Genomic DNA, 55,805 nt, shown 5'->3' with positions numbered 1-55,805 from the left:
GTCCTGCGCGAGGAAGCGCGCGGCGGCCTCGGCGCTGAACGCAAAGCCGGGCGCGAAGATGTCGCCCGAGACCAGCCAGAAGCATTCGTCCAGCAGCGGCAGGGCCTTGGCGATGCCGCCCGCCGTCTCCAGCGCGCCGCCGTGGTCGCGCCCTTCCATCGTGTAGGCGATCTGCAGGCCCCAGCGGCTGCCGTCGCCCAGCGCGGCGGGGATCTGGTCCTCCAGCCACGCGCAGTTGACGACCACGCGTTCGATGCCGGCGCGCGCCAGCGCCTCCAGGTGCCACACGATCATGGGCTTGCCACGCACCGGCAGCAGCGGCTTGGGCGTGGCGTCGGTCAGCGGGCGCATGCGCTCGCCGCGGCCGGCCGCGAGGACCATGGCGCTGCGCACGGGGGGAGAGGGCTGGGGCAGGGGCATCGGCGGATTATCCGAGGGGCGGCCGCACTACCATGCCGGTCCGAACGCACCGCAGGAGAGCTTCATGTCCACCCCCACCATCCACCGCCGCACGCTGCTGCTGGCCGGTGCCGCCAGCCTGGCCGGCGCAGCCCGGGCGCAGGGCGGCCCGGCGATCCGCATCGTCGTCGGCTACCCGGCAGGCGCCACGTCGGACGCGCTGGCGCGCATCGTGGCCGAGGCCATGGCGCGCGAGCTGGGCCAGCCGGTGATCGTGGAGAACAAGGTCGGCGCAGGCGGCCGCATCGGCAACGAGTTCGTCAAGAACGCGCCCGCCGATGGCCTCACGCTGCTCATGACGCCGGTGGCCACCATGTCGATCTTCGCCAGCAGCTACGCCGGCCAGCTGCGCTACGACCCGTTCAAGGACTTCGCGCCCGTGGCGCATCTGTCCAACTTCCAGGTCGGCCTGGGCGTTGGCCCGCAGGTGCCGGCCAGGACGCTGGCCGAGTACGTGGCCTGGGTCAAGACCGATCCGGCGAAGAACGGCTTCTATGGCTCGGCCGCGACCGGCAGCCTGCCGCACTTCTTCGGCGTGATGTTCGCCAAGGCGGCCGGCATCGAGCTGACGCATGTGCCCTACAAGGGCACGGCCGACTCCATGCAGGCACTGGCCGGCGGCCAGATCGCCGCGCTGTCCACGGTCGCGGCCGACCTGCAGAACCTGGTCGATGCGGGCAAGGCCAGGCTGCTGGCCGTGGCCGGCGAGAAGCGCTCTCCCGCGTTCGCCAACGTGCCGACCTTTCGCGAGCAGGGTTTCGACCTCACGGCCTTGCCCTGGTATGGCCTGTTCGCGCCGGCCGGCACGCCGCCTGCGGCCGTCGCGCGCCTGTCCAAAGCCGCCATCGCCGCCGTCAGCGGCAAAGCCCAGCACGACCGTCTGCTGGGCATGGGGCTGGAGCCGACCGGCGAGGGGCCGGAGCGCCTGGCGGCCGTCATGAAGGCCGACTACGAACGCTGGGCGCCCGCGATCCGGGCTTCCGGCTTCAAGCCGACCGACTGAACCTTCAGCCGAACAGCTTGGCCGCCGTCTTCGCGACGATCTCGCCCTGGTGCCGTGCACCGGCCAGCTCGATGGCGCTGGGCTGGCGCGCGCCGTCGCTGCCGGCGATGGTCGTGGCGCCGTAGGGCGCGCCGCCGACGATCTCGTCCAGCGCCATCTGGCCGGCATGGCTGTAGGGCAGGCCGACGACGACCAGGCCGAAGTGCAGCAGGTTGGTGATGATGGAGAACAGCGTGGTCTCCTGGCCGCCGTGCTGCGTGGCGGTGGAGGTGAAGGCCGCGCCCACCTTGCCGTTCAGCGCGCCGCGCGCCCACAGGCCGCCGGCCTGGTCCAGGAAAGCCGCCATCTGCGAGGACATGCGGCCAAAGCGCGTGCCGGTGCCGATCACGATGGCGTCGTAGTTCGCCAGCTCGTCGATCTTCGCCACGGGGGCGGCCTGGTCCAGCTTGAAGTGCGAGGCCCGGGCGATCTCGTCGGGCACCGTCTCGGGCACGCGCTTGATGTCCACCTGGGCACCGGCCGCGCGCGCGCCCTCGGCGATGGCGCCGGCCATGGTCTCGATGTGGCCGTAGGTGGAGTAGTACAGAACGAGGACTTTGGCCATGGTGCTTCCTGAAGAATGGAAAAAAGGGATGCCTGCATGTTGGCGCAGCCATCCCCGGGGCCCGGTCGTCGCGCCTGACGGCAGCGTTCAAGCGTTTTGAACGGTCGGCCACCCGTCGCCTACCGGGCGCGCAGCAGCTCGCCCACTTCCAGCAGCACCAGCTCGTTGTCATCGGCCTGGTTCGGCAGCCGACTGCTGCTGAATGGCAGGTTGTTGTCGTTGCCCACCACGATGTGCGTGGCGTCCACGCGGTCCACGTTCTCGATGGTGAAGAACGGGAAGGTCAGCACGCCGTCGTTCAGCGGCTTCCTGGCGAGCCGGTTCGGGTCCTGGATGCGCATCAGGTCGATGTAGCCGATCTTGCGCACGGCGCCGCCCACGTTGGCCTCGTTCATCTCGATCTTGTAGACGCGCTTGAACTTCGCCAGGTCATGGAAGCAGTCCGCGCCCTTCTGGCCGGCCGGGCAGGCCTTGTCGGCCGTGCCTTCGCCGTTGTCGCGCTCGATGACGAGGCCAGTCGTGGCGTCCAGCAGGTTGAAGTCGCCGATCGCGTGGTGGCCGGCTTCCAGCAGGTATTTCCAGTGCCGGCCCGTCCAGCGCTCGGCAGCCACGTCGAACTCCAGCACGCGCAGCACGGTCTTGCCGTCCAGCGTCTCGTAGCCCTTGGCCGCGGCATCCCACAGCGGGCCTTCGAGCAGCGCATACAGCTTGCTGCCGTCGGGCGAAGCTGCCATGCCCTCGAAGCCCTTGGAGCGCTTGACCTCGAAGGACGGCAGCGCGGCGTCCGGCGCGGCGGCCATGGCGATGGCCGGGTGGTCGGGCGAGCGCACAGTCTTGCCGTCCACCAGGGTCTCGAACACGGCCAGCACCTTGCCGTTCAGGTCGGCCTTGATCAGCCAGGGGCCGAACTCCTCGGCCACCCACAGCGCGCCGCCGGCAAACTGGAAGCTCTCGGGGTCGAAGTCCATGCCGGTCAGATAGCGCTGGGCCGTGCCTTCCTGATTGATGCGAAACGGCACCTTGCGGTCCGGGTCGTGCAGGAACACCGTCTTGTGGCGCATGAACTGGCCGGTCTTGAAGTCCACCGCGTAGTGGTTCAGGTACAGCATGAAGTCCGGCGAATTGGCTTTGGCGCCGGCGCCGTTGTCGGTGAGGATCCAGAACGAACCATCGGCCATGCGCTTGATGCCCGAATGGCCTTGCGCAGGCTGCCCCTCGAAGGGCAGCGACACGCCCGTGGGCCGGCCGCCGGACAGGCCCTCCACCGAGCCGGGCTGGTCCACGCGGCGCGCGGTGGTGAATTTCCCGGACACGCGCAGGTCGGCCGGCGCGTCCTGCGGCGCCGCGATCATGGTGCGGGCCGGCAGGATGGCGTGGCCGGCCAGCGTGGAGGGGAAGGCCTGTTGGGCGAAGGCGGCGGGCGCGGGCGCGGCGCAGACAAGGGCGGCGCAGATGGCGCTCAAGGGGATGCGGAACATGGGACAGGCGTGACGGGAGTGCGACAAGCCCGCGAGCTTGCGGCCCCCGCATGACAGTGCCGTGAACGCTGCTACAGGTTCACCAGCAGCGCCCCCTCGCGCGCCGCGGCCCCGCTGCGCAGCAGGTCGTCCACCAGCTGTGCGGACCAGTTCGCCAGGTCCCCCGCCGCGGCGAAATGCCGCGCGTGCAAGGTGCGCAAGTAAGCCGTCTGCTGTGCCCAGGCCAGCAGATCGGCCTCGGCGATCCGCTGCAGCTCCAGCAGCTTGAACTTCAGCAGCACCTTGGCCGCGTAGTGCGCGTGCTTGAGCGGCGCGGCGACGAAGCTGTCCAGCCGCCGCCGCGCGCGGGCGATGGCCGGCACCACATCGTCGAACACGCTGCCGTGTCCGGGGATGGCCACGGCGGGCGCGAGGCGCTCGATCAGGTCCAGCGTGGCGCCGACCTCGGCGAACGCCGCATCGCCCTCCAGTTCCGGGAACACCACGCCAAAGCCGTTCTGCCACAGCGCGTCGGCCGACACCAGCGTGCGCGTGGCCGGCTCGAACAGCACCACGGCATGCGGGTCATGGCCTGGCGCGGCATGCACCTGCCAGTCGGCGGCGCCCAGCTGCACGGTGCTGCCGGGCTGCAGCGTCGCGTCGAATCGAAAGCGCGGGCATTCCTGGCCCGTGGGGCCGTAGCTCAGGGCGTCGAAGTCCCAATCGCGCACCTGCGCCGCCTGGCCGGGCGGGATGGCCGTGTGCACGCCCGGGTAGCGTTGCTGCAGGGCCGCGTTGCCGCCGCAGTGGTCGCTGTGCAGATGCGTGTTCAGCAGCCGCTCCAGCGGCGCGCCCTGCAGCGCATGGGCCACGAGCGCCAGCGTCTGCGTGGCGTGCGTGCAGTAGCCCGAATCGATCAGCGCCGTGGGCCCGCGGCCGGCCGGGTCCTGCAGCAACAGGTTGTTGGACGAGAGCCAGCCGCGCTCGAATAGCGTGGCGCCAGCAGGAAGTAGGATCGTGGCCATGATGCGCTGGCGACTGTAGACCAAGTGCCTTCGCCGGGTCGGTCGCTAAAATCCCGGGTTTCCCCCGATCCCGACCGGAGCTGCCCATCCATGGCGAACACTGACACGCTGGCCTCTTCCACCCCCGTTGACCAGGCATCCGACGCCGGTCCGGCCACCCAGATGGCCAACGCGATCCGGGCGCTCGCCATGGACGCCGTGCAGCAGGCCAACTCCGGCCACCCTGGCGCGCCCATGGGCATGGCCGACATGGCCGTCGCGCTGTGGGGCCAGCACCTGAAGCACAACCCGCGCAACCCGAACTGGTTCGACCGCGACCGCTTCGTGCTGTCCAACGGCCACGCGTCGATGGTGCTGTACGCGTTGCTGCACCTCACGGGCTACGACCTGCCGATCGGCGAGCTGCGCAACTTCCGCCAGCTGCACAGCAAGACGGCCGGACACCCCGAGCACGGCATCACGCCCGGCGTGGAGACCACCACCGGCCCGCTGGGCCAGGGCATCACCAACGCCGTGGGCATGGCGCTGGCCGAGAAGCTGCTGGCGGCCGAGTTCAACCGCGCCAACTTCCCCATCGTCGACCACCGCACCTACGTGTTCCTGGGCGACGGCTGCCTCATGGAAGGCATCAGCCACGAAGCCGTGGCCCTGGCCGGCGCCTGGAAGCTGGACAAGCTGATCGCCCTGTACGACGACAACGGCATCTCGATTGACGGCAAGGTTGCGCCCTGGTTCGTGGACAACACGGCCCTGCGTTTCGTCTCCTGCGGCTGGCAGGTGCTGGGCCCGGTCGATGGCCACGATGCCGCCGCCGTGTCCGCCGCGATTGCCGAAGCCAAGGCCTCCAGCGGCAAGCCCACGCTGATCATCTGCAAGACCGCCATCGGCAAGGGTTCGCCGAACCGCGCGAACACGGCCAAGGCCCACGGCGAGCCGCTGGGCGCCGAAGAAATCAAGCTCACGCGCGAAGCCATCGGCTGGGAACACGCCCCGTTCGAAGTGCCGGCCGAGGTCTACGCCGCCTGGGACGCCAAGGCCAAGGGCCTGGCCGCCGAAGCCGACTGGGACGTGCTCTTCGCCGGCTACAAGGCGGCCCACCCGGCGCTGGCGGCCGAGTTCGCGCGCCGCATGCGCGGCGAGCTGCCTGCCAACTTCGGCGAGACCGCGGCCCGCATCGCATCGCAGGCGCACGACCAGGCCGCCACCGTGGCCAGCCGCAAGGCCAGCCAGCTCGCGCTGGAAGGCCTGACGGCCGCCCTGCCCGAGCTGCTGGGCGGCTCGGCCGACCTGACCGGCTCCAACCTCACCAACACCGCCCACACGCCCGCCTTCCGGGTGGACCCGGCGACCGGCGCCGTGGTGCTGGGCGCCGCGCCCGACCGCAAGGCCGGCGCCGAGGACGAGAAGAGCGCCCCGGCAGGCGCGCCGCCGCACGGCGTCATCGGCCGCCACATCAACTACGGCGTGCGCGAATTCGGCATGGCCGCCATCATGAACGGCATCGTGCTGCACGGTGGCTACATCCCCTACGGCGGCACCTTCCTCACGTTCAGCGACTACAGCCGCAACGCCATCCGCATGGCCGCGCTCATGAAGCAGCGCGTGGTGCACGTGTTCACGCACGACTCCATCGGCCTGGGCGAGGACGGCCCCACGCACCAGTCGGTCGAGCATGCCGCCAGCCTGCGCCTGATCCCCAACCTGGACGTCTGGCGCCCCGGCGACACGGCCGAGACGGCGATCGCCTGGGCCGTGGCCCTGGCCCAGAAGGACCGCCCGACCGCATTGCTGCTGTCGCGCCAGAACATCGCCTACGCGCCCAAGAGCGAAGACGCTTTGGACAACATTGCAAGCGGCGCCTACGTGCTGAGCGAGCCCGCGGACGTGGGCCTGAAGGCCAAGGCCCGGGCCGTGATCATCGCCACCGGCTCCGAAGTGCAGCTGGCGCTGGCCGCGCAAAAGCAGCTGGCCGAAGCCCGCATCGCCGTGCGTGTGGTCTCCATGCCCAGCACCACCACCTTCGACCGCCAGAGCCTGGCCTACAAGAAGGCCGTGCTGCCGGCCGGCCTGCCGCGCATCGCCGTGGAAATGGGTGCCACCGACGGCTGGTGGAAGTACGGCTGCGCGGCAGTCGTGGGCCTCGATACCTTCGGCGAGTCGGCGCCCGCGCCCGTGCTGTTCAAGCATTTCGGTTTCACGCCCGAGAACGTGGCGGCGACCGTGCGCAAGGTTCTTTCCAAGTAATTTCAACTCAGGAGTCGCTATGACGATCAAGATCGGTATCAATGGTTTCGGGCGCATCGGCCGCAACGTGCTGCGCTCGGCAGTGCAGAACTTCTCGGACATCGAGGTCGTGGGCATCAACGACCTGCTGGAGCCCGACTACCTGGCCTACATGCTGCAGTACGACTCGGTGCATGGCCGTTTCGAGGGCGAGGTCAAGGTCGACGGCAACACGCTGATCGTCAACGGCAAGAAGATCCGCCTGACCCAGGAGCGCGATCCCGCCGCCCTGAAGTGGAACGAGGTCGGCGCCGACATCGTGGTCGAGTCCACGGGCCTGTTCCTGACCAAGGAGACCGCGCAGAAGCACATCGACGCCGGCGCCAAGAAGGTCGTGCTGTCCGCCCCCTCCAAGGACGACACCCCGATGTTCGTCTACGGCGTGAACCACGAGACCTACAAGGGCGAGGCCATCATCTCCAACGCCTCGTGCACCACCAACTGCCTGGCCCCGCTGGCCAAGGTGCTGAACGACAAGTGGGGCATCAAGCGCGGCCTGATGACCACCGTGCACGCCGCCACCGCCACGCAAAAGACCGTGGACGGCCCGAGCAACAAGGATTGGCGCGGCGGCCGCGGCATCCTGGAAAACATCATCCCCTCCAGCACCGGCGCGGCCAAGGCGGTGGGCGTGGTGATCCCCGAGCTGAACAAGAAGCTGACCGGCATGTCCTTCCGCGTGCCGACCTCCGACGTGTCGGTGGTCGACCTGACGGTGGAACTGGTCAAGGAAGCCAGCTACAAGGAGATCTGCGCCGAGTTCAAGGCCCAGTCCGAAGGCGCACTCAAGGGCGTGCTGGGCTACACCGAGGACAAGGTCGTCGCCACCGACTTCCGCGGTGACGCACGCACTTCCATCTTCGACGCCGAAGCCGGCATCGCGCTGGACAGCACCTTCGTCAAGCTCGTGAGTTGGTACGACAACGAGTGGGGCTACTCGAACAAGGTGCTCGAAATGGTGCGCGTGATCGCCAAATAAACCGCCTGCGCGCGGCCCTGGGCATTTGCCCGGGGCTGCGTGCTGGCGCTACGATGCGCAAACTCCCCTCAGATTTGACAGGTCTCGCCATGCAGCCATCCCCAGACGCTGAAGCTGCCGCCACGCTGGAGCAGGCCATCGAGAAGGCCAAGGAAGTCGCGGCCGACATCCGCCAGGCCGCCGACGACCTGGCCGTGGCCAACACCGTGCTCGGCACCCAGCTGGCCGAGGACGTGCGCACGGGCGAGGTCGCCCAGGCGCTGGAGCACGGCGAGAGCGTCGAAAAGACGCTGACCAAGTCCGCCGAAGTGCTGAACCAGGTCAACGCATCGCTGGACAGCGTCTCGGCCACCGCCGCCAAGTCCTGAGCGGCGAAGCGGCTGCTGTCAGCCGGGCTGCTCCTGACGCCCATCCGGGTGGCGCGCGAAGCGCCCCACATCCCCGCCGTGCACCGGCGCGGCATCTCCCCAGGGCCACCCCCCGAACTGCGTGCGGCGGTAGTCCGCCATGGTCTGCGCGATCTCGGCCTGGGTGTTCATGACGAAGGGCCCGTACTGGGCCACGGGCTCGCCGATGGGCCGGCCCTGCAGCAGCAGGCATTCGGCCTCGGCATCGCCGTTGACGAGTTCAACCGTTTGGTCTGCCTGCAGCTCGATGAGCTGGTGGCCGGCGATCGCCTGGCCGCCGACCTGCACCGCCTTGCCACGAAAGAAATACAGATGCCGCCGTGTGCCGGCGCCGGCGGCGGCCGGCATGCGCCAATGCGCGCCGGGCGCCAGGCGCAGCGTCCAGATCGCCACATCGGCCTGCGCCTGCGCGGCCCAGGAATCGGGCGGTGGCGGCAAGGGCGCGTCGGCACCGGGCAGGTGGCCGGCGATCACGGCCACCTCCGTCGTGCGGCCCGCGTCGTCGCGGTGCACCAACCTGGGGATGCGCTCGGCCCACAGCATCGTGAAATGCGCGGGCGCCATCTTGGAGGCCGCCGGCAGGTTCAGCCAGATCTGGAACAGCTCCAGCGGGTTCGCCGCGTCGCGGCGCAGCAGCGGAAACATCTCGGCGTGCACCACGCCGGCGCCGGCCGTCAGCCACTGCGTGTCGCCGCCGCCGAAGCGCGCCGCCGCGCCCAGCGAATCGGCATGGTCGATGAGCCCCTGGCGCACGATGGTCACGGTCTCGAAGCCGCGGTGCGGGTGCGCCGGAAAGCCCGGCACCGTCTCGCCGTGGTACATGCTCCAGCCGTCTTTTCGGCTGAAGTCCTGGCCGATGTCGCGCCCGGCCAGCGGCGCGGCCGGGCCGAACGCCGCGTTGCCCCGGGGGTAGGCATCGTCGTGGTGCACGCAGAACAGGAAGGGGTCGGCGGTCTCCCAGGGAAAGCCGAGCGGCGCGGTGCGCAGGATGGGCGAGGTGGGCATGGTGGGGCAGTGCAAATGACGACGGCGCCGCACAGGCGGCGCCGTCGATCATCGCGCGAACGGGAGGGTCAGGCCATCTTGCCCGACAGATCCCACATCGCGTTCACCAGCGCGTCGATGTCGTTCGCGTCGTGCCACACATGGGTGGACACGCGCATCGCATAGTGCTGGTTGGCCGCGCCGATCACCTCGAAGCCCGAGTTGCGGATGATCAGGCCCTGCGGGTATTCGGCTTGCAGGCGCGACACGAAGGCGGCCGACTTCACCGAGTCCATCACATCGGCCGGGTTGCGGAACGGGTTCCACGAGGTCAGTGCGCAGCACAGCTTGGGGTCGTCCTTGGGCGAGTACAGCGCGCCGATGCCCCAGCGCTCGACCACCTTTTCCTTGAGGTAGGCCGACAGCGTCAGGTCGTAGGTCTCGATCTTCTTGCGGCCGATCGAATCCCACAGCTGGCAGGCGTTGACCAGGGCCTGGAACATCGGCGTGTGCACGCTGCCGCAGGAGGTCACGCTGGCGGCGATGTCGAAGGTCTCGGTGCCGTTGGTGGTGCGCTCGCGCGTGGAGTAGCTGCTGGTGTGCACCGGGTACCACTTGGGCAGCGGCAGCGGGTTCGATGCGCGGATCTTGTTGCGCATGATCAGGATGCCGGTGGAGCCAGGGCCGCACTGCCACTTGTGGCCCGCGCCGGACATGAAGTCCATGCCCAGCTCGCCGTAGTTGTAGTCCATCATGCCCGGCAGATGGGCGCCGTCCACGATGCTGATGAGCTCGTGCTGCTTGACCACCTGCATGATCTCGGCGATCGGCAGCAGCGTGCCGGTCTTGTAGGTCGGCGAGGACCACATCACGGCGCGCACGCGCTTGCCCGCGGCCTTCAACGAACGGATGCGTTCGTCGAACAGGTTCTGGTAGGTGGCGGCCGTCTGGTTGTTGCCCACCGGCATGGGGATCATCGAGATCTCGATGCCATAGCGGTCCTTGGCGATGTTCAGCGGTGTCAGGCCGCCGCCGTGCTCGTGGTTGGTCGTGACCACCACGTCGCCGGCCTGCCAGGGGATGCCCAGGATGGCGTGGCACATGCCCGAGGAGGTGTTGGCCGAGAACGCGAGTTCGTCCGGGTCCACGCCGAAGCCGGGCGCAGCCAGCTTGCGCAGGTCCAGCAGGTTGCTGTAGCCGTTGCCCGACTCGGCGGCCTTCTTGCGGTTCTCGGTGTCGAACAGGTCCAGCGTCTGCTTGGGCATGGAGCCGGCCGTGCCGATGTTCATGAAGGTCTTGGCCGGGTTCAACGTGAACATGTTCTGCACGTTGGTCCAGAAGGCCTCGTCGGCGACGAGTTGCGCGCGCAGCGTCTCGGCCTGCGTGGCCGAGTTGCTGCTGCCGCAGGCCATCAGCATCGGGCCCAGTGCCGCGGCGCCGGCGCCGTAGCCCATCATGCGCAGGAAGTCGCGGCGCTTGTTCGTCCAGCGCGACGTGTCCATGGGCATGGCGGTGGGCGCCTCCAGCGCGACGGTGTCGCTGCGTGTCATCTGCTCGTTCATGGTGTGGTTCCTTGGGGTGGGCGGGGGGTGGGGTGGGTTCAGCGGCGGCCGACGATGACGGCGATCTCGACCTTCACGTCACGCGGCAGGCGCGCGACTTCGACGGTGGCGCGCACCGGTGCATTGCCGGGCTTGAAGTACTCGCCGTAGACCTTGTTCATAGCGGCGAACTCGTTCAAGTCCTTCATGTAGACCGAGGACGAGAGCACGTCGCCGTAATCCAGCCCCTGCGACTTGAGCATGGTGCCGATGTAGCGCAGCACGGCATGCGTCTGCTCCTCGATGGTGGTGCCGACGACGGCGTTTCCGGCCTCGTTGAGCGGGATCACGCCCGACAGGTACAGCGTGTTGCCGTGCGAGACCATCTGCGAATACGGGCCGATGGCCGGCGGCACGCCGGTGGTCGACAGCACCATGCGTTTGGCCGGCACGGCGCAGGCCGTCAGGGCCAATGCTGCAGCGCAACTTGCCGCGACCGCGATGAGCCGGTGGGTGGGGGAGGGGTGACGCACGGGGCTTCCTTTCTGAGAACAAAGAACGGGTGTCGGACGGGCTCCACGCTGGGAATTCGGGGCTTCCAGGGGTGGTCATTGGTCCGATTTCGCGAGCAATTCTAGGAACGGGATTTCACGAAACGGTCATCTCTTTTCCCCTACGTAGTGCTACGCAAACGCCGTTCCGCCAGCGAGAAATGATGCGATGCACCATGACGGGGCGTGGCGCAGACTAAGGGTATGGCCTCTTTATTGCTGCACGCATCTGGTCAATATCCGAACTTCTGGACGCATGGGGCGAGGGCGCTTTCGATGATGGGATCCGAGAACACAAACTGCTCTGTCGTGGAGCGCTGAGGTGCAGCTGCGCCTCAAACTGGTGCTGCTGTCGGCGGTGCCCATCGTGGTCGCGCTGGCGCTCATGGGCGCCACCATGCAGCAGCAGACGCTCACGCTGGCGCGCGAGGAGCGGGCGCTGGTGCAGGCCGCGTTCGTGCACAGCAAGGAAGCCGAGCTGCAGCACTACGTGGAGCTGGCGCGCAACACCCTCATGCGCATCGCCGAGGCTCCGGGCCCGGTCGGCGCGCGCAAGGAGGAAGCGCTGGCCACGCTGATGCGCATGCAGTACGGCAGCAACGGCTATTTCTTCGCCTACGACCAGCACGGCAAGCTGTTGATGGACCCAAAGAGCCTGCCGATGCAGGGCGTGGACTTCTGCGACCCCGACGACCCGGTGGGCGCCGATTCGGCGCAGCGCATCCTGGCCACCGCGCGCCGCGGCGGCGGCGTGGTCCGCTACAGCTGGAACAAGCCGTCCTCGCAGGCGGTTGTGCCCAAGCTGGGCTACGTGCTCATGATCCCGGGCTGGGACTGGGTCATCGGCACCGGCATCTACCTGGACGATGTGCAGGGCGCGCTGCAGGCCATCGAGGCCGGTGCGCGCGCCAACATCGAGGCCACGCGCAAGCGGCTGTACGGCATCGCCGCGCTGTGCGTGGTGCTGATCGGCCTGGGCGGGCTGGCGCTGAACCTCAAGGACCACCGCGTCTCCAGCGACAAGCTGCGGCGCCTGGCGCGCCGCGTCGTGCACTCGCAGGAGGAAGAGCGCGTGCGCGTGGCGCGCGAGCTGCACGACGGCGTGGTGCAGGTGCTGGCCTCGTCCAAATTCCTGCTGGAGACAGCCCAGCTGCAGCTGGCCGACCCGGCCGCGGCCAGCGCTGCGGCACCGCGCCAGGCGCTGGACCAGGGCATCGCCCGGCTCGGCGGCGCGCTGCTGGAGATCCGCCGCGTCTCGCACGGCCTGCGGCCGGCACTGCTGGACGACCTGGGCCTGGCGCCCGCGCTGGCGCTGCTGGTGGAGCAGATGAACGAGCAGGGCGGCTGCGACATCCACCTGCTCTGCGAGCACCCGCCGGCCGCGCTGCCGCTGGAGCACGGCACGGCGCTGTTCCGCATCGCGCAGGAGGCGCTGCACAACGTGCGCACGCATGCCGACGCGACCCAGGTCGACGTGGTGCTGCGCGGCGCGCGCGCCCGCGTGGAGCTGCTCGTCATCGACAACGGCGGCGGCTTCGACACCCAGCGCGTGTTCGCCGACGGCAAGCGCGGCATCGGGCTGCGCAACATGCGCGAGCGCGCGGCCGGCCTGGGCGGCACGCTGGCCATCGTCTCGGGCCGCGAGGGCACGCGCATCCACGCCAGCCTGCCGCTGCCGGCCGGCGACACCGAGCCACTGGCCGGCACGGCGCGCGCGCCGCGCGCCCAACACGCCGCCCACCCCCTGAACCTGCGCCCCACGGAGCCCACGCCATGAGCACTGCCTGCCCCATCGTCCGCGTCCTGCTGGTCGACGACCACCCGCTGCTGCGCGACGGCGTGCGCATGCGCCTGCATGCCACGCCGCACATCCGGGTCGTCGGCGAGGCCGGCAGTGTGCAGGAGGCCACGGCGCTGGCCGAGCACCTGCAGCCCGACCTGGTGCTGACCGACATCCGCATGCCGGACGCCAGCGGCATCCAGCTCGCCTGCGCGTTCCGCGACCGCTTTCCCGACGTGCGCGTGCTCGTACTGTCCATGCACCAGGACGCGGAGTACGTGCGCCGCGCGATCGCGTTCGGCGTGTGCGGCTATGTGCTCAAGGACGGGCCGGGCCACCAGCTCGTGGAGGCCATCGACGCCGTGCACGGCGGCGGCCGCTACTTCAGCCCCGGCCTCACGCTGCCGCAGGAGCCCGCGCCGCCGCCGGTCACGCGCGCCTGGGGCCACCTCACGCCCAAGGAATCGGCCGTGCTCTCGCTGCTGGCCGACGGCTGCTCGAACAAGGAGATCGCCAGCGCGCTCGGCGCCTCGGTGCGCACGGTGGAGACGCACCGCCTGCACCTGCGCCGCAAGCTGCGCATCGACGGGCAGGCCGCGCTGGTGAAGTACGCGGTGGACTACGCCGACCTGGGCGCGCAGGCGATCTGAAAGAAACCACCCCGTTTGGACGGCTCACTTCGTGGAGCCGTCCCATCCGCCCCCAGGGGCGCTGCCAGCGGCCGGGCAGAGCCCGTTCCGCAGCGGCTGCTGGCATGGCCTGCTCCGCGGCCTTCTGAGCCTTTGCTGGCGAGCAGGTTGCATGACCTGCGGGTGGCGCGCAGCGCCCTGGAAAACTGAAATGAGTCAAGTTGCCGGCGCGGGCGGCTGCGGCAGCCACGCATAGGCCGCCGCCCCCGCCACCAGCGCAGCGGCGATCGCCAGCAGCGCGGCCGTGAACGGCTCGATGCCCCAGGCCGGCGCGCGCGAGGCGACCCAGCCCGTAACCCACTGCATCAGCGCCACGCCCAGGAACATGGCCATGGTGAACACCGCCAGCGCCCGGCCGATCATGGCGGGCGGGTAAACGGCGCGCACGTCGGCGTACTGCAGCACCATGTAGCCCGACACGGCGGCCACCAGCACGGCCAGCAGCACGTCAGCTGCCAGCCCGCGCACCACCGCCAGCAGCACGAACAGCCCGGCGATCCACAACGTGCAGGCCGTGATGCGGCGCCGCCGTGTCAGCGGCCCGGGGTCGAAGCGGCCGAACAGCGGCGGGCTGACCAGCGACACCACCGACACCAGCAGCGCGACATGTCCGCTGGCCACCAGGCCCAGGCCATGGCGCTCGATCAGCATCGGCCCCAGCCACAGCCCGCGCAGGCTCAGGAAGGCGGCGTAGTTCACCGAGGACATCGCCACGATGCCCCAGGTGTGCGGCATGAGGAACAGCGCACCGAAGCTGCGCAGCGCCTGGCCCAGCGACTCGCGCGGCGCACCGGGCGGCGCGGTCGGCCCCTGGTCGTGCACCTTCCACCACACCAGCGCCCAGGCCGCCAGCGAACAGCCGGCCAGCACCCACATGCCCATGCGCCACGAGCTGGCCTCGATCAGCCAGGCCAGCGGCGTGCCGGTGGCCAGCATGCCCACGCCGCCCAGCATGATGATGAGGCCCGACAGCATGGCGAAGCGCTCGGCCGGGAAGTTCTGCGCGATGAACAAGGTGCAGGCCAGGAAGGCCGGCGCGCAGCCGATGCCGATCAGGAACTGGCCCACCAGCAGCATGCCGTTGCCCGTGGCCATGGCCGACAGCGCGGCGCCGAGGACGGCGAACGGGAACGCGGTGAGTACCGTGCGGCGCAGGCCGTGCAGGTCCATGCCGATGCCCATGAACAGCTGCAGCGCGCCGAACGCGAAATGGAAGGTCGCCGCGAACAAACCGAGCTGCTGGGCCGACAGGCCGAACTCGGCCTGCAAGGGCGGCCCGAGGATCGCGGCCAGCGTGCGGAACGCCTGGCTCATCGCGAAGGCCGCGGTCAGCGCCAGCAGCATGGGCCACACGGCCCTGGTGGAGTTGGCGGCGGGCGTGGAAGGCATGGGGCGCGAGCGTACCCGAGGCCCGGCGCCATCGCTGTCCGGCCTGCGTCGGCCTACTGGCGCTGGTAGGTGGCCGTCATGAAGCGCGTCCACTGGCCGTCGGCGCCCAGCGTCTGCGAATGCAGCGTGCGCGTGTTCGCGTCCACCAGCGTGATCACGTCCTGGTAGCGCATGTTCGTGCCGTCGCCCGCCATGCTCGGGCCTTCGGTGTCCAGCGTCAGCACCTTCTTGGCGGCGTCGAGCTGGCCCTTGTAGACCCACATGTGGGTGGCCATCGAGCCGACCCAGCTGCCGACGAAGGCCTGCTGCGCCGGGTCGTAGCCCAGCGTCAGCCGCATCTGCGCGTCGCCGCCGCCGGGCATGTTGCCGACGGCCTCGCCCACGATCCACAGGTCGCCGAGCGCGATCACGCTCTCGGTGCCCTGGCTTTTGAACGGCGGCTGGCCGGGGCCCATGTCGCCCTCGCCCGCCATGGTCCATTCGCCGACCAGTTGCTGCAGCCAGCGGTGCTGTTCCAGTGTTTCGACTTCCATCGGGGTCTCCTGTCGAGCGGGCTCAGGGCCTGGGCTGGTCCGGGTCTTCGGTGACGACCATCCACGGCACGCCGAAACGGTCGGCCACCATGCCGAACAGCGGGCTGAAGAAGGTCTTGGCCAGCGGCACCTGCACCTGGCCGCCGTCGGCCAGTGCGTCGAACAGGCGGCGGCCCTGGGCGGCGTCCGGCACGATCAGCGACAGCGAGATGCCCTGGAAGTTCGGCTTGCCGCTGGCCATGCCGTCGGACGCCATGAGCACCGCGCCGCCGACGCGGAACGAGGCGTGCATGATCTTCTCGCCATCGGGCGGCGGGCCGCCTGCGCAGCCATCGCCGCCCGCACCGGGCTCGGGGTTGTCCTTGAAGCGCATCACGTGCTCGACCGTGGCGCCGAGCCGGTCGCGGTAGAAATTGAGGGCCTCTTCGCAGCGGCCTTCGAAGAACAGATAGGGTTGGACCTGCATGGCAATCTCCTTCGGGGTTGTAAACACTTGTGAACAGTGCTCACAAGCAATATAACCGCAATAATGGACAGCGTCCACATCAGGGTTTCCATGACCGATCCGCTTGCCGAACCGCCGCTCGCGCGCAGCACCTACCGCCATGGCGACCTGCGCCGCGCGCTGCTCGATGCTGGCCTGCAGCTGGCCGCGGCCGGAGGGCCGGACGCCGTGGTGCTGCGCGAGGCCACGCGCCGTGCCGGTGTGGCGCCGAACGCGGCCTACCGCCATTTCGCGAACCGCGAGGACCTGCTGGACGCCGTGCGCACCGCCGCCGTTGCCGCCGTGGCCGAGGCCATGGAGGCCGAAATGGCGCGCGTGCCCACCGACGGCACGCCGCTGGCCCAGGCCCGCGCCCGCGTGCGCGCCGTGGGCGCCGGTTACCTGGAGTTCGCGCGCACGCACACGGGCCTGTTCCGCACGGCCTTCGGCGGCCGGTTCGCGCTGGGCGGCGCACCCGACCCGGCCAAGGCCGGCCGCAGCGGGCTGGACCCGTTCCGGCACCTGGGGGCGGCGCTGGACGCGCTGGTCGCGGCCGGCGCGCTGCCGCCCGAACGCCGGCCCGGCGCCGAGTTCCTGGCCTGGTCCACCGTGCACGGCCTGGCGCTGCTGCTGATCGACGGGCCGCTGCGCGGCCTGCCGGGCGCTCAGGTCGACGGGCTCACGCAGAGGCTGCTGGACATGGTGGAGCGCGGGCTGTGAACCGTGCCCGCGGACGCGGTACCTGACCCTAGGGTCTTCCCGGATGTCGCGACAATGCACGCGCCGCCCGCCTCCCCGCCATGCCACTCGGTTTCTGGACCACCATCACCCAGCTTGGAAATTCCACGCTGCTGCAGCCCGCCGCCCTCGCGCTGGCGCTGTGGCTGCTGGCCACGGGCCAGCTGCGCCTGCCGGCCGCCTGGCTGCTGTCGTTCGGCACGGCGGTGGCGCTGGTGCTGGCCAGCAAGCTGGCCTTCATGGGCTGGGGCCTGGGCATCGCGGCCATCGACTTCACGGGCTTGAGCGGGCACAGCACCGTGTCGACGGCCGTGTTCACGATGGGCGCCTGGCTGGCCGTGGCCGACCGATCACCGCGCGCGCGGCAGCTGGCCGTCGCTGCCGGCCTGCTGGTCGGTGTGCTGGTCAGCATCTCGCGCCTGGCGCTGCATGCGCATTCCGTGTCCGAGGTGGTCACCGGCTTCGCGCTGGGCGCCATGGCCGCGCTGCTGCCCATCGCCTGGCGGTCGGGCGCCCCGCGCATCCGGCAGCGCTGGGTGCCCGTGGCACTGGCCTGCACGCTGGCCCTGGTGCCGCAGATGGGCCGGCCCGCGGAAACCCATGGCCTGGTCCAGCAGATGGCGTTGGCCGTGTCCGGCCGCACCCAGGTGTACAGCCGCCACATGCTGCACGCCGACGCGCTCTAGCGCAGCGACGCGCCGCCGCGGTCAGTGGTGGTGGCCGTGGCCACCGTGCACGTGGCCGTGCGTGATCTCCTCAGCCGTGGCTGCGCGCACCTCGGTCACCTGCAGGGTGAAGCGCAGCGCCTTGTCGGCCCAGGGGTGGTTGGCGTCCAGCAACACCTGGTCGCCCTTGATCTTCATGACCGTGAACACCTGCTCCTGCCCGTCCTCCGTCATGCCGCGCAGCTGGCCGCCGACCTTCACCCCGGGCGGGAATTCGCTCTTGGGAATGGTACGGGCCAGGCTTTCCTGGCGCTTGCCGAAGGCGTCCTCGGGCGAAAGCTCCAGCGTGCAGCGGTAGCCGGTTTCCCGGCCCTCCAGCGCCTCTTCGATCTTCGGCAGGGTGTTGTCGTAGCCGCCGTGCAGGTAGGCCGTGGATTCGCGGTTGGCCAGCGGCTTGCCGTTGGCTTCGGTCACGCTGTACTGCAGGGTGACGGCGGTGTCTTTGGTGATCTTCATGCGGATGCGGGTTCTGGAGCGCGCAGGTGCGCGCGGGGCGCCGATTGTCGTGCAAGCACGCCGGACGCGATGCTTTCCGACACCTGACCCGTGCCAATCTCGGGTACAACCGCCGCCATGCGCAAACTCCTCGCCGCGATGGCGCTGGCCACTGGCCTGCTGCCCCAAGCCCACGCCGAACAGGCACCGGTCCAGAACCTCATCGTGCGGCTCAAGCCCACGCCCGAGGCGACACGCGAGGCACCGCAGGCCGCGCGCGAACGCCTGCGATCGGTCGCCACGTCGGCGGGTGTGCAGATGAGCGACGCGCGGCCTGTCGGCACGCACCACCAGCTGCTGCGCCTGCCCGCCGCGCAGACCGGCGAGGCGCTGGACGCCACCATGCGCCGGCTGCGCCTGCACCCGGACGTCAGCGATGTCGAGCCCGACGTGCGCATCAAGCGCCTGGCCGTGCCCACCGATCCGGAATACGGCGCCCGCCAGTGGAACCTGCAGTCGTCCAACCAGTTCCCCGCCGCCATCAACATGCCCACGGCCTGGGACATCAGCACCGGCCGCCCCGCTGGCGTGGTTGCCGTGCTGGACGTGGGCGTGCGGCTGACCCACCCCGACCTGGCCGGCAAGCTGCTGCCCGGCTACGACTTCGTCAGCGAGATCGAATTCGCCAACGACGGCAACGGCCGCGACGCCGACCCCAGCGACCCGGGCGACTGGGTCAGCGCCGCGGACAAGCGCTCGTCGCTGTTCAGCACCTGCGACGTCGAGGACAGCTCCTGGCACGGCACCTTCATCGCCGGCCAGATCGCGGCGGCCACGAACAATGGGGCCGGCATCGCCGGCATCGACTGGCAGGGCAGGATCCTGCCGGTGCGCATCGCAGGCAAGTGCGGCGCGCTGCTGTCCGACCTGCTGGACGGCATGCGCTGGGCCGCGGGCCTGGCGGTGCAGGGCGTGCCCGCCAACCCGAACCCGGCGCGTATCCTGAACCTGAGCTTTGGTGGCGATGCGGCCTGCAGCGCGAGCTACCAGGACGTCATCAACGAGATCACCGATGCCGGCGCGCTGCTGGTGGTGGCCGCCGGCAACGGCGCGGGCGCGCTCGCGCGGCCGGCCGACTGCGCCCGTGTGCTGGCGGTCGGTGCGGTGCAGGAGGATGGCCGCAAGACCGCCTACTCCGATTACGGGCCCAACACGGGGCTGATGGCGCCGGGCGGCACGTCCGCGCGCGGCATCTATGCGCTGGACAACGCGGGCAGCACCGTGCCCACCGTCGACACCTACGGCCTGAAAGCCGGCACCAGTTTCTCGTCGCCCATGGCCGCGGGCGTGGCCTCGCTGATGCTGGCCGTGAACCCTTCGCTGACCCCGGCGCAACTGGTGGTGCGCCTGCAGGACTCCTCACGCCCGCACGTGGCGGTGGCCGGCGCGCCCTCGTGCAGCGTGAACGGCACCGTGGCCTGCAACTGCACGACCGCCACCTGCGGCCCCGGCCTGCTGGACGCCACGGCGGCCCTGCAGATCGCCAGCACCGCCCGGGCGCCCGGCGCGGCCATCGCGCCGGTCGCCCAGGCCGTGGCCGGCGCGACGGTCACGCTGGACGGCCGCACCAGCGCGGCCGGCGCCGGCAGCGCTATCACCAGCTACCAGTGGACCCAGATCGACGGCCCGACGGTGACCATCAACGGGGCCACCTCGGCCCAGGCCAGCGTGCAGCTCGCGTCCTCCAGCGCCGACTACGTGTTCCGCCTGGTCGTGACCAACAGTGACGGCCTGCGCGACGCCGCCACGGTCAACGTGAACGCCGTCGCGGCCGGCGGCGGCGATGGCGGTGGCGGTGGCGGCGGCGGTGGCGGCGGCGGCAGCACGGGCTGGCTGTGGGGCCTGGGCCTGTGGGCCGTGGCGCTGCTCGCCTGGCGCCGGCAACGCCCGGGCTGAACCCCGTGGACGGTCAGCGACCGGCGCGGCCATTGGCCGGGCGTACCGTGGCCATTGCCGGCGCCAGCCGCGGCATCGGCCAGGCCATGGCGGTGCTGCTGGCCGAACACGGCGCGAGCGTGATCGGTGGCGCCCGGGCCGCGGATGGGCCCGCGCCGCCAGGTGTGCGCATGCTTGCACTGGACGTCACCGACGCGTCGAGCGTACGCGCCTTCGCCGATGCCGCGGCCGACGCGGGCGCCGACAGCCTGGTGCACAACGCCGGCGTCGGCTTCTTCGCACCGATCGAGCACACCAGCGTGGCGGACTACCACCGTGTCATGGACACCAACGTGCTGGGCCTGCTGTTGGCCAGCCAGTGCTTCTTCCCGCATTTCCGGCGGCGACATGCGGCGGGCCTGGACAGCCAGGTGGTCACCATCACCAGCGACGTCAGCACCCGCACGTTCGCGCACGGTGGGCTGTACACGGCCAGCAAGTACGCGCAGCGCGCGTTGACGCAGGCGCTGGCGCACGAAGGCCAGCCCATCGGCCTGCGCGTGACCGAGATCCGGCCCGGCATGACCGACACCCACTTCAACGGCCACGTGCCGGGAACGGCAGAACGCGCGCTGCATCTGCAGCCGCTGGACGTCGCGCAGTCCGTCCTGCACGTGCTGTGCGCGCCACGGCATGTGCGCATCGACGAGGTGGTGCTGCATCCGGTCGTGCAGCCGGTGGTGTTCTAGCGACCGCCCGGCCCGGGCCGTGCCCGCGCTGCGCGCCAGCCGGCGCAAACCGAGAACAGTTCGACGATCTGGCGGCATGCAGCGCGTCCGCACTGCAGGAAGCGGCAGCGGTTGTTCCCCGAGCGTTGGCACGCGCGTGCCGTTCAAGGCAGGCGCCATGCGACCGGGCTTCGAGCGCCTGCGCGTGGTGCAGCGGGCTGATACGGCGCGCAACATTGGCACCCGCGTGGCGCCGGGCATCGGTCTGTCGTTACCGGGTGGCGGCATCGATTTCGGAGCGCAAGGTTTTGCCAGGGACGACCTCGCGGGCACCACGCCGGACGAACTGGCCCACGATTCCGTGGCCGCAAACCCTGCCATGACCGACCGGCGCGAGGCACTGGGCCGCATCGCCGCCGCCATCTACCGCCGGCGTATGGAAGAGGCGCTGGCCACTGAGGTTCCGGTGACGCCAGGGGCCGGCTTTCCTCACAGGCCATAGGGCCGCAGCGCGGGGCGTGCCACGCAGGGACAATGGTGTTCTTTGCGCACGCACGGCCATGAACACCACCCACAGCCGCCTGAAGATCGGCCTGTCCGCCTGCTTCTCGCATGCCGACCCCACGCGTTCGCTGTTCACGGGCAAGACGCTGCAGTACGTGGAGCAGTCGATCGCGCACTGGCTCATGTCCACCGGCGCCATGGTCGTCATGGTGCCCTGCCCCACGGGCAGCACGCAGCGCGGCGACGTGACCTACGAGCACTACGCGCAGTGGCTGGACGGCCTGGTCATGCACGGCGGCGCCGACGTCTGGCCCGGCAGCTACGGCGAGGAGCCACTGCACGAGAACTGGGCCGGCGACCGCATCCGCGACGAGTACGACAAGGCCCTGGTCGCCGCGTTCGAGGCTGTGGGCAAGCCCATCTTCGGCATCTGCCGCGGCCTGCAGCTGCTCAACGTGGCCTTCGGCGGCACGCTGTACCAGGACATCAACACCCAGGTGCCCGAGTCCTTCGTGCACCGTGACGCGGTGACCTACGACCTGAACTACCACAGCGTGGACATCGTGCAGGGCTCGCGCCTGTCGCGGCTGTACCCCGGCGTGGAGCGCGCGCGCGTGAACAGCATCCACCACCAGGCCATCAAGCGCCTGGCCGACGACTTCGACGCCGAGGCCTTCAGCGTCAGCGACGGCATCATCGAAGCCATCCGCCGCAAGGACGTGCACAAGAGCTACGTGGCCGCCGTGCAGTGGCACCCGGAGTTCCACCAGCCCGGCTCGGACACCATCGACGACGCCGCCATCCTGCAGGACTACCTGGACGCCGTGGCCGCGCGCCGCGGCCGAACAGCCCCTTCTTGAAAAGCCGATGGCCGGGCGCGCCGCCATCGCGCAAGATGGCGGCATGAGCACACCCCGCACCTCTTCCGCTTCCGCCTCCGACACCGACCTGAACCACCTGCGCGACTGGATCGGCCGCACCGAGACCCTGCGCGACACCGCCGCCCTGCAGCCCGTGGCCGCCCTGTCGGCCACGCTGGACCGCGACGACCCGGCGCCTGCGCCCGGCGATGCGCTGCCGCCGCTGTGGCACTGGCTGTATTTCCTGCCCCTGGCGCCCGCGCGCGCCATCGGCGAGGACGGCCACCCGCGCCGTGGCGGCTTCCTGCCGCCCGTGCCGCTGCCGCGCCGCATGTGGGCCGGCGGGCGGCTGCAGTTCCACCGCCCGCTGCGCCTGGGCGAGGCCATCACGCGCACCTCGCGCATCCTCGACGTGACCACCAAGTCCGGCCGCAGCGGCGCGCTGGTGTTCGTCACCGTGCAGCACGAGATCGCCGGCGCAGAAGGTGTGGCCATCACCGAGGAGCACGACATCGTCTATCGCGACGCGCCCCAGCCCGGCGCGCCCGCCGCCACGCCGGAGCCCGCGCCGGCCGATGCGCAATTCGAGCGCGGCATCGTGCCCGACCCGGTGCTGCTGTTCCGCTACTCGGCGCTGACCTTCAACGGCCACCGCATCCACTACGACCGCAGCTATGTGACCGAGGTCGAGGGCTACCCCGGCCTCATCGTGCACGGCCCCTTGATCGCCACCTTGCTGATGGACCTGGCGCGCCGCGAGCGGCCGGGCCAGGCGGTGCGACGCTTCGCGTTCAAGGCCGTGCGGCCGATCTTCGACATCCACCGCTTCACGGTCTGCGGGCGCGACGAGGGCGGGGGCCAGCTGGCGCTGTGGGCGCGCGACCACGAAGGCGCGCTGGCGATGCAGGCCACGGCCGAACTGGAGCCCGCATGACCTACCCGTTCCTGAACCGCCTGCGCGTCATCGAAAGCTCAGCCTTCATCGCAGCCCCCCTGGCCGGCCTGGCGCTGTCGCAGTTCGGCGCCGACGTGATCCGCGTGGACATTCCCGGTGGCGGCATCGACTACGCACGCCTGCCGCGCATGCCGCACCCCGAGGGCCAGGGCCGCAGCATTTACTGGGCGGGGCTCAACAAGGGCAAGCGCTCGGTGGCCATCGACATCCGCAAGCCCGAAGGCCGCGAGCTCGTGCAAGCCCTGGCCACCGCGCCGGGGCCGGACGCCGGCGTGCTGCTGACCAACATCGGCACGCCGTGGCTGGCGCACGCGGTGCTGGCCGCACGCCGTGCGGACGTCATCAGCTGCACCATCCAGGGCAACGCCGACGGCAGCACGGCCGTGGACTACACCGTGAACTGCGCGACCGGCTACCCCTATGCCACGGGCGGCGGCTCGCGCGAGCGGCCGGTCAACCACGTGATGCCGTCCTGGGACGTGGCCTGCGCCTACCAGGCCGCGTTCGCCATCGTCGCGGCCGTGCACCAGCGCACGCGCACGGCCGAGGGCGCCGAGCTCAAGCTGGCGCTGTCCGACATGGCGTTCGCCACGCTGTCCAACCTGGGCGTGCTGGCCGAGGCCGAGCTGCTGCACGCGGAGCGGCCGTCCATTGGCAACCACATCTACGGCGCCTTCGGCCGCGACTTCGCCACGGCGGATGGCGAGCGCATCATGGTCGCGGCGATCTCGGCCGGGCAGTGGCGCTCGCTGGTCAAGGCCTGCGGCATCGCCGAGGCCGTGGCCGCCACGCAGCAGCGCCTGGGCCTGGACTTCGACGACGAGGCCCAGCGCTACGCCGGCCGCGACGCCATCGCCGAGCTGGTCGAGCCCTGGTTCGCCGCGCGCGGCACGGCCGACGTGGAGCGCGAACTGCAGGCGAACAAGGTCTGCTGGGGCCGCTACAAGACCGTGGGCGAGCTGCTGGCCAGCGACCCGCGCGTGAGCCTGCACAACCCGGTGTTCGAGCAGGCCACCACACCAGGCATGGGTGAGCACCTGGTGGCCGGCAGCCCGGTGCGTGCGCCGGCCATGGCGCGTGCGCCCACGCGGCCGGCACCCTACATCGGCAGCCACACCGACGAGGTCCTGGCCGAGGTGCTGGGCCTGGACGGCGCGGCCATCGGGCGGCTGCACGACGCGGCCGTGGTGGCGGGTGTAGAGCCCGGCTGAGCGAGGCCGACAATGCGGCTTTGAGTTCACACCCCTTGCCGCCATGGCCGAAGCCGTCACCACCGCCACCTACAAGCTGTTCCCGTCGCCGCGCAACCGCGACCGCGACCGCGCGCTCTTCGAGCACGAGGTCTTCGTGCCGCACCCGTATGCGCTGGTGGACCCGCCCAGCTACGACCCGCAGGGCCGCTGGAGCCTGTTCGCCGCCTACCGGCTGGCCGACGGCAAGAACGGCCAGCTCGTGACCTACGAGCTGGCGGCCGACGCGGCCCGGTTCCAGGCGCGCTTCACGCCGGATTGACACTCAGTCGAGCAGGGGCTCCAGGCCGGGGGCCTGTTCGATCTCCGATGGCTTGAACAGCTTGTGCACCTTGGCCGGGCCGGTGGCGTCCATCACCACCGCCAGCCGCCACGGGTCGCCCTGCGCGGCGCGGGCGCGTTCCTTGGCCGTGAGCTGGAAACCGGCCACGCCGGTGGCCGTGCCCTTCGCGGCGATCTGCAGCAGGACCTTGCCCTTCTTGTCGGACACCTGGATGTCATAGCCCAACTGCTGGGCCGACACGTCCTCGGCCTTGTAGCCATAGGCCGAGAAATGCTGCGTCAGGTGTTCCATGGCGATGGCCTGCACCTGTTCGCGCGAGACCTGGCCCGCAGCGGCCTGCACCACGATGGCTGGCACGTGGCCGGGCGCGCGCGCGGCCTGCTGCTCTTCTTCGCTGGGCAGCCAGCCGCGCTCGCCGCGCACCAGCACGGCGAATTTCTGGTCGGGGTTCCAGTCGGCGACATGCCATTCCTGTTCATCGGGCACGCGCATGGACACCTTGGCCGCCTTGTCGGTCTCCAGGCTGGCGATCGCCACGCGGTTGGTCTGCAGCACCACGCGAAAGCCCTGGCCGGCGTCCAGCGTGCGCTTGAGCAGCTGGATGCGGTCCTTGGCGCGCTGCATCTGCAGCGCGCTGCGCTCGCCCCCGCCGATGCGGTGCAGCGCGTCCAGCGACTCCAGCGCGAACCAGCGCCCGCCGGCCCCGACGCGCACGAACTCGGCCCACATGGTGGCGATCACGTTGTCGCCCGTGGCCAGCCAGGCATGGTCCGAGGCCTTGTCGCGCGCATCGAACACGCCCATCTTGGCGATGATCTCGACAGGCGTGCGCTTGTCGCCCGCCAGGCGCTTTTCATTGATGACCGCAAGGACCGTGGGATCGACTTCTTTTTCCATTCGGAGGGAATCTGGCAATTGATGACGGCGCCGAGTATCCCGCGAAGCGCCGGGCCGGCTGCGGGATAACGCGCTTGCCCCGCCGGGGCGTCGCCCGCAGACTGCCGGCTCCCTTCCCCATCCCCCGGACGCTGCCACCATGCCCCTGTCGCTGCCCACCTCGCCCCGCCCCTGGTCCCGCCGCGCGTTCGCGGCCCTGCTGGGCCCGGCCCTCGCGCTCGGCGCGCTGGCCAGCCATGCGCAGGCCTACCCGAACAAGCCCATCACGCTGGTCGTGCCCTTCGCGGCCGGCGGGCCGACCGACGTGGTCGCGCGCACGCTGGGCACGCTGCTGGGCCGCCAGTTGGGCCAGACGGTGATCGTGGAGAACAAGGTCGGCGCGGGCGGCACGGTGGCCTCGGCGTTGGTCGCCAGGTCGGCACCCGACGGCTACACGCTGCTGCTGCACCACAACGGCATGTCGACCGCGCCGGCGCTGTACCGCAAGATGAGCTTCAACCCGCTGACCGACTTCGAGTACGTGAGCCAGGTCGTCGACGTGCCCATGACGCTGCTGGGCCGCAAGGACTTGCCGGCCAACAACCTGCAGGAGCTGATGGCCTGGCTCAAGGCCAACCCGGGCAAGGCCAACCTGGCGAACGCGGGGCTGGGCGCGGTGTCGCACCTGTGCGGCATGCTGTTCCAGAAGGCCGTGGGCGCCGAGGTGACGACCGTGCCGTTCTCGGGCACGGCGCCGGCCATGAATGCGCTGCTGGGCGGGCAGGTCGACATCCTGTGCGACCAGACCACGCAGACCACGCCGCACATCAAGGCCGGCTCGGTCAAGCTGTTCGGCGTCACAACCAAGGACCGCGTGCGCGCCTTGCCGGACGCGCCCACGCTCGCGCAGCAGGGGCTCAAGGATTTCGAGGTCGTGGTCTGGCACGGCATCTACGCACCCAAGGGCACGCCGGCCGCTGCCATCGAACGCTTCAACGCGGCGCTGCACGTGGCGCTGAAGGACCCGGCCTTCGTGAGCCGCATGGCCGACCTGGGCGCCGAGGTGGTGCCCGAGTCCAAGCAGTCGCCAGACGGGCTCAAGACCTGGCTCACGTCGGAGATCGCGAAGTGGGGCCCCGTGATCCGCGCCGCCGGCGTCTACGCGGACTGACGCAGCCGACGCATCAGCGCCGCGCGCTGAATTCCCTGCCCACCCAGTCGTCGACCAGCACCTTCTCGAAGCGCAGGGGGTCGTTCGCGTAAGGGCTGGGCCGCATCATGAAATTGAGGTCGCGCAGCTGGCGGCTGCCGCTTTGCAGCACGCGGCCGTTGGCGGCCAGGCGCTTGAAATCGAGGTCGATGCGCGGCGGGTAGATGTCGCGCACCACGCGCAGGTCGGCGGCCTGCGCGCCGCGCCAGGGCTCGAAGCTGCCGGCGCGCTTCACGTCGGTGAGGTGCACTTCGAGCCGCTCGCCGGTCGGCAGGGCAGCCGCGGCGCGCTCGGACAGGTGTTCGCTGAGCGCGTCCAGCCAGGCGCGGCGCGCGCTGTCGCTCTCGTGCCGGCCGTCGCGCGCATCGCTGAACCGTGCCGGGTCGCCGTAGGTCACGCTGACGGTGCCGGCGGCCACGCCCGCGCGCATCTGCGTGTCCATCGGCCTGCCCGCGAACGGGTTGGCGCAGGCGGCCAGCGCGCAGGCCGCGGCCAGCACCAGCCAGCGCCAGTGGCCGGTGGTCACAGGGGGTTGAAGCTTGGTCATGCCCAGGTTTTACTCGACCGCCGCATAGACCAGATGGCGGAACAGGTTTCGGAAATAGATGCGCTGGTTCGGCGCCTGCGTCAGCAGCATGGCGAACACGTCCTCCTGCGGGTCCACGAAGAACGAGGTGCCGCCGATGCCGCTCCAGAAGTACATGCCCGGCGCACCCGGCTGCGGCGCCAGGCCCGCGCCGCGGCGCACGGCCACGCCCAGGCCGAAGCCGTGGCCCGGCGTCAGCAGCTCGCCGCTGGGTGGAATGGCGCCCAGATGGTCGGCCGTCATCCAGTCGATGGTGGTGCGCGACACCAGGCGCCGGCCCTCGAAACAGCCGCGGTTGCGCAGCAACTGCAGGAAGCGCAGGTAGTCGCCGGCCGTGGACAGCAGGCCGCCGCCGCCCGACTCGAAGGCGGGCACGATGGTCGCGTCCATCATCACGACGCGCTGGCCGCTGTCCGGGCAGTGCGCGAACGGCTCGGCGATGCGCGCCTGTGCCTCGGGCGAGAGGCTGAAGCCGGTATCGGCCATGCCCAGCGGCCCCAGGATGAGCCGCTGCAGCAGCTGGCCCAGCGGCTCGCCGCTGGCCACTTCGAGCACGGCGCCCAGCACGTCGGTGGCGCGGCTGTATTCCCACAGCGTGCCGGGCTGGGCCACCAGCGGCAGCTGGGCCAGCGCCTGGCAGAAGGCGCGGTTGCTGCGCGAGCGGTCGGCCAGGTCGGCCCCCTGGTAGAGCCGGTGCACGGGCCCGTTGCCGACGAACTCGTAGGTCAGGCCGGCCGTGTGGCGCAGCAGGTCGTGCACCGTGGCAGGGCGCAGTGGGCGCTCGTGCAACAGTACGCCGTCGCGCTCCACGCCCACCGGCGTCTCGGCGAACTCCGGCAGGTACTGCGCGACCGTGTCCACCAGCTGCAGCTGCCCGGCCTCGGCCAGCATCAGCGCGGCCAGCGAGACGATGGGCTTGGTCATCGAATAGATGCGGAACACGGCGTCGGGCGCCATGGCCTGGCCGCTGGCCGGGTCGCGCCGGCCAAGGGCCTCGAAGTGCTGCACCTCGCCGCCGGCCGCCACCAGCGCGACCGCGCCCGGGATGCGCCCGTTGTCGATGTGCTGCTGCAGCACCTGGGACAGGCGCTGCAGCGCGGCGGGGTTCAGTCGGGCCATGGGCAAGCTTTCCGGTTCGTCGATGAAGGGCTGGCCCGGGCGGCATTGCGCCGCTGGGCCATCGGTTTTTGGCGGACTTGGCTCCGATTACCATCGTCCAGGTCACAGATGACGCGCCAGCCCGATGGGCAATCGCGGGCGGTGCGTCCTCTACAGTCGGTGGTTCGCCGCGCCCGTGCGCGGCTCCGTTTTTGCTTCACCCGTCGTTCCACGGAACTCGAAAGGCCAGCACCATGACCGCACGCACTACCTTACACCGCCTCCAGGTCGCGACCAACCTGGTCCGTTTCGTCGAAGACAAGGTGCTGCCCGGCACCGGCATCGAGGCGGCGGCGTTCTGGAAGGGCTTCGACGCCATCGTCGGCGACCTGGCGCCCAAGAACATCGCCCTGCTGGCCGAGCGCGACCGCCTGCAGACCGAGATCGACGCCTGGCACACCGCCCACCCTGGCCCCATCGCCGACATGCCGGCCTACCAGGCCTTTCTGGAAAAGATCGGCTACCTCGTGCCCGTGCCGGCCGGCACCAAGGCCACGACGACCAACGTCGATGCCGAACTCGCCATCCAGGCCGGCCCGCAGCTCGTCGTGCCCATCCTGAACGCGCGCTACGCGCTGAACGCGGCCAATGCGCGCTGGGGCTCGCTGTACGACGCGCTGTACGGCACCGACGCCATTCCCGAGACCGACGGCGCCGAGAAGGGCAAGGGCTACAACCCCGTGCGCGGCGCCAAGGTCATCGCGTTCGCGCGCAACGTGCTGAACCAGGCCGCACCGCTGGCCAGCGGCACGCACATCGAAGCCACGGGCTACCGCGTCGAAGGCGGCAAGCTGGTGGTGCAACTGGGCGAGGGCGCCACGGGGCTGGCCGACGCCTCGCAGTTCATCGGCTACCAGGGCGCGGCCGAGGCGCCCACCTCGGTGCTGCTCAAGCACAACGGCAACCACATCGACATCCAGATCGACCGCAGCACGGCCATCGGCAAGACCGACCCGGCCGGCGTCAGCGACGTGGTGATGGAAGCGGCCCTGTCCACCATCCTCGACCTGGAAGACTCGGTCGCCGTGGTCGATGCCGAGGACAAGGAACTGGCCTACAGCAACTGGCTCGGCATCCTGCAAGGCACGCTGACCGAAGAAGTCGCCAAGGGCGGCAAGACCTTCACGCGCGGCCTGAACCCGGATCGCCAGTACACCGGGGCCGACGGCAAGCCCGTCACGCTGCACGGCCGCTCGCTGATGTTCCTGCGCAATGTGGGCCACCTGATGACCAACCCGGCCATCCTGTACCAGGCCGCCGACGGCACGACCAAGGAAATCCCCGAAGGCATCATGGACGCGGTCATCACGACCACCATCGCGCTGCATGACTTGAAGCCCAAAGCCGGCCAGACCGTGCGCAACTCGCGCACCGGATCGGTCTACATCGTCAAGCCCAAGATGCACGGCCCGGCCGAGGTGGCCTTCGCCAGCGAACTGTTCGGCCGTGTCGAGCAGCTGCTGGGCCTGGCCGACAGCACCGTCAAGCTCGGCATCATGGACGAGGAGCGCCGCACCAGCGTGAATTTGCAGGCCTGCATCGCCGCGGCCGCCAGCCGCGTGGCCTTCATCAACACCGGCTTTCTGGACCGCACCGGCGACGAGATGCACACCGCCATGCTGGCCGGCCCCATGCTGCGCAAGGGCGACATGAAGAGCACGGCCTGGATCCAGGCCTACGAGAAGAACAACGTGCTGGTCGGCCTGGCCTGCGGCCTGCGCGGCAAGGCGCAGATCGGCAAGGGCATGTGGGCCATGCCCGACCTGATGGCCGCCATGCTCGAGCAGAAGATCGCCCAGCCCAAGGCCGGCGCCAACACCGCCTGGGTGCCCAGCCCCACGGCCGCCACGCTGCATGCGCTGCACTACCACCAGGTCAACGTGGCCGACATCCAGAAGGGCCTGGAGCAGACCGACGTGGCCGCCGAGCGTGCCGACATCCTGAACAAGCTCTTGAGCATCCCCGTTACGGCCACGCCGAACTGGTCCGATGCCGAGAAGCAGCAGGAACTGGACAACAACGCCCAGGGCATCCTCGGTTACGTGGTGCGCTGGATCGACCAGGGCGTGGGCTGCTCCAAGGTGCCCGACATTCACAACGTGGGCCTCATGGAAGACCGCGCCACGCTGCGCATCAGCAGCCAGCACATCGCCAACTGGCTGCACCACGGCGTGGTGACCGAGGCGCAGGTGAAGTCCACTTTCGAGCGCATGGCCGCCGTGGTCGATGGGCAGAACGCGGACGACCCGCTGTACCGCAAGATGGCCGGCAACCCGCAGGGCGCGGCCTACCAGGCGGCGCTGGACCTGGTGTTCAAGGGCAAGGAGCAGCCGAGCGGCTACACCGAGCCGCTGCTGCATGCCTGGCGGTTGAAGGTGAAGGCGGGGTGAGGTCGGCCCCAGCGTAAACGAACGGCGCCAATGGCGCCGCTTGTTTTTGTGCTTCGGCAAGCTGAGCCGATGGAACGGCTATAGGAAGATTTGTACAATTTCAAAATTTAATTTTGGATTTGTACAAATGACAGATCCGCTCCCCCGCCATGCCCACGCCCTGCTCATGCGCCTGGCATCGGCCTTCCCGGTGCTGGCGCTGACGGGGCCGCGCCAATCCGGCAAGACCACGCTGGCGCGCATGGCGTTTCCCGCCAAGCCCTACCTGTCGCTGGAAGACATCGACACGCGCGAACGGGCGCTGGCCGACCCGCGCCAGCTCTTCGCCAACCTGCCGCAGGGCGCGATTCTGGACGAGGTGCAGCGTGCGCCCGAGCTGCTCTCGTACCTGCAGGGCGTGGTCGACACGCGCGGCCGCATGGGCGACTTCATCATCACGGGGTCGCAGCAGTTCGGCTTGCGCGACCGCATCAGCCAGTCGCTGGCGGGGCGCGCCGGCAGCCTGCAACTGCTGCCGCTGTCGCTGGCCGAGATCGGCGCGGCAAGCTCCGATGCGTCGTCCATGGAGCAGACAGTGTGGCAGGGCGGCTATCCGGCCCTGTTCGACGCCCGGCGCACCGCCGCGGCCCTGCCCAGCCAGTGGTTCAGCGCCTACATCGCCAGCTACATCGAGCGCGACGTCCGGCAGGTATTGGAGGTCACCAACCTGTCGCTGTTCCAGCGCTTCGTGCTCATGTGTGCGTCGCGCACCGGCAGCTTGCTCAACCTGGCCGCGCTGGCCGCGGATTGCGGCATCAGCCAGCCCACGGCGCGCAGCTGGTTGAGCGTGCTGGAAGCCAGCTACGTCGTGCGCCTGCTGCAGCCCTTTCACCAGAACCTGGGCAAGCGACTGGTCAAGACGCCCAAGCTGTACTTCCTGGACACCGGCCTGCTGTGCCACCTGCTGCGCATCGACAGCCCGCAGACCCTGGCCACCCACGCGATGCGCGGCGCCATCTTCGAATGCTGGGTCGTCAGCGAAACGCTGAAGTACCGCTTCAACCGCGGGCTCGATGCCGACCTCTATTTCTGGCGCGACAACCACGGTACCGAGATCGACCTGGTGTTCGAGCATGCCGGGCTGCTGCACGCCGTCGAGATCAAGTCGGGCGCCACCTTTGCCAGCGACTGGACGCACGCCGCCGCCCGCTGGAGAACCTACGCGGGAGCATCGGCAGCGCCCGCGACGGTGGTGTACGGGGGTCACGACAGTTACGTGGTGGGGGATGTCCAGGTGATGAGCTGGCGGGACTTTGCATAGGTGGTCCTGCTCCTATTGATCCATGCAATTCATGGAGTGAAGTTCCACAAATGCAAGGATGTCGGCGACGTTGCCGGCGCTACGTTGCACGCAATCAGCCTTCCCGCCCTGCCCTCCGGCCTGCGGCATGCGCCCCCGTCCCACAAGCCCGCTCCGCGATTCCCGATACGATCCGGCCCACCTTGCCATCCTCGAACACCATGAACTCCCTGCCCCCCGAATCGCCGCCCGCCCTGGAGCAAAAGGCGTTCATGCTGTTGCTGCTCGCCGTCTCGGTGGCTTTCGTCTGGATCCTGCTGCCGTTCTACGGCGCGGTGTTCTGGGGCGCGGTGCTCGCCATCGTGTTCTCGCCGCTGTACCGCCGGCTGCTCATCAAGACCCGCAACCGGCCCACGCTGGCCGCGCTGCTGACGTTGCTGCTCATCCTGGTGCTGGTGTTCCTGCCGCTGTCGCTGATCACCGCTTCGCTGATCCAGGAGGGCACGGCGCTGTTCGAGCGCATGCGCCAGGGCGACGTGAGCTTCTCGGGCTACGTGAACCAGATCTACGCCGCGCTGCCCGACTGGCTCACGCAACTGCTGGGCCGTTTCGGGCTCGATAACCTCTCGGTGCTGCAACAGCGCCTGACAGCCGCGCTCAACGAGGGCGGCCAGAAGATCGCGACCCAGGCGCTCAACATCGGGCAGAACACCTTCGACTTCGTGGTCAGCTTCTTCATCATGCTGTACCTGCTGTTTTTCCTGCTGCGCGATGGGGCCAAGCTGTCGCGCCGCATGCGCGATGCGATTCCGCTGAACTCGGCCTACCTGCGCAACCTCTCGGGCAAGTTCATCACCGTGATCCGCGCCACGGTCAAAGGCAACATCGTCGTGGCCATCGTGCAGGGCGCACTGGGTGGTGCGGCGTTCTGGGTCCTGGGCATCCACGCGCCGGTGCTGTGGGCCGTGCTGATGGCGTTCCTCTCGCTGCTGCCGGCCGTGGGCGCGGGCCTGGTCTGGGGGCCGGTGGCGATCTACCTGCTGGCCACCGGCGCCACGCTGCCGGGCATCGGCCTGGTGGTCTACGGCGTGCTCGTGATCGGCCTGGTCGACAACGTGCTGCGCCCGCTGCTGGTGGGCAAGGACACCAAGATGCCCGATTACCTGGTGCTGATCAGCACGCTGGGCGGCATGGCGCTGTTCGGGCTCAACGGCTTCGTGATCGGCCCGCTGATTGCGGCCATGTTCATCGCCGTGTGGGACATCTTCGCCACCGAGCAGGCCCAGGCCAATGCGCTGGCCCAGGCGGCGGCCGTGCCAGCCCAGCCCGAGCCTGCCGCGCTGGAGGCCCCGCTACGCCGCCTGCCCTGACGCGGCGTCAGCGCAGCCAGATCGCGGCCAGCGCCAGCAGGGCCGGCAAGGCCTGCACGAAGAAGATCTTGCGGTTCACGGTGAGCGCGCCGAACAGGCCGGCCACCACCACGCAGGCGAGGAAGAACACCTGGATGTGCGTGCCCTGCGGCCCCAGGTTCAGGCCCCAGAGCAGGCCCGCCGCGAGGAAGCCGTTGTACAGGCCCTGGTTGGCCGCCAGCACCTTGGTGGTCTCGGCCTTCTCGGGGGTGTTGTTGAAGGTCTTCATGCCGAACGGCTTGTCCCACAGGAACATCTCGAGCACCAGAAAGTAGAGGTGCAGCAGCGCGACCAGCGCGATGAGGATGTTGGCGAGCATCTCGTTCTCCTTGTTGTGGCGAGCCTGCGCATTGTGAGGTGCGCCAGGCGCCGCAACGGCCTGTTGTCCTGCGGCGCCGGCGCTGGGGCTTCCCCTACACTGGCCCGCATGCTCTCCCCCACGCAGTGGCCCGAGCCGGCCATGGACGCTGCACGTTGCCCTTTGTGCGGGGCGGAGAACGGCTGCGCCGCGCAGGCTGCCCGCGATGGGCTCGTGGCCGCCGCGGTCCACGATTGCTGGTGCATGGTCACAGACATCGCGCCCGGCGTGCTCGAGCGCATCCCGGCCGCGCAGCGCGGGCGGGCCTGCGTCTGCGCGCAGTGCGCGCGCGGCTAACATGCCCGCCTTTCAGTCAACCGAGGAACCTCCATGCCCACCTACCACGTCGAAATGATGGAAGGCCGCACCATCGAGCAGAAGAAGAAGCTGGTCGCCGAGATCACGCGCGTCTCGGTCGAGATCCTGGGCGGCTCCCCGGAGTCGGTGGACATCCTCATCACCGACATCAAGCGCGAGAACTGGGCCACCGGCGGCACGCTGTGGTCCGAGAAGAAGTAACGAGCCTGCCAGTTTGAGCGCGCCGGCCACACTGCCCGAGCTGCAGGCCCGCTACGGGCCGCGCTACCGCTGGCTGCTGCTGCTCTCGGTCATGGTGGGCACGATGGCGTCCATCATGTCGTCCACCATCGTGAACGTGGCCGTCCCCGACATGAGCCACCACTTCGCGCTCGGCCCCTCGCGCGCCACCTGGGTCAGCTCGGGCTTCATGGTGGCCATGACGAGCTCCATGCTCACCACGCCCTGGCTGCTGTCGCGCTACGGCTACCGCAGGACCTGCTACGGCGCGGTGGGCCTGCTGCTGGCCGGCGGCGTGGTCGGCGGCCTGGCCGGCAACTACCCGCTGGTGCTGGCCGCGCGCGTGGCCGAGGGCCTGGCAGCCGGCGTGCTGCAGCCGATCCCGGCCATCATCATCCTGCGCGCCTTCGCGCCCACCGAGCAGGGCCGCGCCAGCGGCATCTTCGGCATGGGCGTGGTGCTGGCGCCTGCGCTGGGGCCCAGCATCGGTGGCGTGCTGGTCGACCTGTTCGGCTGGCGTTCCATCTTCTTCATGGTCGTGCCGTTCTGCCTGGCCGCGCTGTGGCTGGCGCGCAAGTTCGTGCCCGTCACCGCCCCCGGCGGCGGTGCGGCCGACCGCGGCGCCGCGCTGGACTGGCGCGGCCTGGTTCTGGGCACGGTGGGCACCCTGTGCCTGCTCAACGGCATGATCGAGCTGCATGCCGGCGCGTTCGCGCTGGCGGCGGCGCTTTTGGCCGGCATGGGGGCCGCGTTCGGCATCTTCCTGTGGTGGCAGCGGCGCCTGGCCGCGCAGGGCGGCGCGCCGCTCATGAATCTGGCGCTGTTCCACTACCGGCAATTCGCCATGGGCAGCCTGGTGTCCTTCATCTACGGCACGGCGCTGTTCGGCTCCACCTACCTGCTGCCGGTCTACATGCAGTCGGGCCTCAACCTGTCGGCATCCTATGTGGGCACCATCCTGATGCCGGCTGGCCTGGTGCTGGCCGGCGTGCTGGTGGGCGTCGGCCGGCTGGCCGACCGGCTGCCGGCCTCGCTGCTGGTCAGCACGGGCCTGGTACTGCTGGCGGCCTCGTTCGCGCTGATGGTCACCATCACCCTGGGCACCTCCATCTGGTGGCTGGTGGCCTGGGCCATCCTGGGCCGCATCGGCCTGGGCTTCATCCTGCCCTCGCTGAACCTGGGCGCCATGCGCGGGCTGGACAAGGGCCTGATCCCGCAGGGCGTGAGCGCCATCAACTTTTTGCGCATGCTGGGCGGCGCGGCCGGCGTCAGCCTGTGCGGCATCGTGCTCGAATGGCGGCTGGCCGCGCATGGCGACAGTTTTGCCAACCCCGTCACCAGCCCGGCGCGGCTGGCCGCGTTCAACGAATCGTTTCTGATGCTGGCCGCGTTGTGCGCGCTGGCCGTCGTGGCGGCGCGCCAGTTGCGTCCGGCACAGGGAGAGTAAGCATGTGCCAACTGCTGGGCATGAACTGCAACACGCCGACCGACGTGGTGTTCAGCTTCACGGGTTTCGCCGAGCGCGGTGGCCGCACCGACCACCATGCCGACGGCTGGGGCATCGCCTTTTTCGAAGGCCACGGCCTGCGCCATTTTGTCGACCACCAGAGCGCCTGCAGCTCGCCCGTGGCCGAGCTGATCCGCCGCTACCCGATCAAGAGCCGCAACGTGATCTCGCACATCCGCAAGGCCACGCAGGGCGAGGTGGTGCTGGAGAACTGCCACCCCTTCGTGCGCGAGCTGTGGGGCCGCTACTGGGTGTTCGCGCACAACGGCGACCTGAAGGACTTCCACCCCCGGCTGCACGCCGCGTTCCGCCCGGTCGGCACCACCGACAGCGAGCGCGCCTTCTGCTGGATCATGCAGGAGCTGGCCAAGTCGCATGCCGGCGTGCCCTCGATCGCCGAGCTCACGCTCACGCTGCGCGAGCTGGCGCCGCGCATCGCGCGCCACGGCACCTTTAACTTCCTGCTGTCCAACGGCCAGGCGTTGTGGGCCCATGCGTCCACGCACCTGCACTACGTGGAGCGCCGGCATCCGTTCGCCAACGCGCAGCTGGCCGACGAGGACCTGTCCGTCGACTTCTCCAGCCTGACCACGCCGAACGACCGCGTGGCCGTGGTCGTGACCACCCCGCTCACGACCAACGAGGCCTGGACGGCCTTTGCACCGGGCCAGCTCAAGGTGTTCGTCGACGGCGCCGAGCTGGCCTGATCGCCGAGCCGTCACAGCGCTGTCCTACACTGCACCGGCGCCTGTGACCGGTTGAGGGCGTGCTGCGGCAGCCCTCGACTTGCACCCTTCACGGCGTCGACCGGCCTGCGTCCTGGCACACGGCTTGCTCAATCGATGGCCCCGGCATCGAAGCGCATGCGCACAGCAAGCCCCTGCGTCATGTCGCACGACGGTCGTGAACCCGACGCAGCGAGCCCATGAGCACCACCACTTCGCCCCTCGAACGCAACCGGCCCATCGTCCTGGTTCCCGCCTGCAGCAAGCCGATCGGCCACCACGCGTTTCATGTCGCCGGAAGGAAGTACGTCGACGCCGTCCGGCTGGCCGGCTGCCTGCCCCTGGTGGTGCCGGCAGCCGCACCGCAGGAGGTGGGCGCGCTGCTGGCCATCGCCGACGGCGTGCTGCTGACCGGCTCCGCGTCCAACGTGCACCCGCGCCACTTCGGCGAGGCGGTGCACGACACCGCGTTGCCGCTGGACGAGGCGCGTGACACCTGGACGCTGCCGCTGATCCGCGAGACGCTGCGGCGCGGCATGCCGCTGCTTGGCATCTGCCGCGGCCTGCAGGAGACCAACGTGGCGCTCGGCGGCGCGCTGCACCAGGCGGTGCAGGAGCAGCCTGGCCTGGCCGACCACCGCTCGCGCGACGCCGACCCGGTGGAGGTCCAGTACGGCCCGGCCCATGTGGTGCACGTGCAGCGCGGCGGCGTCCTGGAGGCCGTGCTCGGGCCCGCCGACTTCCAGGTCAACAGCCTGCACGGCCAGGGCATCGCGCGCCTGGCCGACGGCCTGCGCGTCGAGGCCCGCGCGCCCGACGGCCTCATCGAAGCCTTCTCCGACCCGCGGTCCAGCGGCTTCAACCTCTGCGTGCAATGGCACCCGGAATGGCAGGCTGCCGACAACCCCGTCTCGCGCCAGCTGCTGGCCGCCTTCGGCCAGGCCTGCCGGCGCTGGCGCGACGCGCGCAGCCCCCACGCCGACCACGTGCCCGAGACCTAGCGGCGCCTGCGCGCGCCCACCCCCGGTGTCACAAGCGTCCCCGTGCCCGGCCTTCACGCCGGGCGCATTCGAAAGGTAGCGATGGTTGCAAGAGACAGTTCCCCCTTCAGCGAGCTCGAGCACTGGCTCGACCAGCGTGGCGTGACCGAGATCGAATGCCTCGTGCCCGACCTCACGGGCGTGGCGCGCGGCAAGATCCTGCCGCGCGAGAAGTTCACCGAAGACCGCGGCATGCGCCTGCCCGAGGCCATCGTGGCCATCGGCGTGACGGGTGAGTTCCCGCAGTCCGGCCCCTACTACGACGTGATCGCGCCGACCGACCGCGACATGCACCTGCAGCCCGACCCGGCCACCGTGCGCATCGTGCCCTGGGCCGCCGACCCGACGGCGCAGGTCATCCACGACTGCTTCGACCGCAACGGCAAGCTCATCCCCTACGCGCCACGCTCGGTGCTGCGACGCGTCTGCGACCTGTACGCCGCCGAGGGCTGGTCGCCCGTGGTCGCGCCCGAGCTGGAGTTCTACCTGATCGAGCGCAACACCGACCCGAACCAGCCGCTGCGCGCGCCACGCGGGCGCAGCGGGCGGGCCGAAACCTCGCGCCAGGCCTATTCCATCGATGCGGTCAACGAGTTCGACCCGCTGTTCGAGGACATCTATGCCTACTGCGAAAAGATGGAGCTCAACGTCGACACGCTGATCCACGAGGTCGGCGCCGGGCAGATGGAGATCAACTTCTTCCACGACCATCCGCTAGGCCTGGCCGACGAGGTCTTCTTTTTCAAGCGCACGATCCGCGAGGCGGCGCTGCGCCACGAGATGTACGCCACCTTCATGGCCAAGCCCATGGCCAACGAGCCTGGCAGCGCCATGCACATCCACCAGAGCGTGGTCGACGCCGCCGGCCGCAACATCTTCAGCAACACCGACGGCAGCCCCTCGGACGCCTTTCGCTGGTACATCGGCGGCCTGCAGCGCTACATCCCGGCGGCCATGGCCTTGTTCGCGCCCTACGTCAATTCCTACCGACGCCTGGCGCGCGCGACGGCGGCGCCGATCAACATCCAGTGGGGCACGGACAACCGCACCGTGGGCATCCGGGCGCCGCTGGCCCAGGCTGCGGCACGCCGCGTGGAGAACCGCGTCATCGGCGCCGACGCCAACCCCTATGTCGCGCTGGCCGCCACGCTGGCCTGCGGCTACCTGGGCATGAAGAACCGCATCGAGCCCAAGCCCGAGTGCAAGGGCGACGCCTACCTGGGCGACTACAGCCTGCCGCGCAGCCTGGGCGAGGCGCTCGAACTGCTCAAGGCCAAGACGGACCTGCACGACGCGCTCGGCAGGGAGTTCGTGACCGTCTACACCGAGGTCAAGGAGATCGAGTACGAGGAGTTCATGAAAGTGATCTCGCCCTGGGAGCGCGAGCATCTGCTCCTGCATGTCTGAACCCACGCCGTACCGATCCCCCGCACGAGGCACCCCCCCCATGACCACCCATACCGGCACCGCCACCCGCAGCACCCAGGACTGGCAGCGCGCCGACGCCGCGCACTTCCTGCACCCCTTTACCGACTTCCAGAGCCTGGCGCGCAAGGGCTCGCGCATCATCACGCGGGCCGAAGGCATCCACCTGCACGACAGCGAGGGCCACAGGATCCTCGACGCGATGTCCGGCCTGTGGTGCGTCAACGTGGGCTACGGCCGGCAGGAGCTGGTGGACGCGGCCACGCGCCAGATGCAGGAGCTGCCGTTCTACAACGCCTTTTTCCAGACCGCCACGCCGCCGGCGATCGAGCTGGCCGAGCTGCTGGCCCAGGTCACGCCGCGCCAGTTCCAGCACGTGTTCTTCGCGGGCTCGGGCTCCGAGGGCAACGACACCGTGGTGCGCATGGTGCGCCGCTACTGGGACCTGCTCGGCCAGCCCGAGCGCCAGGTCATCATCAGCCGCAACAACGCCTACCACGGCTCCACCATGGCGGGCGCCTCGCTGGGCGGCATGCGCGGCATGCATGTGCAGGGCGGCCTGCCCATCCCCGGCATCGTGCACATCGAGCAGCCCTACTGGCACGCGCTGGGCCGCAGCCAGTCGCGCGAGGCCTTCGGCCTGCAGGCCGCGGGCTGGCTGGAGGCCAGGATCCTGGAAATCGGCGCCGACAAGGTGGCGGCCTTCATCGGCGAGCCGGTGCAGGGCGCCGGTGGCGTGATCGTGCCGCCCGACAGCTACTGGCCCGAGATCCAACGCATCTGCGACAAGTACGGCATCCTGCTCGTGTCCGACGAGGTCATCTGCGGCTTCGGCCGCACCGGCCACTGGTTCGGCTGCGAGCGCTTCGGCACCAGGCCCGACCTCATGACCTTCGCCAAGGGCGTGACCTCGGGCTATGTCCCGCTGGGCGGCGTGATGGTGGGCGAGCGCATCGCCAAGGTGCTGATCGAGCAGGGCGGCGAGTTCAGTCACGGCTACACCTACTCCGGCCACCCGGTGGCCTGCGCCGTCGCGCTGGCCAACATCCGCCTCATCCAGCGCGAAGGGCTGGTGGAGCGCGTGCACGGCGACAGCGGCCCCTACCTCGCGCAGTGCTTCGAGGCGCTGGCGGACCACCCACTGGTGGGCGAGACGCAGTCCTGCGGAATGATGGGCGCGGTGCTGCTGGTCAAGGACAAGGCCGGCGGCGAAGCCTTCCCCGAAGCGCTGGAGGTCGGCATGGTGTGCCGCGGCCACTGCTTCGGCAACGGCCTGATCATGCGCGCCGTGGGCGACCGCATGATCATTGCGCCGCCGCTGGTGATGACGCGCGCGCAGATCGACGAGATGATGGCGCTCATCCGCCGCTGCCTGGACCTGACCTGGGCCGACGTGCGGCGCAACGGCTGGGCCTGAGCCGGCTCGCCGGGCGGGAGCGGCCTCGATGTCGTGTGTGGTCAGCTGCTCGGTGATGCCGCGCGCGCGGTTGTCGACGCGCATGCGCTGGCCCGGCACGTGATTCGGGTGCCGCAGCGCCACGAATGCGTCGCGCGCCACGGCGCCGTGCCGGTGAAGTTCGTCACAATCCCGCACCCGGCAAGAAAACACCCTGTGAACACCAGCGCCAAGCCCTTCACGATCCACGACGTCGCGCGCATGGCAGGCGTCTCGGCCATGACCGTCTCGCGCGCGTTGAACACCCCCGCCAAGGTCTCGCCCGACACGCTGGCGCGCGTGCGCGAGGCCGTGCAGCGCACCAACTACGTGCCCAACGCCATGGCCAGCGGGCTGCGGCTGTCGCGCGCGCGGCTGGTGTCGGCACTGCTGCCCACGCTGGTGGGCCCGGTGTTCCAGGAGATGGTGGAGGCGCTGGACCTGGCGCTGCACGAGCGCGGCTACCAGCTCATGATCGGCCAGAGCGGCTACGACGCCACACGCGAGGACGAGCTGCTCAAAACCATCATCCAGCGCCGGCCGGACGGCATCGTGATGACCGGCCTGGTGCGCTCCGAGGAAGGCCGCCGCGCGCTGCGCGCCAGCGGCATCCCGGTGGTGGAAACCTGGGAGCTCACGGACACACCGGTGGACATGCTGGTGGGCTTCTCGCACGCGGCCATCGGCGCGGCCGTGGTCGATTACCTGCACGGCCGCGGCCACCGCTGCATCGGCATGGTCAGCGCCGACGACCGGCGCGCGGCCACGCGCATCGCGGCGTTCGCAGCGCGCGCGCAGGCGCTGGGCATCGAGGTCGTGCCCACCGCCTACTCGCCTGCGCCCAGCACCATGGGCGCGGGCCGCGCCGGGCTGGCCGCGCTGCTGGCGCGTGCGCCGGGGCTCACGGCCGTGTTCTGCAGCTCCGACATGCTGGCGCTGGGCGCGTGCATCGAGGCGCGTGAGCGCGGCCTGGCCATCCCGGGGCAACTGGCCATCGTCGGCCTGGGCGACCAGAGCGTGGCGGCCGACGCGGCGCCGCCGCTCACCACGGTCCGCATCGACGGCACGCGCATCGGGCGCCTGGCGGCCGAGATGGTGATTGCGCGCGTCGAGGGCCAGAGCGCCGACGCGGGCGTGGTGGACATCGGCTTTTCCATCGTCGAGCGCGCCAGCAGCTAGGGGCGCCCGCGCGCCTCACGGCGGCACAGCTCCAGGGTAATCCCTTAGTTTTCCATTGGTAGATATCGTTAACATCAACCTGTTAACGATAACTTTGCGCAGTCCGCTCCAGCCGCGTACGCGTGTTCTTGTGCTTCAGGAGAAACCCATGAAAAAGATCCTCGCCGCCATGGCCTGCACGCTGTCGCTCGCCACCGGTGCCCACGCCGCGTGGCCCGACAAGCCCGTGACCATCGTCGTGCCCTTCCCGGCCGGTGGTTCCACCGACATGGTGGCCCGCGCCATGGCGCTGCACATGGGCCAGGCCCTGGGCCAGAGCTTCATCGTGGACAACAAGCCCGGCGCCACGGGCACCATCGGCGCCGGCTTCGTCAAGCGCGCCGCGCCGGACGGCTACACGCTGCTGGTGTCCTCGCTGGGCGCCTTCGTCGTCACGCCGCACCTGGTCAAGAGCGTGCCCTACGACGCGAACAAGGACTTCGACTACATCAGCGTGCCGGTGCAGGCACCGAATGTGCTGGTGGCCAGCCCCAGGCAGAAGGAGCGCACCGTGGCCGAGGTGCTGGCGCTGCTGAAGGCGCAGCCCGGCAAGGTGAGCTTTGCCAGTTCGGGCAACGGCTCGTCCGACCATTTGTCGGCCGAAGTCTTCTGGCAGCAGACCGGCACCGAAGGCCTGCACGTGCCCTACAAGGGCGGCGCGCCCGCCGTCAACGACCTGCTGGGCGGCCAGGTGGAGTTCTCGTTCCAGAACGTGAACGCCGTGCTGCCGCACATCAAGGCCGGCAAGCTGCATGCGATCGCCGTCACCGGCGACAAGCGCTCGCCCGTGCTGCCCGACGTGCCCACGCTGGCCGAGGCCGGCGTGAAGGGCGCCGAGGTCTATTCCTGGCAGGGCCTGGCCGCGCCCAAGGGCCTGCCGCCCGCGGTGAAGGACAAGCTCGCCGCCGCCGCCATGGCCGCCATGCACGACCCGGCCGTCAAGAAGCGCATGCAGGAACAGGGGCTGGAGATCGTCGCCAGCACGCCGGCCGACTTCACCGCGTTCCAGGCCAAGGAATGGACGCGCTGGAAGACCTTGATCGATACCCGCAAGATCACCGCAGACTAGAGAGCAACCACCCAGGCGGCTTCGCCGCTCCCCCCTTCTGCTGCGCGAAGGGGGGCACACCCAGCGGCCTGGCAGAGCCAGTTCCGCGGGTGTCCACCAACGGGCTTCGCTGCGCTTGCCGGTGCGAACCCACACCACGTTTCACAGGCCACCGAACATGACTTCCACCTCCACCCCCATCGTCACCGAACTGCGTGTCGTGCCCGTCGCGGGCCACGACGACATGCTGATGAACCTCTCGGGCGCGCACGGTCCGTTCTTCACCCGCAACATCCTGATCCTCAAGGACAACGCCGGTAACACCGGCGTGGGCGAAGTGCCCGGCGGCGAGAAGATCCGCCAGACGCTGGACGATGCGCGMGSCCTCATCGTGGGCCAGCCCATCGGCAACTGGCAGGCCGTGCTGAACGCCATGCGCACGCAGTTCGCCGAGCGCGACGCGGGCGGGCGCGGCACCCAGAGCCTCATCGTGGGCCAGCCCATCGGCAACTGGCAGGCCGTGCTGAACGCCATGCGCACGCAGTTCGCCGAGCGCGACGCGGGCGGGCGCGGCACCCAGACCTTCGACCTGCGCGTGGCCATCCACGCCGTCACGGCCGCCGAAGCCGCGCTGCTCGACCTGCTGGGCCAGCACCTCGAAGTGCCGGTTGCCGCATTGCTCGGCGAAGGCCAGCAGCGCGATGCCGTGCAGATGCTGGGCTACCTGTTCTATGTGGGCGACGCGAAGAAGACCAACCTCGCCTACCGCACCGAACCGGATGCCGACAACGCCTGGTTCCGCGTGCGGCACGAGGAGGCCATGACCCCGGCCGCCATCGTGCGCCTGGCCGAGGCCGCGCAGGAGCGCTACGGCTTCCAGGACTTCAAGCTCAAGGGCGGCGTGCTGGCCGGCGACGAGNAACCGGATGCCGACAACGCCTGGTTCCGCGTGCGGCACGAGGAGGCCATGACCCCGGCCGCCATCGTGCGCCTGGCCGAGGCCGCGCAGGAGCGCTACGGCTTCCAGGACTTCAAGCTCAAGGGCGGCGTGCTGGCCGGCGACGAGGAGGTCGATGCCGTCACCGCGCTGCACGAACGCTTCCCCGAGGCCCGCGTCACGCTGGACCCGAACGGCGGCTGGCTTCTGAAAGACGCCATCCGCCTGGGCCAGCGCATGCGCGGCGTCGTTGCCTACGCCGAAGACCCCTGTGGTGCCGAAGGCGTGTTCTCCGGCCGCGAGGTCATGGCCGAGTTCCGCCGCGCCACCGGCCTGCCCACGGCCACCAACATGGTCGCCACCGACTGGCGCGAGATGGTGCACAGCCTGTCGCTGCAGTCGNGTCATGGCCGAGTTCCGCCGCGCCACCGGCCTGCCCACGGCCACCAACATGGTCGCCACCGACTGGCGCGAGATGGTGCACAGCCTGTCGCTGCAGTCGGTCGACATCCCGCTGGCCGACCCGCACTTCTGGACCATGGCCGGCAGCGTGCGCGTGGCCCAGCTGTGCCAGGCCTTCGGCCTCACCTGGGGCTCGCACAGCAACAACCACTTCGACGTCTCGCTGGCCATGTTCACGCACGTGGGCGCGGCGGCCCCCAGCAAGGTCACGGCCATCGACACGCACTGGATCTGGCAGGACGGCCAGCGTCTGACGAAAGAGCCGCTCAAGATCGAAGGCGGCTACGTGCAGGTGCCCCAGAAGCCCGGCCTGGGCATCGAGCTGGACATGGCCGAGGTGGAGAAGGCGCACCAGCTGTACCTGCAGCATGGCCTGGGCGCGCGCGACGACGCGCAAGCCATGCAGTTCCTGATTCCGAATTGGAAGTTCGACAACAAGCGGCCTTGCATGGTGCGCTGACCCATTTCAACGAAGGAGACCCACCCGTGAGGACACCCAGCCCCGTGTGGTGATGACGCTCGTCGCGTCGGCCGTGCTCGCCGCCTGTGGCGGCAGCGGCGACGACGGCGTCGACTGTTCCGCCTTCCGCGCCGCCGGCTTGTTCTTGGCTGCGCCACAGTTGACCACCGGCGCCACCGGCGCGCAGAGCGTCAACGTCGCGGTGCTGGCCAAGGAGGGCGTGCGCACGCTGACGACAGCAGCCGTCTCGGGCCAGCCCTACATCGCCATCAACCCACCGGCGTCACCAACGCACCCTGCACGCGCAGCACCGAGCCGTTCGGGACGGTCAAGGACACGATGTACGACGTCGGCGACAACGAAGTCGCGTCCTACCTGTTCCGCGCCGACATGCGCACGCCCAACGACAAGTCGGACGACACGCTCATCAAGATCGACGCCGGCTGGCCGAACAGCGGCTACCAGTACTGGAGAGAACATGGACCTGCAGGGCATCGACCTGCAGCGCCTGTCCGACGACGACCCACGCACCGCCATCGCGCTGCAGCGGTTGCGCAAGGTCTGGGACGAAGCGCCGCTGAGCGCCGCGCTCAATGGCCAAGCCATCCGCCTGCCCGGCTACGTGGTGCCGCTGCAGGAAACCGCGCAGGGCCTGCGCGAGCTGCTGCTGGTGCCGCACGACGGCGCCTGCATCCACACCCCGCCGCCGCCGGCCATCCAGATCGTGCACGTGCGGCTGGACAAGCCGAACAAATCGCTGAGCACCATGGACACGGTGTGGGTCAGCGGGCGGCTCAAGGTGCAGCGTGCGAGCACGGTGCATGGCGTGAGCGGGTATGCGCTGTTGGGGCAGCGGGTATGCGCTGGTGGGGCAGCGGGTGGAGCGGTACGCGGCGGCAGGCCGGCGCTGAGCGGCGGGCCGGGCCATCACTCGGAATGATGGCCCCGCATCAGCAATCCGTATTTCCGTGATCGCGGGCCTTCTGGGACAGTGCCGGCACGACAGCGCGCCGCGCCGCCGGACCAGGAGACAAGCCCATGACCACCCATCCGCCCCGCCCCGTGACCAACGTCGCGGCCCTCGTTGCCCGCAGCGCGCAGCGCCACGCCCGGCGCGTGGCCGTCATGAGCCCGGCGCGCACGCTGACCTTCGCCCAACTCGAACAGCGCGCCTGCCGCCTGGCCAATGCCTTGCTGGGCATGGGCCTGGCGCGTGGTGACCGCGTCGGCATCTACCTGCCCAACTGCGCCGAGATCGTCGAGATCGAGCTGGCCTGCTACAAGGCCGCGCTGGTCAAGGCACCGTTCAACGCACGCCTGTCGCCGGCCGAGGTGGCCGCTGCCGTCGCCAACAGCGAGGCCACGCTGGTCGTCACCACGGCCGAGCGCGCCGAGTCCTTCCGCCCGCACCTCGCGGGCGCCATGCCGCGCCTGCTGCTGCTCGACGGACCGGCGGACGCCGGCTACGAGGCCGCGCTGGCCCGCGCCAGCGACAGCTTCCAAACGGCCGAGGTGCAGGCCGACGACCTGGCCGTGCTGCACTACACCTCGGGCTCGTCCGGCGTGCTGAAGGCCGCGATGCAGACCTTCGGCAACCGGCTGGCGCAGCTGCGCAAGTTCCTGATGCGCTCGGAGACCACCCGCGCAGGCGACACGCTGGGCCTGGTCGGCCCCATCACCCATGCGTCGGGCATGCAGATCGTGCCGGCGCTGTGCAGCGGGACCACCATCCGCCTGTTCAGCGGCTTCGAGCCCGCCCGCTTCCTGGCCGACATGCGCGCCGACCGCGTGACCCACACCTTCCTCGTGCCCACCATGGTCAACATGCTGCTGGCCGAACTGCAGGGCCGCTACCGCCCGCTGCCCGAACTGCAGCGCCTGGGCTACGGCGCCGCCCCCATGGCGCCGGCCCGCATCCTGCAGGCGATGGACGTGTTCGGCCCGGTGCTGTCGCAGGGCTACGGCGCGGGCGAGACCACCTCGGGCGTGTGCGGCCTGTCGGTGGAAGACCACCTGCACGCCCGCGCTGCGCGGCCCGAGCGGCTGGCCTCCTGCGGGCGGCCGCTGCTGGAATGCGACGTGCAGATCCTCGACGACGCGGGCCAGCCCGTGGCCGTGGGCGAGATCGGCGAGATCGTGGTCGGCGGCGACGACGTGTTCGCCGGCTACTGGCGCGCGCCCGAGCTGACCGCCGAGGTGCTCAAGGACGGCCGCTACCACACGGGCGACCTGGCGCGGCTGGACGACGAGGGCTTCGTCTACATCGTCGACCGCAAGAAGGACATGGTCATCAGCGGCGGCTTCAACGTCTACCCCTCCGAGGTCGAGGCCGTGCTGTACCAGCATGCCGCCGTGGCCGACGCCTGCGTGTTCGCCGTGCCCGACGACAAGTGGGGCGAGGCGGTCGCGGCCCACGTGGTGCTGCGCCCCGGCCAGGCGCCGGATGCACGCGCGATCGATGCGTTCTGCGCAGAACGGCTGGCCGGCTTCAAGCGGCCGCGCCACATCGAGTTCGTGCAGGCCCTGGTCAAGAACGCCAACGGCAAGGTGGCGCGCAAGACGATCCAGGCTCCGTACTGGGCCAACCACAGCCGGATGGTGAACTGACCATGACGAACCGACCTCTCTTCGACGGCCCCTTCGAGGGCACCGAGCGCGCCGCCGGCATCATCGCCCGCGTGCAGGACTTCCTGCACGGCGAGCTGGCCGAGCTGGCCCGCGCCCACGGCATCGACCACGAGCACGGCGCCGACCGCGCACTGCTGCAGCAGGTGTGGCGCCGCTCGCACGCGCAGGGCTTCTACGGCATGACGCTGCCCGAGCCCATGGGCGGCCTGGGCCTGTCGGTGCTGGACCATGTGTTGATCAAGGAGGCCATCTACGCCAGCGGTTCGCCGTTCGCGCCGCATGTGTTCGGCGAGCTGAGCGGCCCGCCGCGCGTGGGTGCGCTGGCGCGCCAGGCCACGCCTAAGCAGATGGCGCAGTTCATCGTGCCGGTGGCCCAGGCCGAGATGGCCATCTGCTTCGCGCTGACCGAGGCCGAGGCCGGCTCGGACGCCGGCGCGGTGCAGACGCGCGCCGTGCTGCAGGGCGACCACTACGTGCTGAACGGGCGCAAGCGCTTCATCTCCGGCTCGCCGTTCGCCGATGCGGCGGTGCTGCTGGCGTCCACCGCGGCCGAGGGCGCGGCCGAGCGCGAGGTCACCGCCTTCTTCGTCGACCTGCGCGCGCCCGGCGTGCGGGTGGAGAGCGGCTACAAGACCATGGCCGGCCAGAGCAGCACCGGCGACATCGTGCTGGACGGCTGCCGCGTGCCGGTGGGCCAGCGCATCGGCGAGCCCGGCCGCGGCCTGGCGCTGGCGCTGGGCCGCATCAGCGTGAACCGGCTGCTGCACTGCCCGGCCATGCTGGGCCTGGCCCAGGTGGCGCTGCGCGATGCGCGCGACTACGCGCTGCAGCGCCGCCAGTTCGGGCGCAGCATCGCGCAGTTCCAGGCCATCCAGCACATGCTGGCCGACATGGCGACCGAGCTGGCCGCGGCCCGCGCGCTGATGCTGGGCACGGCGCGGGCGCTGGACGCCGGCGGCGCGGCGCGGGCCGAGACCTCCATGGCCAAGCTGTTCTGCTCGGAGACCGCGTTCCGCGTGGCCGACCGCGCGGTGCAGATCCACGGCGGCGAGGGCATCGTGCAGGGCCGCCGCGTGGAGTTCCTGTTCCGCATGCTGCGCATGTACCGCGTGCTGACCGGCACCAGCGAGATCCAGAAGAACACCATCGCCAAGGAACTGCTGGACGCAGCCTGAGCTCGACAGAACATCCGGAGACATTCACATGAACATACCCTTCGACCTCAGCCGCCGCGCCCTGCTGGGCAGTGCGCTGGCGGCCACGCTGGCACCGCTGGCCACGGCGGCCCGCGGCACCGAGCCTTATCCCAGCCGCCCCGTGAAATGGCTGCTGCCCTACCTGGCCGGCACCGGCCCGGACAACACCGCCCGCATCCTGGCCGAGGCCGTGGGCCCGCTGCTGGGCCAGCCGGTGGTGATCGAGAACAAGGGCGGCGCGGCCGGCAACATCGGCGCGCGGCTGGCCGCCAAGTCGCCGGCCGACGGCTACACCTGGGTCTATTCGGCCGCGCCCATGGCGGCCAACATGCGCATGTACAGGCAGCCCGGCTACGACGCGCTCAAGGACTTCCGCCACGTGATGCGGCTGACCAGTTCGGACATCGCGCTGATCGTGCATGCCGACTCCGGCATCGACAGCGTGCAGGCCCTGGCCGAGCGGCTGCGCGCCGCGCCCGGCAAGCTGGAGTACGCCTCGGGCGGCGTGGGCACGCCTTCGCACCTGGGCATGGAACTGCTGCTGAGCGCGCTCGATGCACGCGCCCTGCACGTGCCCTACAAGGGCGCGTCCGAACTCGTCAACGCGGTGCTGGGCAAGCAGGTCGTGTTCGGCACGCCCATCCTGTCGGTGCCGTACCAGCAGATCAAGGCCGGCCAGCTGCGCGCCCTGGCCGTGGCCGGCCCGCGCCGCAACCCCATGCTGGCGCAGGTGCCCACGCTGGCCGAGGCCGGCGTGCCCGGCGTCGAGCTCGTGTCCTGGGGCGGCGTGTCGGTGCCGGCCGGCACGCCGGACGCGGTGGTCGAGCGCATCCGCGCGGCCTTCCGCGCCGCGTTGCAGCAGCCGCGCGTGGTCGAGGCGCTGCAGGCCCAGGGCGGCGGCGTCGACGTGCAGGACGGCGAGGCCTACGCGCGCGGCTTCACGCGCGAGATGGCGTTCACCGAGGCGATGATGAAGCGGGTCGGCCTCGAACCCATCTGAGCGCCACCATGGCAGGCCGTACAGTCGGCCTCACCGTGGAACTGCGAACCCTGCGCTACTTCATCGCCGTGCTGGAGGCGGGCAGCCTGTCGCGCGCCGCCGGGTCGCTGTACGTGGCCCAGCCCGCGCTGACGGCGCAGATCCGCAAGCTGGAAGAGGAGTTGGGCGCGCAGCTGTTCGAGCGCTCGCACGCCGGCATGACGCCTACGCCCGCGGGCCTGCAGCTCTACCAGGACGCGCGCCGCCTGCTGTCCGACGCGGCGGCCGTGCGCGAGCGCGTGCGCAGCCTGCCGCAGGGGCCCGAGGGCTCGGTCACCGTGGCGCTGCCGTTCCTGCTGGCCTCGCTGCTGATGGGGCCGGTGCTGGCGGCGCTGAAGGCCTCGCACCCGCGCATCCGCGTGTTCGTGCTGGACGACCTGAGCCTGCTGGTGAAAAAGGCCATGCAGGACCGCCGCGCCGACATCGGCATCCTGGTCGACCAGGCCCAGGTCGACGGCCTGCGCTGCCAGCCCTTCGCGCGCGAGGCCATGTACTTCTGCGGGCTCGATGCCGACGGCGCGGTCGCGCCGCTGCTGCAGCGCCGGGCCCGGCACGCGCATCCGGACATCGCGTTCTCGGCGGCAGTGGCCCTGCCGCTGGTGCTGCAGTCGCGCCGCTTCTCGATCCGCCAATGCGTTGAGGATGCGGCGGCTGCGCAGGGCCTGGTGCTGAACATCGCGCACGAGCACGACTCGGCCCGCGTCATCCGTTCGCTGTACGCCTGCGGCGCCGGCTTCACGTTCACGCCGGCCTGCGCGCTGCCGAGCTCGCCTGCGCGCAGCGGCTGGCTGGTGGCGCGTGTCGTGCAACCCGAGCTGCAGCGCCGCTACAGCCTGGCCACCGCGGCCGACCGGCCGCTGGACGCGGCGGCGGCGGTGGTGGCGCAGGCGCTGGAGCACGAGGCCCGCACGCTGATCGCGCGCGGGCGTTGGGAGGCCGAGTGGCTGGGGGCTGCGACGATGCCTTAGGTCCGGTTTCGCCGGAGACAATGGCGCGCTGCGCGCACAGGCCGCACCATTGCCCCGGAACCGCATGAACCACCACGCCCTTTCGTCCTTCATCTGTCCGTTGCCGACCTGCTGCGCGGCGACTACAGACAAAGCGAATACGGCCGCGTCATCCTGCCCTTCACCGTGCTGCGCCGGCTGGACTGTGTGCTGCAGGCCACCAAGCCCGCCGTGCTCAAGGAGTTCGAAGCCAAGACCCAGGCCGGCCTGAACCCCGACCCCTTCCTGCTGCGCAAGGCTGGCCAGAGCTTTTACAACACCTCGCCGCTGGACCTGGCCAAGCTGCTGGTTGACCAGGACCACATCCGCCAGAACCTGTACGCCTACGTGCAGGCCTTCTCGCCCGAGGCGCGCGACATCTTCGAGCGCTTCGACTTCCACACGCAGGTCGAGCGGCTGGCCAAGGCCAACCTGCTGTACCTGGTGGTCGAGAAATTCGCCGGCATCGACCTGCACCCCGAGGTGGTGGACAACGCCGCCATGGGCCAGGTGTTCGAGGAGCTGATCCGCAAGTTCGCCGAAATCAGCAACGAGACGGCCGGCGAACACTTCACGCCGCGCGAGGTCATCCGCCTCATGGTGAGCCTGCTGTTCATCGAAGACGACGACGTGCTCACGCCCGGCGCCGCCGTGGTGCGCACCGTCTACGACCCCACGGCCGGCACCGGCGGCATGTTCTCCATCGCCGGCGAATACCTGCTGGAGCACAACCCGCAGGCGCGCCTGACGATGTACGGCCAGGAGCTCAACGACGAGTCCTACGCCATCTGCAAGGCCGACATGCTGATCAAGGGCCAGCCGGTGGAAAACATCGTGGCCGGCAACACGCTCAGCGAAGACGGCCACGCGGGCCGCAGGTTCGACTACATGCTCTCCAACCCGCCCTTCGGCGTGGAGTGGAAGAAGGTCGAAAAGGCGGTGCGCGCGGAGCACGACAGCAAGGGCTTCGACGGCCGCTTCGGCCCCGGCCTGCCGCGCGTGAGCGTTGGATCCATGCTGTTCCTCATGCACCTGCTGGCCAAGATGGCGCCCGTGGTCGATGGGCAAGGCGGCAGCCGCTTCGGCATCGTGCTCAACGGCTCGCCGCTGTTCACCGGCGGCGCCGGCAGCGGCGAGAGCGAGATCCGCCGCTACGTGCTGGAGAACGACCTGGTGGAGGCCATCATCGGCCTGCCCACCGACATGTTCTACAACACCGGCATCGCCACCTATGTCTGGGTGCTGTCCAACAAGAAGAAGGCCGACCGCAAGGGCCAGGTGCAGCTCATCGACGCCTGCGGCTTCTGGCAGAAGATGCGCAAGAGCCTGGGGAGCAAGCGGCGTGAGATGAACGAGGCCCACATCGCCACCGTCACGCGGCTGTTCGGCGACTTCACCGAGGCGGAACTCGTCACGGTCTTCGATGCCGCTGGCCAGGCGCTGGGCGCGGCGCAGCTCGTCACGAACACCGACAACCCGCCCACTGTGCCCGAGGGCGGGCGGCTCAAGCGCGTGCCCATTTCGCGCATCTTCCGCAACGAGGACTTCGGCTACACGACCATCACGGTTGAGCGGCCTTTGAAGGATGCAGCCGGCCAGCCGGTGCTGGGGCTCAAGGGCAAGCAGAAGGGCAAGCCGCAGCCCGATAGCGCGCTGCGCGACACCGAGAACGTGCCGCTGGGCGAGGACATCGGTGCGTACTTCGCGCGCGAGGTGCTGCCGCATGCAAGCGATGCCTGGATCGACGAGGACAAGAGCAAGGTCGGGTATGAGATTCCGTTCAACCGGCACTTCTATGTGTTCGAGGCGCCGCGCAGTCTGCAGGCGATCGACGAGGAGCTGAAGACGGTGACGGCCAGCATCATGAGGATGCTGGGGGAGTTGGCGGAATGACGTTGCCGAGGTATCCGGAGTACAGGGGCAGCGGCGTTCCGTGGCTTGGAGACACTCCCGTGCATTGGCCTGTCCTTCCTTTGAAGGCGATTGCGTCCGGTCAGGTCGATGGCTTCATTGATGGCGACTGGATCGAGAGCCGCCATCTAGCTGGGACCGGCATTCGGTACATCACCACAGGCAACGTCGGCCCCGGCTTCTATAAGGAGCAAGGCTCTGGCTACATCTCCGAAAAGACATTCATCGAACTGCGGTGCAAGGTCGTCGAGCCGGGTGATGTTCTGATCTCTCGACTTAACGCGCCGATCGGGCGGGCGTGCTTGGCGCCAGACCTTGGTACTCGAGTTGTGACATCAGTCGATAACGTGATAGTTCGGCCTCGGCCTCAGTTCGATAGACGATTCATTGTGTTTCGGCTGACATCGCCCGACTATTTGCATGAGGCCGGCACCATTGCGAGCGGCGCAACGATGCAGCGCATCAGCAGAAGCGAACTAGGCAACATGCGGGTTGCCTTTCCCCCGTTCGACGAGCAGGTGGCTGTTGCCACCTTCCTCGACCGCGAAATCGCCAAGATCGACGCGCTGATCGCCGAGCAGGAAAAGATCATCGCCCTGCTCGCCGAAAAGCGCCAAGCCACCATCTCCCACGCCGTCACCCGCGGCCTCGATCCCGATGCGCCGATGAAGGATTCCGGCGTGGCGTGGTTGGGGGAGGTGCCGGCGCATTGGGATGTAGCAAGGCTCAAACGGCTCGTTCTGAGCATTGAGCAGGGTTGGAGCCCGCAATGCGAGAACTTTCCCGCCGAGGATCCGGAAGAGTGGGGCGTTCTCAAGGTGGGATGTGTCAACGGCGGAGTGTTCGACGCGAAGGAAAACAAGAAGCTTCCACCCGAACTCGCGGCGAGGCCTGAGTACGCATTGAAAGCGGGGGACCTACTCATTTCCCGGGCCAACACGAAGGAGCTGGTTGGAAGTGCTGCCGTTGTGCCATCCAACTTCGACCGTCTTTTGCTTTGCGACAAGCTCTACCGTCTTCGGCTTGCACGAGACGAATGCTTGCCGGACTATGCCGCTGCCGTCATTGGCACGCGCGAGGCGCGGTCGCAAATTGAACTCGCCGCAACGGGCGCCAGCAGTTCAATGCTGAATATCGGCCAGAGCGTCGTGCTCGACTTGCCGTTGCCAATGCCCACCCTGGATGAGCAGCGTGCAATCATTGATTTTCTTCGGTCCGAGACCGACAGACTCGCTGCGTTGTCTGGTGGCGCCCAGCATGGCGTGGCGCTCCTCAAGGAACGCCGCTCTGCCCTCATCGCCGCCGCTGTCACCGGCCAGATAGACGTGCGCGAGGCAATGCAATGAGTTCCGACTGGAGTGCCAGTGCAGCGGTCGTCGGCTTCATTGCAAACCTGATGCCCCTCTTCACCCACGAGCATCACCAGGGTGTGTACAGCGCTCGCTCCTTGCTAGATGGCACTCTGGTGCTCCCATTGCCGGACGGAAAGTGGTCCGACGAAGATGCCATGGTACGCATCCATTGGCAGGGCGATGCCAGCCGAATCAGCACCGTGCATGGAGACCTCTTTGCGACACCCATCGTCGAACGCTATGTTCGCCTGCATGCAGTAGGCGCCTCGGAAGAGGCCATTGCCGCCGAGCTGTGGTTCATGGCAAACCACTTCACCCACAAGACGGGCTGCACGCTCTATCTGCCTAACCATCAGGAGCCTCCGCATCCTGCGGTCCGCATCGGCCGAAAGGCGATGGAGATCGGGCAAGGCATCCTCGTCAACCTGTTGTCCCCCAAACTCTGATTGCCATGAGCGACATCCAGCTGTTCCGCCTGTCCGCAGGCCGAGCCTCCGAGCTGCCCGCGTCCTCCGCCGCACTGGAGCGCCAGCTCCAGGCGCTGATCGAGGCGCAGATGGAAACCTTCCTGGGTGTGCGCTTCCTCGCCACCGAGTACACCACCGGCAAGACGCACCGCGGCCGTATCGACTCGCTAGGGCTGGACGAGAACGCCTGCCCGGTGATCGTCGAATACAAGCGCCACAGCAACGAGAACGTGATCAACCAGGGCCTGTTCTACCTGGACTGGCTGTTGGACCACAAGGCAGAGTTCCGCTGGCTGGTGATGGACAAGCTGGGCCGCGAGGTGGCCGACAGCGTGGAATGGGCCGGCACGCGGCTGCTGTGCATCGCGGCGGACTTCACGCGCTACGACCAGCATGCGGTGCAGCAGATTCCGCGCAATATCGAGCTGATCCGCTACAAGCAGTTCGGCGACGACCTGCTGCTGCTGGAGCTGGTCAACACGCAGAGCGTGCCGGAAGGTGGCGGCCGCGACGAAGCGGATACCCGGGCCGCGCCATTATCCGAAGCGGTGCAAGCAGGCCGTGCGCCGGCAGGCAAGGACAGGAGCATGCTGGACCAATTGGAGAGCGCGCCCGAGAGCATTCGCCAGCTGTACGCCGACCTGCGCTCCTTCGTGTTCGCGCTGGGCGACGACGTCAATGACAAGCAGCTCAAGCTCTACACGGCCTTTCGCAAGCTCAAGAACTTCACCACGGTGGTGGTGCAGAACAACCGCCTGCTGGTCTACCTGAAGTTGGACCCGGATTCGGTGGCGCTGGAAGAAGGCTTCAGCCGCGACGTGCGCGCCAGCGGCCATTGGGGCACGGGCGACGTGGAACTGTCGCTGCGGACCCCCGCCGACCTGGAGCGGGCCAGTCCATTGATCGAGCGGGCCTAGCAGGAGGGTTGAACCGCTCGGACGGCTGCCTGCGCGGACCCGTGCCAAAGGCCACCTGTCGCCTGTTTGGCAACGATCGTCGCCCATTGAGCAACAGCTCGGTGGTGCTGGGCGGGCGCGACAAGGGCGCTACCTTGCCAAACCTCGCGCGCTCGGCCATATTCGCAATTCGCGAATGGCGAATGCTCCCCTCCGATGGACCTCAAACCCCAAGACCTGCTGGTGCTGCTGAAGGTGGCGGCGCATCCGCCGCAGCGCTGGACCTATGCCGCGCTGGGCGAGGCGCTGTCCATGAGCGCGTCCGAGGCCCATGCGAGCGTGAAGCGTGCCGTGGCCTCGGGCCTGGCCGTGTCGCCCGAACGCGGCGAGTGGTCGCCGGTGCGCCCCAGCCTGCTGGAATTCATGCTGCATGGCGTGCGCTACGTCTGGCCTGCCACCGCCGGGCCGGCCAAGCGGGGCGTGCCGACGTCGTTCGGTGCCGAGCCGCTGGCCGGCAGGGTGACGGCCGCCGCTGGTGAAGCGCCGGTATGGGCGCACCCCGCCGGCAGCGCCAAGGGGCCCACGCTTTCCCCGCTGTACCGCACCGCGCCGCAGGCGGCATTGGCCGACCCGGCGCTGCACCGCCTGCTGGCGCTGCTCGATGCGTTGCGCACCGGGCGCGCGCGCGA

General features: G+C 69.7%; 53 protein-coding genes and 3 pseudogenes (1 of these 56 running past the window's edge). 41 read left to right on the top strand and 15 right to left on the bottom strand.

Features of this window, described 5'->3' with window-relative positions; all coding sequences use genetic code 11:
• Positions 1-420, bottom strand: the 5' portion of a protein-coding gene (murU, locus tag ASF43_RS09265) for an N-acetylmuramate alpha-1-phosphate uridylyltransferase MurU (RefSeq protein WP_056179424.1). 309 nt of this gene lie to the left of the window's left edge; 420 of the gene's 729 nt are visible here — the first part of the coding sequence; it begins with the start codon at positions 418-420; the stop codon falls past the left edge of the window.
• A 64-nt stretch (positions 421-484) separates the two neighbouring features.
• Here murU and ASF43_RS09260 point away from each other — a divergent pair, with 64 nt between their 5' ends.
• On the top strand, positions 485-1,462 hold the full coding sequence (locus ASF43_RS09260) for a tripartite tricarboxylate transporter substrate binding protein (protein ID WP_056179420.1): 978 nt from the start codon (positions 485-487) through the stop codon (positions 1,460-1,462).
• Positions 1,463-1,466: 4 nt separating this feature from the next.
• Here the strand turns inward: ASF43_RS09260 and wrbA are convergent, their stop codons facing one another.
• From wrbA to ASF43_RS09245, 3 genes are all read right to left on the bottom strand, one after another.
• Entirely contained in the window at positions 1,467-2,066 is a 600-nt protein-coding gene (gene wrbA, locus ASF43_RS09255; RefSeq protein ID WP_056179418.1) for an NAD(P)H:quinone oxidoreductase, read from the bottom strand.
• A 119-nt stretch (positions 2,067-2,185) separates the two neighbouring features.
• Positions 2,186-3,544 (bottom strand): esterase-like activity of phytase family protein, encoded by a 1,359-nt coding sequence (locus ASF43_RS09250; protein WP_056179415.1) that lies wholly within the window; start codon positions 3,542-3,544, stop codon positions 2,186-2,188.
• A gap of 71 nt (positions 3,545-3,615) precedes the next feature.
• On the bottom strand, positions 3,616-4,548 hold the full coding sequence (locus tag ASF43_RS09245) for an MBL fold metallo-hydrolase (RefSeq protein WP_056179693.1): 933 nt from the start codon (positions 4,546-4,548) through the stop codon (positions 3,616-3,618).
• 162 nt (positions 4,549-4,710) lie between these two features.
• Here ASF43_RS09245 and ASF43_RS09240 point away from each other — a divergent pair, with 162 nt between their 5' ends.
• The 3 genes from ASF43_RS09240 to ASF43_RS09230 all read left to right on the top strand — a co-directional run bounded on the left by ASF43_RS09240 (position 4,711) and on the right by ASF43_RS09230 (position 8,178).
• Positions 4,711-6,792, top strand: a complete 2,082-nt coding sequence (locus ASF43_RS09240; RefSeq protein WP_056179690.1) for a transketolase — start codon at positions 4,711-4,713, stop codon at positions 6,790-6,792.
• Positions 6,793-6,811: 19 nt separating this feature from the next.
• Positions 6,812-7,810: a type I glyceraldehyde-3-phosphate dehydrogenase gene (gene gap / locus ASF43_RS09235; protein WP_056179413.1), complete on the top strand. Its 999-nt coding sequence runs from the start codon at positions 6,812-6,814 to the stop codon at positions 7,808-7,810.
• 89 nt (positions 7,811-7,899) lie between these two features.
• Positions 7,900-8,178: a hypothetical protein gene (locus ASF43_RS09230; protein WP_056179410.1), complete on the top strand. Its 279-nt coding sequence runs from the start codon at positions 7,900-7,902 to the stop codon at positions 8,176-8,178.
• 18 nt (positions 8,179-8,196) lie between these two features.
• Here ASF43_RS09230 and ASF43_RS09225 read toward each other — a convergent pair whose 3' ends face one another.
• From ASF43_RS09225 to ASF43_RS09215, 3 genes are all read right to left on the bottom strand, one after another.
• A complete protein-coding gene (locus tag ASF43_RS09225; protein WP_056179687.1) occupies positions 8,197-9,222 on the bottom strand; it encodes a pirin family protein in 1,026 nt (341 codons plus the stop codon).
• A 68-nt stretch (positions 9,223-9,290) separates the two neighbouring features.
• Positions 9,291-10,751, bottom strand: a complete 1,461-nt coding sequence (locus ASF43_RS09220) for an aminotransferase class V-fold PLP-dependent enzyme (protein ID WP_056179684.1) — start codon at positions 10,749-10,751, stop codon at positions 9,291-9,293.
• 50 nt (positions 10,752-10,801) lie between these two features.
• Positions 10,802-11,275: a Rid family detoxifying hydrolase gene (locus ASF43_RS09215; protein WP_056179407.1), complete on the bottom strand. Its 474-nt coding sequence runs from the start codon at positions 11,273-11,275 to the stop codon at positions 10,802-10,804.
• 340 nt (positions 11,276-11,615) lie between these two features.
• Here ASF43_RS09215 and ASF43_RS09210 point away from each other — a divergent pair, with 340 nt between their 5' ends.
• Positions 11,616-13,070, top strand: coding sequence for a cache domain-containing protein (locus tag ASF43_RS09210; protein ID WP_056179404.1), 1,455 nt, complete (start codon positions 11,616-11,618; stop codon positions 13,068-13,070).
• Positions 13,067-13,723 carry a response regulator transcription factor gene (locus tag ASF43_RS09205; RefSeq protein ID WP_056179401.1) on the top strand — a complete coding sequence of 219 codons (657 nt, stop codon included), beginning with the start codon at positions 13,067-13,069 and terminating at the stop codon, positions 13,721-13,723. The genes ASF43_RS09210 and ASF43_RS09205 overlap by 4 nt, the downstream gene beginning before the upstream one ends.
• Positions 13,724-13,918: 195 nt before the next feature.
• Here the strand turns inward: ASF43_RS09205 and ASF43_RS09200 are convergent, their stop codons facing one another.
• From ASF43_RS09200 to ASF43_RS09190, 3 genes are read right to left on the bottom strand one after another with little or no spacing between them, the layout of a single operon-like run.
• On the bottom strand, positions 13,919-15,151 hold the full coding sequence (locus ASF43_RS09200) for a nitrate/nitrite transporter (protein WP_056179397.1): 1,233 nt from the start codon (positions 15,149-15,151) through the stop codon (positions 13,919-13,921).
• Between the two features lie 53 nt (positions 15,152-15,204).
• On the bottom strand, positions 15,205-15,684 hold the full coding sequence (locus tag ASF43_RS09195) for a DUF1579 domain-containing protein (RefSeq protein WP_056179394.1): 480 nt from the start codon (positions 15,682-15,684) through the stop codon (positions 15,205-15,207).
• A 22-nt stretch (positions 15,685-15,706) separates the two neighbouring features.
• Positions 15,707-16,150, bottom strand: coding sequence for a VOC family protein (locus ASF43_RS09190; RefSeq protein ID WP_056179392.1), 444 nt, complete (start codon positions 16,148-16,150; stop codon positions 15,707-15,709).
• 90 nt (positions 16,151-16,240) lie between these two features.
• Here ASF43_RS09190 and ASF43_RS09185 point away from each other — a divergent pair, with 90 nt between their 5' ends.
• Both ASF43_RS09185 and ASF43_RS09180 read left to right on the top strand, forming a co-directional pair.
• Positions 16,241-16,888 carry a TetR/AcrR family transcriptional regulator gene (locus tag ASF43_RS09185; protein WP_235578192.1) on the top strand — a complete coding sequence of 216 codons (648 nt, stop codon included), beginning with the start codon at positions 16,241-16,243 and terminating at the stop codon, positions 16,886-16,888.
• Between the two features lie 80 nt (positions 16,889-16,968).
• A complete protein-coding gene (locus ASF43_RS09180; protein ID WP_056179386.1) occupies positions 16,969-17,592 on the top strand; it encodes a phosphatase PAP2 family protein in 624 nt (207 codons plus the stop codon).
• A 21-nt stretch (positions 17,593-17,613) separates the two neighbouring features.
• On the opposite strand, the gene ASF43_RS09175 is transcribed toward ASF43_RS09180, so the two are convergent.
• A complete protein-coding gene (locus ASF43_RS09175; RefSeq protein ID WP_056179383.1) occupies positions 17,614-18,087 on the bottom strand; it encodes a peptidylprolyl isomerase in 474 nt (157 codons plus the stop codon).
• Between the two features lie 117 nt (positions 18,088-18,204).
• Between ASF43_RS09175 and ASF43_RS09170 the strand changes: the two genes are divergently transcribed.
• The 7 genes from ASF43_RS09170 (at position 18,205) to ASF43_RS09140 (ending at position 24,560) form a co-directional block, all read left to right on the top strand.
• Positions 18,205-20,022 carry a S8 family peptidase gene (locus tag ASF43_RS09170; protein ID WP_082497737.1) on the top strand — a complete coding sequence of 606 codons (1,818 nt, stop codon included), beginning with the start codon at positions 18,205-18,207 and terminating at the stop codon, positions 20,020-20,022.
• A 5-nt stretch (positions 20,023-20,027) separates the two neighbouring features.
• The gene (locus ASF43_RS09165) at positions 20,028-20,750 is read left to right on the top strand and encodes an SDR family oxidoreductase (protein ID WP_200932480.1); all 723 of its coding nucleotides are present in this window, start codon (positions 20,028-20,030) and stop codon (positions 20,748-20,750) included.
• A gap of 76 nt (positions 20,751-20,826) precedes the next feature.
• A complete protein-coding gene (locus ASF43_RS09160; protein WP_156373239.1) occupies positions 20,827-21,231 on the top strand; it encodes a hypothetical protein in 405 nt (134 codons plus the stop codon).
• Positions 21,232-21,289: 58 nt separating this feature from the next.
• The gene (locus ASF43_RS09155) at positions 21,290-22,093 is read left to right on the top strand and encodes a gamma-glutamyl-gamma-aminobutyrate hydrolase family protein (protein ID WP_056179375.1); all 804 of its coding nucleotides are present in this window, start codon (positions 21,290-21,292) and stop codon (positions 22,091-22,093) included.
• Positions 22,094-22,136: 43 nt separating this feature from the next.
• Positions 22,137-23,027, top strand: a complete 891-nt coding sequence (locus ASF43_RS09150; RefSeq protein ID WP_056179678.1) for a MaoC family dehydratase N-terminal domain-containing protein — start codon at positions 22,137-22,139, stop codon at positions 23,025-23,027.
• Positions 23,024-24,259 (top strand): CoA transferase, encoded by a 1,236-nt coding sequence (locus tag ASF43_RS09145; RefSeq protein ID WP_056179372.1) that lies wholly within the window; start codon positions 23,024-23,026, stop codon positions 24,257-24,259. Before ASF43_RS09150 ends, ASF43_RS09145 begins: the two co-directional genes overlap by 4 nt.
• A 43-nt stretch (positions 24,260-24,302) precedes the next feature.
• On the top strand, positions 24,303-24,560 hold the full coding sequence (locus tag ASF43_RS09140; protein ID WP_056179369.1) for a hypothetical protein: 258 nt from the start codon (positions 24,303-24,305) through the stop codon (positions 24,558-24,560).
• A 3-nt stretch (positions 24,561-24,563) separates the two neighbouring features.
• Here the strand turns inward: ASF43_RS09140 and ASF43_RS09135 are convergent, their stop codons facing one another.
• Entirely contained in the window at positions 24,564-25,478 is a 915-nt protein-coding gene (locus ASF43_RS09135) for a protein NO VEIN domain-containing protein (protein ID WP_056179366.1), read from the bottom strand.
• A gap of 139 nt (positions 25,479-25,617) precedes the next feature.
• Here ASF43_RS09135 and ASF43_RS09130 point away from each other — a divergent pair, with 139 nt between their 5' ends.
• Positions 25,618-26,628, top strand: a complete 1,011-nt coding sequence (locus ASF43_RS09130) for a tripartite tricarboxylate transporter substrate-binding protein (protein ID WP_056179364.1) — start codon at positions 25,618-25,620, stop codon at positions 26,626-26,628.
• A gap of 13 nt (positions 26,629-26,641) precedes the next feature.
• Here ASF43_RS09130 and ASF43_RS09125 read toward each other — a convergent pair whose 3' ends face one another.
• Positions 26,642-27,214: a DUF3016 domain-containing protein gene (locus tag ASF43_RS09125; protein WP_056179361.1), complete on the bottom strand. Its 573-nt coding sequence runs from the start codon at positions 27,212-27,214 to the stop codon at positions 26,642-26,644.
• A gap of 9 nt (positions 27,215-27,223) precedes the next feature.
• Positions 27,224-28,372, bottom strand: a complete 1,149-nt coding sequence (locus ASF43_RS09120) for a serine hydrolase (RefSeq protein ID WP_082497736.1) — start codon at positions 28,370-28,372, stop codon at positions 27,224-27,226.
• 233 nt (positions 28,373-28,605) lie between these two features.
• Here ASF43_RS09120 and ASF43_RS09115 point away from each other — a divergent pair, with 233 nt between their 5' ends.
• The 3 genes from ASF43_RS09115 (at position 28,606) to ASF43_RS09105 (ending at position 33,450) form a co-directional block, all read left to right on the top strand.
• Positions 28,606-30,801 carry a malate synthase G gene (locus ASF43_RS09115; protein WP_056179359.1) on the top strand — a complete coding sequence of 732 codons (2,196 nt, stop codon included), beginning with the start codon at positions 28,606-28,608 and terminating at the stop codon, positions 30,799-30,801.
• A 127-nt stretch (positions 30,802-30,928) separates the two neighbouring features.
• Positions 30,929-32,101: an ATP-binding protein gene (locus ASF43_RS09110; protein WP_056179356.1), complete on the top strand. Its 1,173-nt coding sequence runs from the start codon at positions 30,929-30,931 to the stop codon at positions 32,099-32,101.
• A 200-nt stretch (positions 32,102-32,301) separates the two neighbouring features.
• Entirely contained in the window at positions 32,302-33,450 is a 1,149-nt protein-coding gene (locus ASF43_RS09105) for an AI-2E family transporter (RefSeq protein ID WP_082497735.1), read from the top strand.
• 7 nt (positions 33,451-33,457) lie between these two features.
• Here ASF43_RS09105 and ASF43_RS09100 read toward each other — a convergent pair whose 3' ends face one another.
• Positions 33,458-33,808 (bottom strand): DUF1304 domain-containing protein, encoded by a 351-nt coding sequence (locus ASF43_RS09100; protein WP_056179355.1) that lies wholly within the window; start codon positions 33,806-33,808, stop codon positions 33,458-33,460.
• Between the two features lie 108 nt (positions 33,809-33,916).
• Between ASF43_RS09100 and ASF43_RS09095 the strand changes: the two genes are divergently transcribed.
• From ASF43_RS09095 to ASF43_RS08995, 22 genes and pseudogenes are all read left to right on the top strand, one after another.
• Positions 33,917-34,144 carry a cysteine-rich CWC family protein gene (locus tag ASF43_RS09095; protein ID WP_200932478.1) on the top strand — a complete coding sequence of 76 codons (228 nt, stop codon included), beginning with the start codon at positions 33,917-33,919 and terminating at the stop codon, positions 34,142-34,144.
• 33 nt (positions 34,145-34,177) lie between these two features.
• Positions 34,178-34,366 (top strand): 4-oxalocrotonate tautomerase, encoded by a 189-nt coding sequence (locus ASF43_RS09090; RefSeq protein ID WP_056179351.1) that lies wholly within the window; start codon positions 34,178-34,180, stop codon positions 34,364-34,366.
• Between the two features lie 13 nt (positions 34,367-34,379).
• Positions 34,380-35,831 carry an MFS transporter gene (locus ASF43_RS09085; protein WP_056179348.1) on the top strand — a complete coding sequence of 484 codons (1,452 nt, stop codon included), beginning with the start codon at positions 34,380-34,382 and terminating at the stop codon, positions 35,829-35,831.
• 2 nt (positions 35,832-35,833) lie between these two features.
• The gene (locus tag ASF43_RS09080) at positions 35,834-36,598 is read left to right on the top strand and encodes a class II glutamine amidotransferase (RefSeq protein ID WP_056179345.1); all 765 of its coding nucleotides are present in this window, start codon (positions 35,834-35,836) and stop codon (positions 36,596-36,598) included.
• Between the two features lie 218 nt (positions 36,599-36,816).
• Entirely contained in the window at positions 36,817-37,617 is an 801-nt protein-coding gene (locus ASF43_RS09075; RefSeq protein WP_056179341.1) for a gamma-glutamyl-gamma-aminobutyrate hydrolase family protein, read from the top strand.
• Between the two features lie 81 nt (positions 37,618-37,698).
• Positions 37,699-39,063 (top strand): glutamine synthetase family protein, encoded by a 1,365-nt coding sequence (locus ASF43_RS09070; protein WP_056179338.1) that lies wholly within the window; start codon positions 37,699-37,701, stop codon positions 39,061-39,063.
• A gap of 40 nt (positions 39,064-39,103) precedes the next feature.
• Positions 39,104-40,498: an aspartate aminotransferase family protein gene (locus ASF43_RS09065; protein ID WP_056179335.1), complete on the top strand. Its 1,395-nt coding sequence runs from the start codon at positions 39,104-39,106 to the stop codon at positions 40,496-40,498.
• Between the two features lie 195 nt (positions 40,499-40,693).
• On the top strand, positions 40,694-41,695 hold the full coding sequence (locus ASF43_RS09060) for a LacI family DNA-binding transcriptional regulator (RefSeq protein ID WP_235578191.1): 1,002 nt from the start codon (positions 40,694-40,696) through the stop codon (positions 41,693-41,695).
• Between the two features lie 148 nt (positions 41,696-41,843).
• Positions 41,844-42,803, top strand: a complete 960-nt coding sequence (locus tag ASF43_RS09055) for a tripartite tricarboxylate transporter substrate binding protein (protein ID WP_056179333.1) — start codon at positions 41,844-41,846, stop codon at positions 42,801-42,803.
• A 157-nt stretch (positions 42,804-42,960) separates the two neighbouring features.
• Positions 42,961-43,701 (top strand): annotated as a pseudogene (locus ASF43_RS31635) (hypothetical protein); the annotation flags it as partial.
• A 1-nt stretch (position 43,702) separates the two neighbouring features.
• Positions 43,703-44,121, top strand: a pseudogene (locus ASF43_RS31630) (enolase C-terminal domain-like protein); the annotation flags it as partial.
• A gap of 1 nt (position 44,122) precedes the next feature.
• The coding region (locus tag ASF43_RS30570; RefSeq protein WP_304437958.1) for an enolase C-terminal domain-like protein at positions 44,123-44,641 on the top strand (519 nt) is incomplete at its 5' end.
• A 478-nt stretch (positions 44,642-45,119) separates the two neighbouring features.
• Complete coding sequence (locus ASF43_RS09040) at positions 45,120-45,581, top strand: DUF3299 domain-containing protein (RefSeq protein WP_056179324.1); 462 nt, start codon at positions 45,120-45,122, stop codon at positions 45,579-45,581.
• Positions 45,582-45,679: 98 nt separating this feature from the next.
• On the top strand, positions 45,680-47,248 hold the full coding sequence (locus ASF43_RS09035) for an AMP-binding protein (protein WP_056179321.1): 1,569 nt from the start codon (positions 45,680-45,682) through the stop codon (positions 47,246-47,248).
• A 2-nt stretch (positions 47,249-47,250) separates the two neighbouring features.
• A complete protein-coding gene (locus ASF43_RS09030) occupies positions 47,251-48,444 on the top strand; it encodes an acyl-CoA dehydrogenase family protein (RefSeq protein WP_056179318.1) in 1,194 nt (397 codons plus the stop codon).
• A gap of 28 nt (positions 48,445-48,472) precedes the next feature.
• Positions 48,473-49,465: a tripartite tricarboxylate transporter substrate binding protein gene (locus ASF43_RS09025; RefSeq protein WP_056179317.1), complete on the top strand. Its 993-nt coding sequence runs from the start codon at positions 48,473-48,475 to the stop codon at positions 49,463-49,465.
• A 35-nt stretch (positions 49,466-49,500) separates the two neighbouring features.
• On the top strand, positions 49,501-50,472 hold the full coding sequence (locus tag ASF43_RS09020; RefSeq protein WP_056179316.1) for a LysR family transcriptional regulator: 972 nt from the start codon (positions 49,501-49,503) through the stop codon (positions 50,470-50,472).
• Positions 50,473-50,536: 64 nt separating this feature from the next.
• Positions 50,537-52,383, top strand: a pseudogene (locus ASF43_RS09015) (N-6 DNA methylase).
• 59 nt (positions 52,384-52,442) lie between these two features.
• A complete protein-coding gene (locus tag ASF43_RS09010) occupies positions 52,443-53,747 on the top strand; it encodes a restriction endonuclease subunit S (protein WP_162241792.1) in 1,305 nt (434 codons plus the stop codon).
• Entirely contained in the window at positions 53,744-54,199 is a 456-nt protein-coding gene (locus tag ASF43_RS09005; RefSeq protein WP_056179312.1) for a hypothetical protein, read from the top strand. The genes ASF43_RS09010 and ASF43_RS09005 overlap by 4 nt, the downstream gene beginning before the upstream one ends.
• Positions 54,200-54,204: 5 nt before the next feature.
• A complete protein-coding gene (locus ASF43_RS09000) occupies positions 54,205-55,137 on the top strand; it encodes a DUF5655 domain-containing protein (RefSeq protein ID WP_056179311.1) in 933 nt (310 codons plus the stop codon).
• 195 nt (positions 55,138-55,332) lie between these two features.
• Positions 55,333-55,805, top strand: a 473-nt coding sequence (locus tag ASF43_RS08995; RefSeq protein WP_056179669.1) for a MarR family transcriptional regulator, incomplete at its 3' end; no start/stop codon positions are given.

The organism is Pseudorhodoferax sp. Leaf267 (genome assembly GCF_001422405.1).
In the GTDB taxonomy this organism is placed as follows: Bacteria; Pseudomonadota; Gammaproteobacteria; order Burkholderiales; family Burkholderiaceae_C; genus Pseudorhodoferax.
Note: the sequence above shows the minus strand (reverse complement) of the source record. Positions and strands in the feature narration are given on the sequence as shown.

Bases quoted from the DNA above. Each gene is read 5' to 3' on its own strand.
- ASF43_RS09005 (WP_056179312.1), top strand. From the start codon at position 53,744: ATGAGTTCCGACTGGAGTGCCAGTGCAGCGGTCGTCGGCTTCATTGCA.
- ASF43_RS09160 (WP_156373239.1), top strand. From the start codon at position 20,827: ATGCAGCGCGTCCGCACTGCAGGAAGCGGCAGCGGTTGTTCCCCGAGC.
- ASF43_RS09170 (WP_082497737.1), top strand. From the start codon at position 18,205: ATGCGCAAACTCCTCGCCGCGATGGCGCTGGCCACTGGCCTGCTGCCC.
- ASF43_RS09185 (WP_235578192.1), top strand. From the start codon at position 16,241: ATGACCGATCCGCTTGCCGAACCGCCGCTCGCGCGCAGCACCTACCGC.
- ASF43_RS09125 (WP_056179361.1), bottom strand. From the start codon at position 27,214: ATGACCAAGCTTCAACCCCCTGTGACCACCGGCCACTGGCGCTGGCTG.
- ASF43_RS09025 (WP_056179317.1), top strand. From the start codon at position 48,473: ATGAACATACCCTTCGACCTCAGCCGCCGCGCCCTGCTGGGCAGTGCG.
- ASF43_RS09205 (WP_056179401.1), top strand. From the start codon at position 13,067: ATGAGCACTGCCTGCCCCATCGTCCGCGTCCTGCTGGTCGACGACCAC.
- ASF43_RS09115 (WP_056179359.1), top strand. From the start codon at position 28,606: ATGACCGCACGCACTACCTTACACCGCCTCCAGGTCGCGACCAACCTG.
- ASF43_RS09070 (WP_056179338.1), top strand. From the start codon at position 37,699: ATGGTTGCAAGAGACAGTTCCCCCTTCAGCGAGCTCGAGCACTGGCTC.
- ASF43_RS09150 (WP_056179678.1), top strand. From the start codon at position 22,137: ATGAGCACACCCCGCACCTCTTCCGCTTCCGCCTCCGACACCGACCTG.
- ASF43_RS09035 (WP_056179321.1), top strand. From the start codon at position 45,680: ATGACCACCCATCCGCCCCGCCCCGTGACCAACGTCGCGGCCCTCGTT.
- wrbA (WP_056179418.1), bottom strand. From the start codon at position 2,066: ATGGCCAAAGTCCTCGTTCTGTACTACTCCACCTACGGCCACATCGAG.
- ASF43_RS09030 (WP_056179318.1), top strand. From the start codon at position 47,251: ATGACGAACCGACCTCTCTTCGACGGCCCCTTCGAGGGCACCGAGCGC.
- ASF43_RS09075 (WP_056179341.1), top strand. From the start codon at position 36,817: ATGAGCACCACCACTTCGCCCCTCGAACGCAACCGGCCCATCGTCCTG.
- ASF43_RS09230 (WP_056179410.1), top strand. From the start codon at position 7,900: ATGCAGCCATCCCCAGACGCTGAAGCTGCCGCCACGCTGGAGCAGGCC.
- ASF43_RS09100 (WP_056179355.1), bottom strand. From the start codon at position 33,808: ATGCTCGCCAACATCCTCATCGCGCTGGTCGCGCTGCTGCACCTCTAC.
- ASF43_RS09190 (WP_056179392.1), bottom strand. From the start codon at position 16,150: ATGCAGGTCCAACCCTATCTGTTCTTCGAAGGCCGCTGCGAAGAGGCC.
- ASF43_RS09080 (WP_056179345.1), top strand. From the start codon at position 35,834: ATGTGCCAACTGCTGGGCATGAACTGCAACACGCCGACCGACGTGGTG.
- ASF43_RS09090 (WP_056179351.1), top strand. From the start codon at position 34,178: ATGCCCACCTACCACGTCGAAATGATGGAAGGCCGCACCATCGAGCAG.
- ASF43_RS09260 (WP_056179420.1), top strand. From the start codon at position 485: ATGTCCACCCCCACCATCCACCGCCGCACGCTGCTGCTGGCCGGTGCC.
- ASF43_RS09240 (WP_056179690.1), top strand. From the start codon at position 4,711: ATGGCCAACGCGATCCGGGCGCTCGCCATGGACGCCGTGCAGCAGGCC.
- ASF43_RS09040 (WP_056179324.1), top strand. From the start codon at position 45,120: ATGGACCTGCAGGGCATCGACCTGCAGCGCCTGTCCGACGACGACCCA.
- ASF43_RS09110 (WP_056179356.1), top strand. From the start codon at position 30,929: ATGACAGATCCGCTCCCCCGCCATGCCCACGCCCTGCTCATGCGCCTG.
- ASF43_RS09130 (WP_056179364.1), top strand. From the start codon at position 25,618: ATGCCCCTGTCGCTGCCCACCTCGCCCCGCCCCTGGTCCCGCCGCGCG.
- ASF43_RS09175 (WP_056179383.1), bottom strand. From the start codon at position 18,087: ATGAAGATCACCAAAGACACCGCCGTCACCCTGCAGTACAGCGTGACC.
- ASF43_RS09135 (WP_056179366.1), bottom strand. From the start codon at position 25,478: ATGGAAAAAGAAGTCGATCCCACGGTCCTTGCGGTCATCAATGAAAAG.
- gap (WP_056179413.1), top strand. From the start codon at position 6,812: ATGACGATCAAGATCGGTATCAATGGTTTCGGGCGCATCGGCCGCAAC.
- ASF43_RS09250 (WP_056179415.1), bottom strand. From the start codon at position 3,544: ATGTTCCGCATCCCCTTGAGCGCCATCTGCGCCGCCCTTGTCTGCGCC.
- ASF43_RS09195 (WP_056179394.1), bottom strand. From the start codon at position 15,684: ATGGAAGTCGAAACACTGGAACAGCACCGCTGGCTGCAGCAACTGGTC.
- ASF43_RS09145 (WP_056179372.1), top strand. From the start codon at position 23,024: ATGACCTACCCGTTCCTGAACCGCCTGCGCGTCATCGAAAGCTCAGCC.
- ASF43_RS09120 (WP_082497736.1), bottom strand. From the start codon at position 28,372: ATGGCCCGACTGAACCCCGCCGCGCTGCAGCGCCTGTCCCAGGTGCTG.
- ASF43_RS09105 (WP_082497735.1), top strand. From the start codon at position 32,302: ATGAACTCCCTGCCCCCCGAATCGCCGCCCGCCCTGGAGCAAAAGGCG.
- ASF43_RS09065 (WP_056179335.1), top strand. From the start codon at position 39,104: ATGACCACCCATACCGGCACCGCCACCCGCAGCACCCAGGACTGGCAG.
- ASF43_RS09155 (WP_056179375.1), top strand. From the start codon at position 21,290: ATGAACACCACCCACAGCCGCCTGAAGATCGGCCTGTCCGCCTGCTTC.
- ASF43_RS09095 (WP_200932478.1), top strand. From the start codon at position 33,917: ATGCTCTCCCCCACGCAGTGGCCCGAGCCGGCCATGGACGCTGCACGT.
- ASF43_RS09055 (WP_056179333.1), top strand. From the start codon at position 41,844: ATGAAAAAGATCCTCGCCGCCATGGCCTGCACGCTGTCGCTCGCCACC.
- ASF43_RS09000 (WP_056179311.1), top strand. From the start codon at position 54,205: ATGAGCGACATCCAGCTGTTCCGCCTGTCCGCAGGCCGAGCCTCCGAG.
- ASF43_RS09220 (WP_056179684.1), bottom strand. From the start codon at position 10,751: ATGACACGCAGCGACACCGTCGCGCTGGAGGCGCCCACCGCCATGCCC.
- ASF43_RS09180 (WP_056179386.1), top strand. From the start codon at position 16,969: ATGCCACTCGGTTTCTGGACCACCATCACCCAGCTTGGAAATTCCACG.
- ASF43_RS09225 (WP_056179687.1), bottom strand. From the start codon at position 9,222: ATGCCCACCTCGCCCATCCTGCGCACCGCGCCGCTCGGCTTTCCCTGG.
- ASF43_RS09200 (WP_056179397.1), bottom strand. From the start codon at position 15,151: ATGCCTTCCACGCCCGCCGCCAACTCCACCAGGGCCGTGTGGCCCATG.
- ASF43_RS09140 (WP_056179369.1), top strand. From the start codon at position 24,303: ATGGCCGAAGCCGTCACCACCGCCACCTACAAGCTGTTCCCGTCGCCG.
- ASF43_RS09245 (WP_056179693.1), bottom strand. From the start codon at position 4,548: ATGGCCACGATCCTACTTCCTGCTGGCGCCACGCTATTCGAGCGCGGC.